This window comes from Phytopseudomonas seleniipraecipitans (genome assembly GCF_900102335.1).
Classification (GTDB): Bacteria; Pseudomonadota; Gammaproteobacteria; order Pseudomonadales; family Pseudomonadaceae; genus Aquipseudomonas; species Aquipseudomonas seleniipraecipitans.
Genome location: NZ_FNBM01000002.1, coordinates 504353 through 560397, shown reverse-complemented (window position 1 = coordinate 560397; position 56045 = coordinate 504353). Strand labels below are relative to the sequence as shown.

Sequence of the window (56045 nt, the reverse complement as noted above, 5' to 3'; positions counted from 1 at the left end):
GGCTCCAACAGTGTCGAGCTGGTGGCTGGCGAGGGGCAGTCGCTCAAACGCATTCAATTCTATGAAGCCAACAACCTGCGCACGCCAGCGCGCATGCGCATCGTGCTGGGCTGGGACGATCCCAAGGCCGAGCTCGACCTGCACGTGGTCACCCCGGATGGCCAGCACGCGTTCTGGAGCCATCCGGTACTCACCAATGGCGGCGGCCTGGATGTCGACAGCGTCGACGGCCCCGGCCCGGAAATGTTCACCATGACCGCGCCGCTGCAGGGCACCTACCTGATCTACGTGAATTACTGGGGCAACCTGGGCAGTGGTGGTTACAACTTCGAGGCTGGCAGTAACCAGAACGAGATCATTACCGCGCAGATCAACCTGATCTTCAACGAGAACACCGTCAACGAGAAGCGCGAGACCTTTCTGGTGCCACTGCGCGCCATCGGCGAGCTGCTGTTCGTCAAATCCTTCAATTATGCAGGCCGTTGAAAAACGTGAGCGAGGAAGTCAGCGCAAGGCAAAAACAGGCGAAAAAGCGGAGTGTACGAGTAGTACATGAGTATTTTGAGGCTGTTTTTAACGCCGCGATGGCAACGCAGATAGTTTTTCAACAGCCTGACATCGATATCCCGATGCTCGAATGAACTGGGGTTTTGTTATGAACCGGATGATTACCGCCCACCTGCCGCGCCTGTCCGTTCTGGCGCTGGCCGTGCTGCTCGCCGCCTGCGGCCAGGACTCGCGCGAGCTGGGGGAACGCAGCACCCTGGGCCTGGATCTGCAACGCCCCGATGCGCTGATCGAGAGCGCCTCGCTCAGCCGCCTGCCCAAGGATCTGCTGGCGGTGCCGCTGCTGCGCGATACGCTCACCGAAGACTTCGTCTTCTATTACGAGCACAACGCCGACCGCCTCGGGCTGGTTGGCAGCCTGCGGCGGATCGTCTACGAGCGCGACCTGAAGCTGCGTGACAACCTGCTCGACGAACTGCTCGACCAGCCCGCGGATGTCGCTCTGTGGAAGGGCGCCGATGGCAAGCTCAAGCATTTCCTGATGGTCATGCAACGTGGCGGTCTGGCCAAGGTGCTGGAGCCGCTGGCCCACATCGCCCTGGACGATAGCCAGTTGAAACAGGCGGGTGAGCTGCACGTCGATGGCAGCAGCGTGCCGCTGTATCGACTCAGCTACCTGGGTGACCGCGCATTGCTGCTCGCCAGCCATGGCGACAAGCTGCTGGTGCTGTCGTCGCCCGGCATGCTGTTCGGCGACGACGACAAGCTCGGCCGCGACGCGGTGGCGTCGGTGGAATCTCTGCTCGACGGCGATAGCCCGTTTGCCAAGCGCTTCGGCCTCAAGGCCCGCGAGCAGGAGCAGCAGCGTATTTCGCTTAGTGGCGAGTATGTGGCGCTTGGTTACCAGCGTTTCTTCCCGGCCTTCGCTGGGCTGCGCTTCGAGAAGGGCGAGGCCGGCTGGAGCAGCTTCCTGGCCCTGAACGAAGTCGATGACCAGCCGCGCCTGGATTTCACGCCGATCTGGAAAGCCATGCCGATGGGCGCCAGCGCCTGTGTAGCGGTTCCGGTGGCGCCGGGCAGTGCCGAAAAACTGTTGGCACGTGTCGGCGCTAGCAGGGCAGTCAGCAAGGATCTGGAAAAACGCCTGGGCAGCACCGCGGGCCTGTGCTGGTATGCCGATTCACGACTGCATTCGCCCTTGCTGGTGACCCACCTCGACGAAGCCGTCACGCCTGAGCTCGATCAGGCCATCGGCGGGTTGTTCGACGGCATGATCGGCGCGTTCGAGCCGAATGCCGAGAACGGCCGCTTCCCGGTGGAAAGCCAAAGCATCGCCGATGGTCATATCTGGCGCCGCCAGGTGGGCTCCAACTTCGGTCAGTACCCGGCCGAAGACAGCAATACTCCTGACGCCCTGGTCTCCCGCGGCTTCTTCAACGTGAGCCTTGCACGTCAGGGACAAGCATTGCTGTTCTCCCTGGATGACCGGTTGGTGGACAAGGCCCTCGATACCCTCGGCAAGCGCTTCCCGCCGCTTGCCGAAGTGCTCCCCTCCGCTGGCCTGGTGCCCGGCTACCTGGCTCCCGAAGGCCTGTCGCAGCTCCTCGAACAGGAAACTCTGGACAGCCTGCCGACCAACTACGAGCCGGTATTCCGCAACGCCGCCGATACCCACCTGCTGCCCAAGCTGCGTGCACTGGGCAACTACGGTCCGTTCGCGCTGACGTTGCCGGCAGACACCGAAGCGGATGACGACTGGAAGTGGGTTCCACTCGAATGGCGCTCCCTGTGAAAACCCACCCAGAGGCTGCTGCGCGTCGGCCCTGCTGCGTTAAAAACAGGCTCGGAATGCTCATTTACAAACTCGTAAACTCCGCTTCCTCGCCTGTTTTTGCCTTGCATGGCTCTAGCTCACGAGCCCCTGGGCGGGTTGCAACTATCGCACTGCTCGTCATGTTCATGGCGTTGAGCCTGGCCGCGCGCGCCGAGCAGGCGCCCGGCCTGAACCCCGAGCAGTCGCAGATCTTCCGTGCCTGGTTCGTGCGTATCGCCCAGGAGCAGCTGCGCCAGGGACCGAGCCCGCGTTGGCACCAGCAGGATTGTGTTGGCCTGGTGCGCTTCGCCGCCAACGAAGCGCTCAAGGTGCATGACGCCAAGTGGCTGCACGCCAATGGCCTGTCCAATCGCTACCTGCCGCCGGAGCTGGAACTGGACGACGCCCAGCGCCGTCTGGCGCAGAACTGGCAGCAGGGCGGTGGCCAGCAGGGCCCGTACGTCAACGCGATCAAGATGATCCAGTTCAACAGCCAGTTGGTCGGTCGCGATCTGAACCAGGCACGCCCCGGCGACCTGATGTTCTTCGACCAGGGCGATGACCAGCACCTGATGATCTGGATGGGCCGCGACATCGTTTACCACACCGGCACCACCACTCCCACGGATAACGGCATGCGTGCCGTCAGCCTGCAACAACTCATGACATGGAAGGACACCCGATGGATACCCGACGACGCCAACCCCAACTTTATCGGCATCTATCGACTGAATTTCCTCGCGCGATGAATCGCTTGCTGGCTGTCGCGCTGCTGGCCCTGTTGCCCCTGGCTGCCCAGGCCGAGGATGACGTGCCGGCGAGCGGCTACACGCCGCTGGCCGGCGAGTCGTTCTTCCTGCTTGCCGACTCGAGCTTCGCCGCTGATGAAGTGGCCACGGTGCGCCTCGAGGCGCCAGGCCGTGATTACCGCCGCTATCGCATGGAAGGCTACGGCGGCGTGGATATGCGCCTGTACCGCATCGAGCAGCCGCTGGAATTCCTCAAGCGCCAGAAGAACCTGCACCGCGTGGTCGCGGAGGGCCAGTTCAAGGGCGAGGGGTTGTCCAACACCCTGTCGTATCTGTGGGACAACTGGTACCGCAAATCCCGTCGGGTGATGCAGCGAGCGTTCTCCTACGAGTCGCGCAAGCAGGTCACCGAAGAGGCGCCGGAGCTGAAGATGGGCAGCGCCATCGCCGCGCCCACCGAATACACCCCGCAGGTGCAGTTTGCGCCGATGAAGGGCCTGCCGCTGGTGGCCGAGTTCCGTTACCCGCTGTGGGAAGCCAAGCCTATCGAGCCGCCTCAGGGCGTTGACCTGTCCGGCTCGTCGAGCAACTTCGTCAGCGTCGCCTCGGGCAACGTCTACGTGCCGCTGGGCAAACTGGAGCCCGGCCTGTACCTGGCCGAGGCGATCATCGGCAAGTACCGCGCCACCACCGTGGTGTTCGTCTCCAACACCGTGGCGGTGAGCAAGATCGCCGGTGGCGAACTCCTTGTGTGGACGGCCGACAAGCACCAGGGCACGCCGGTCGCTGGCGCGCAGTTGTTGTGGAGCGATGGTCTGGGCGTGATGACCAGCGGCAAGACCGACGCACAAGGCTTGCTGCGCCTCGGCCATGCCAGCCCGGAGCGCTCCTACGTGATCGGCGAGGACGCCCAGGGCGGCGTGTTCGTCTCCGAGAACTTCTATTACGACAGCGAAATTTACGACACCAAGCTGTACGCCTTCACCGACCGTCCGCTTTATCGCCCCGGCGATTGGGTCGAGGTAAAGATCGTCGGCCGTGAGTTCAAGAATGCCCGCGACTCGGTGGCCGCCGGCACTGCGCCGATCAGCCTCAGCGTGCTGGATGCCAACGGCACCGTATTGCAGACCCAGAAGCTCGACTTCGACAGCGCCCGTGGCGGCCAGGGCCGCTTCCAACTGCCGGACAACGCCGTGGCCGGCGGCTACGAGCTGCGTTTCGCCTACCGCGACCAGTTGTACAGCAGCGCCTTCCGCGTCGCCGAGTACATCAAACCGCACTTCGAGGTGTCGCTGGACCTGGATAAACCGGACTTCCGCACTGGCGAGCCGGTCAAGGGCGCTCTGGTGCTGCTCTACCCGGACGGCAAGCCGGTGGTCGATGCCAAGGTGCAACTGAGCCTGCGTGCCCAGCAACTGTCGATGGTCGACAACGAGCTGCAGTACCTCGGTCAGTTCCCGGTCGAGCTGGCCAGCAGCGAAGTCAGCACCGACAGCCAGGGCCGTGCGCTGGTCGACTTGCCGGCCGCCGACAAGCCGAGCCGTTACCTGCTCAGCGTGTTCGCCAGCGACGGCGCCGCCTACCGGGTCAAGACCAGCAAGGAAATCCTCATCGAACGCGGTGCTGCCCGCTACCGAGTGAGCGCGCCGCAGCGTTTCAGCTCGGCCGGTCAGGCGGTCAGCTTCTCGTATCAGAGCGAAGGCACCAGTGAACGTAAACCGGCTCGTTACGACTGGGTGCGCCTGGAAGACCAGAGCACCGGTAACGGCGAGTTGGCGGCGGATGCCAAGGGCTTCGCGCTGAACTTCGAGCGCCCCGGCACCTACAGCATCACGCTCAAGGACAGCAGCGGCCTGATTCTCGGCGCCACCGGCCATTCGGTCAGTGGCGAGGGTGTCAAATCCGTCGCCGGCACCATCGAGATCGTCCTCGATAAAGCCGAATACCAGGCCGGCGAAGAAGCCTTGGCGCTGATCACCTTCCCGGAGCCCGTCAGCGATGCGCTGCTGACCCTGGAGCGCGACAAGGTCGAGGCCACTGCGCTGCTCTCCAAGGGCGGCGACTGGCTCAAGCTCGAGCGCCTGTCCGATACCCAGTACCGCGCGCGGATTCCGGTCGGCAACGATTTCTCGCCGAACATCACCTTTTCGGCGCTGTACACTCGTGGCGGTGACTACAGCTTCCAGAACGCCGGCATCAAGGTCGCCACGCCGCAAATCGACATCGCCATCAAAGCCGACAAGGACGTTGTGCAGCCGGGTGAACTGGTCACCGTCGAGCTGAGCACCCTGTTCGAGGGCAAACCGGTGCCGACGCGCCTGACGGTCAGCGTGGTGGACGAAATGATCTACGCCCTGCAGCCGGAAATCGCCCCGGGCATCGACCAGTTCTTCTATCACCCGCGCCGCAACAACGTGCGCACCAGCGCCAGCCTGTCGTTCATCAGCTACGACCTCGCGCTGCCCGGCACGCCGAGTGCACCGGGCCGGGCCAACCGCAGCGAACGGGGCGTGAAGGTGCTGGAGCGGCCACGCCGCGAAGAGATCGACACCGCCGCCTGGCAGCCGGATCTGGTCACCGATGCCAATGGCAAGGCCAGCTTCAGCTTCCGCATGCCGGACTCGCTGACCCGCTGGCGCATCACTGCTCGTGCAGTGAGCGCCCAGGGCGAAGTGGGCCAGAAACGCCAGTTCGTGCGTTCGGAAAAGCCGCTGTACCTGAAATGGAGTGGCCCGAGCCGCTTCCGGGTCGGCGACAAGCCGGCGCTGGGCCTGTTCGCCTTCAACCAGGGCGAGGAGGGCGCCAAGGCCGAACTGCTGATCCGTCATGGCGAGCAGGAGCAACGCCGTGAAGTGACGCTGGCCAAGGGCATCAACTACCTGCCGGTCGAGGAGGCGGTGATCGCCGCCGGCGACTTCCGCGCCGAACTGCGTCAGGCCGACAAGGTGGCCGACGCGTTGGCCGTCAGGCTGAGCACGGTGGCAGCGGGCTGGCAGCAGGTGCACAGCACGCACGTCTCGGCATTCCCGGGCAGCACGCCGCTGCAATTGCCGGCCGATGCCAGTCAGGTGCAGCTGCACGTGGCCGACAGCGGCGCCGGTCTGTTCAACGCTGCGCTGGATGACCTGCTCGACTACCCCTATGGCGGTGTCGAGCAGACCGCCAGCCGGCTGCTGCCGCTGAGCCTGGCCTATCCGGCGCTGGCCGCTGGCGAGCCGCGCATCAAGGATCGCCTGCGTCTGATCATGCAGAACAGCCGTTTGCGCCTGGTACAGATGGCCGGGCCGGAGGCGACCTTTACCTGGTGGGGCGGTGATGCCGATGGCGACGCCTTCCTGACCACCTACGCCTATTTCGCCGACTGGCACGCCAGCCGCGCCCTGGCCATTCAGTTGCCGGCCGAGCACTGGCAGCGCGTGCTGGAGCTGTATGCCAAGCGCGCCCAGGACACGCCGCTGCTGCAGCGTGCGCTGATCATCGCGTTCGCTCGCGATATGGGCTTGCCGGTGAAAACCCTGATCGAAGGCCTGGTGTATGACCTGGCCGCGGCAGGCGAAGGTAATGAAGTGGTGCTTGGTGAGGGCGACAGCCTGGTGATGGCCGCGCCGGATTCAGCGCTGGGCCTGGCGATTGCCCGCGAGATGGGCGTGCGGCTGGCGCAGCAGAACAATGTGCCGGTGGCGGATGCGCTGCAGGGGCAACTCGACGCCGCGCGTCGCCGCCTGGCCGAGAGCCAGTCGCCGTTTGTGGCTGCCGTCGGCCTGTACCTCAACGGCCCGGATCGTCAGCGCGCGCAACGCCTGCTTGGCGAGCTGGCACCGGCTCAAGCGGGCCTGGAACGCGCCCTGGCGCTGACTTGGCTGCAGCCGTCGTTGGACCTGCGCAGCACGCAGCCGACGCTGGCGCTGGAAGGCGACTGGCAGGCGGTGGAAGGCACCAGCGGCGAGAACTATTGGCAATGGAACGGGGCGCAACCGCCCCAGGCACTGCTGGTGGCAGGCGATCTTGATCAGCCGAACGACGTGCGCCTGGATTACCGGAGCGCCCAGGCCGCACCGAGCACTGTGCCGGTTACCCTCAAGCGCCGCCTGTTGCGCCTGGTGCCAGGCGACAAGGCGTTCGAGTTCCGCGCCGAGGAAGTCGGCAAGGACGAGATCTCCAGTGCCGACCTGTACCTGGACGAAGTGACCCTGAGTAGTGAATCCGAGCAGACCCTGCGTTACGGCATGCTGGAAGTACCATTGCCACCGGGCGCCGATGTGGAACGTACCACCTGGGGCATCCAGGTCAGCGGCCTAGCCGGCGACGAAGCGTCTGCGCTGGAGAAGGCCCGCAACGAGCCAGGCGAGCTCAGCTACGCGGTGCCGGTGGACAGCCTGCAGGGCGAGCTGGTGCTGCGCCACCTGGTGCGCTTCTCGCAGAAGGGCGAATTCGTGCTGCCGCCAGCCCGCTACGTGCGCCTTTACGCACCGGGCCAGCAAGCACTGGAAGCCGAGCCGGCCCTGCAGAATGTCACCGTTGAGTAAGCACGACCTGCTCGCTTCGCTAGCCCTGCTGGCCGCCCTCGGCGGCTCGGCAATGGCAAGCGAGGCGCCGCTGTCCCTGGCTTGGCAAACGGCCGGCGGCAGCGAACTGCTGCGCATCGACGGGCAGCGACTGATCAGCCGCGAACCGCTGCCCGACACGCTTCAAGCGCCGTTGGGCAGCCTGTGGAAACTGTTCGTTTACGCCTATCTGGTCGACACCGGGCAGCCGGACAACGGCTATCAGTGCCGTGGCGGGAACAAGGAAGAGGTGTATTGCTGCAACCCAGGCGAACGCATTGATCGCGACCAGGCACTGGTGAAATCCTGCGGGTTGTACTTCGAGCAGGACAATCTGCAGCTGACCGAGAGCGACTGGTTGCGTTACTGGCAGGTACGCCAGGCGCCGGCGTGGATCGCCGAGCGCCAGCGACTGGCTCCCGAAACCCGTGTGCCAGTTCAGCAACTGCTCGCCCAGCTCGGGCAACTGCCAGCCCAGGCGGATGCGCGCAAGGTCTTGCTGGACGTGATCCTCAGCAGCGCTAATGGTGCTGCTGTCAGCGCCCTGGGTGGGCGCCTGCGGGTGAAAACCTGGAGCTGGCTGGCCGATGGCGATGCCCAGGCGCGCCAGGGTGGTTTTGCCGGCTGGCTGACCGATGGCACCCCGGTGTGGGCCGGTGGTTCGGGCACCAGCATGATGGTGCTCAAGCGCTACGCCGAGCCGCTCGGCCAGGTGCTGCCCACGCCCTGGCCGAGCGAAGCCGGCAGTTGTATCGAGGTGCGCCTGTTCGCCCGCTATCCGCTGCGCCAGCTCAGGCGCGAGGGCGGTGGCGCGGTGGTAGAGTCGGGGGCGCTTAATGGTCGCTACGAGGTGGAATTCGCCAATGGCAATCGCCTGCCCATCGAAAGCCATGGCGAGCTCTTTCTCGAACGCACGGGTGAGGGGCTTCAGCTGACCGCTCACCTCGATCGTGAGGACTACGTCGCCCGCGTGCTGGACCGCGAAGCCTCGGCGCAACCCGCCGAAGCCGCCAAGGCATTAGCCATCGCCGCCCGTACTTACCTGCTGCAGACCGCCGGCCGGCGCGGCGAATGCCTGACCATCGATGACAGCAGTGCCAGCCAGCGGGTCGCACCGCGCCCGGCCAGCCAGGGCGCCCGGTATATCGCCGCATGGACGGCCGATCTGGTGCTGGCCGGCACGCCGGTCACCTACCACAGCACGCAGCCGGGTACTGATCGCCTGGCCTGGTCCCAGGCGGTCGAACAGGCCGCCAGCGGCCTGCGTTACGACGCCATCCTGGCCCGCGCGTTCCCGCGCGCCACCTTGAGCCGCTGGGACAAACCGGTGGCGGCCTGCCAGCCCTTGCCCGCCGCCGAACAGTGGCTGCGCAAGCAGCGTCGCGATTGGCGCCAGCGCCTGGATGGTGAGCCCGGTTATGAGGAGATTCAGCAGTTCGCCGTGTGCCAGCTGGCGTCCGGTCGGCCTTCGGTGGATCGTGAGCGTCAGCGCATTTACGTGCGCGGCTTCTTTTCCCTGCAAGACCGTCTCGACCTGACTCACGAATACCTGCACCTGGCGTTTGCCGCCCACCCCAATGGACAGGACGAGGCTTATGTCGAAGGCCTCGCCCGCACCCTGTTACTGGAATGACACCATGGCCCCGATCAATCCCCGTTTCGCCCTTTGCCTGACTTTGCTACCGCTCTGCGCGCTGGCCGAGGTGCAGCTCGACACGCCACGCAGCGGCTGGCGCGTAGGAGGTGGCGATGGTGCGCAGTTCATGCAAGAGGTCAATTACCCTGCGTCGTCCGTCAACAGCGCCGCCAACCAGGCTGACACCGCGCGCATCAAGGGCGCGATCAGCGCGTTGGAAAAGGACGCCAAGGTGCCCGGCCGCCTGGTGGTCAATGGTGTCAGCATGCCGCTGAAGATCGCCGAAGACGGCAGCTTCGATCGGCCCTTCGTGTTCTCCGAGGGCAGCAACAACGTCGAGGTGCGCAGCCCGGATGGCGAGCAGCGCCGCCGCGTGCAGTTCTACAACCGGGGTAGCGGCGAAACCCCGGCGCGCCTGCGTGTGGTGTTGTCGTGGGACAGCGACAACACCGACCTCGACCTGCACCTGGTGACCCCCGATGGCGAGCATGTCTGGTACGGCAACCGCTCGCTGGCCAATGGTGCCGCTCTGGATGTCGACGTGACCACCGGCTACGGCCCGGAAATGATCGCCACGCCAACGCCGCTCAAGGGCCAGTACCTGGTCTACGTGAACTACTACGGCGGCGGTTACAGCTACGACGAGAACGGCGAGAGCAGCGCCCAGCAGATTCTCACCACCGGGCAAATCACCGTGATCAGCGAAGAGGGCACGGTCAACGAGAAGCAGCAGAGCTTCCTCGTGCCGATGCGCACCCCGGGCGAGCTGACGCTGGTGAAGAGTTTCAGTTATCCGTAAGCGGTACGCGTGATTCAGCTGGCGTGAGCAGGCTGTGCCGGTCTTCCCGGGTATCGCTTCGCTCGCTTGGTCAAAGACGCTAAGCATTCGAAGGTAGACTGTTCCGTGCTCAAATTTAATATCAATAAAATATTACTCATCCTTCATTATTATTCGTTGGATGAATCTCTCTGCGTTGGGCAGACTCCATCGCATTGTCTGAATCAGTTTCTCTGCTGAGGCGGACAAGGTTGCAAACAGACGATTACACCCATCCAGGGATGGATACTCCTGCCAGCCGCCAATGGCGGTACCCAGCGAGCCTTTCACGTGAGAGGCTCGAGTTTTTCTGACGATATCGATGAAATCCACCGCGCAATTTTCTTCCTGGCTGTCTGCCTTCCTGCCCGATTCCCTGCATACCCGCCCTCGCGAATGGAGCCGCGCCGCGCTCGGTGCGGCCATTGGCTTCCTGTTCAGCACCTGGGTGTGCAGCCAGTTGTTCGGCTTGCACATGGCCGTGCATTTTTCCGGCCCGCTGGCAGCTTCGGCGGTGCTGTTGTTCGCTGTCTCGTCCGGCGCGCTGGCGCAGCCCTGGGCGATCCTCGGCAGCTATCTGTGCGCGTGCGTGGTCGCGCTGACGATCACTCACTTCATCGACCACAGCCTGGTGGGCGCAGCCCTGGCGCTCGGCCTTAGCCTGTTAGTGATGTGCCCGCTGCGCTGCCTGCATCCACCGGCGGGTGCTATCGCCTTTTGTATGGTGTTCGCCACGCCGGCGCCCGGTGAACCGTTCTGGCAACCAGCCCTGGCGGTTATGACCGCCGGCGTTGGACTGCTGGCCTGCGCGCTGCTCTACAACAACCTGACGCGCGTGCCGTACCCGCGGCCGCACCCCGGAACCTCCACGGTGCATCGCACACGCGACCCGTTGCCCAGCGAGCGGGCCGGCATCAATGCCGACGATCTCGATCACGCTCTGGATGAGTTGGGCTCGTTCGTCGATGTAACCCGTGAAGACCTCGAATTGATCGTGCGCAGCACCGAGAAGCACGCGCTGCGCCGCAGCATGGGTGATATCCGCGCCGGGCAGATGATGTCCCGCGACCTGATCCACGCCACGCCGCATACCCGCGTCGCCGAGGGCCTGTATCTGCTGACCCATCACCAGCTCAAGGCGCTGCCGATTCTCGACGAGCACCGGCAACTGGTCGGCATCGTCAGCCTGGTGGATCTGGTCGGCGCGATACGTGCCAACAGCTTCAACCTGCGGGCGATACTCGGCCTGCAAAAACAGCAGGTGCTGGGCGAGCTGATGACCTCGCCGGTTCAGACGGTGGACGTCGATGCCCATGTGGTCGACCTGATCGCGCTGCTCTCGGACGACGGCCTGCATTGCCTGCCGGTATTGGACAGCGGTGCGCTGGTCGGGGTGATCACCCAGACCGATCTGGTCGCGGCGCTGCATCGCGACTTGCTCAGGCACCTCGATTGAGGCATCGAATCATCCGCCGCGCATCCGTACACTGTTCGCCGGATCAGGCTTGAGGAGTCGCCAGCGCCCTGCACGCTGGCTCAGCGAAGATGGATATCGACCTTACCCGCACCTTTCTGGAAATCGTCCGCAGCGGCAGTTTCATTGCCGCCGCCGAGCGCATGCATGTCACCCAGACGGCAATCACCGCGCGCATCCAGAAGCTCGAAAGCCACCTGGGCAGCACGCTGTTCGTGCGCAACCGTGCCGGCGCGCGGCTGACTGCAGATGGTGAGGCGTTCGTCACCTACGCCAACCAGATCCAGCAGACCTGGGAGGCGGCGCAGCGTGATCTGCCCTTGCCGGACGGTTACCACAATGTCATTCACATTGGCGGCGAGGTCAGCCTGTGCAACCCGTTGATGCTGCGTTGGGTCAGCGAGATTCGTGCGGCCATCGACGGTTATGCGGTGCGCGCGCAGATTGGCGACGGTGCGGGCTTGCTGCGCCAGCTTGAACTCGGCGTGCTGGATGCCGCACTGGTCTACCAGCCCACTTACTGGGCCGGCCTGCAGGTCGAGCAGATTCTGGAGGAAAAGCTGATTCTGGTGGAGGCGGCCAACCCCGAACCCTATGTATACATCGACTGGGGCGACAGCTTCCGCGCCCAGCACGACCGTGCGTTGCCGGACAAGGCTCGTGCGCCGGTGTCCTTCAACCTGGGGCCGCTGGCGCTGCAGTACATTCTGGAACACGGCGGCTCGGGCTATTTTCGCACCCGGGTGGTGCAAAGCTACCTGGATAAGCAGGTGCTCAAACGCGTGAGCAGGGCGCCGGAGTTCAGCTACCCGACCTACCTCGTCTATTCCCGCGAGCGAGATTCGGCGGCTCTGCAGCACAGCTTCACGCTGCTGCGCGAGATCGTTGCCCAGGGGCCTGATTGGTCGCAGCGCTGGGATCCGGCGGTCTGAGCGGCTATTCACGGTCTTTCGGCTCGAATTCAGCGCTTTGCCTGCAAAGTGGCGATAGCGGTCGTAGGGTGGACGACGCCTCACCTACGCGGCCCGACCCGTCCACCGCTCTGCGATTGCAATGGTGGATGAAAAGAGCGTCATCCACCCTACGGCCGTTATCGCCTTGTAGCAGCCTCTTTAATGTCGCCTAAAGGACCGCTCCGTGTTACTTCAGGCTTTCGACCCTCACCGGCACTACGCCGGAGCGAATCATGTCCAGGGATTCAGCCGCCTTGCGCGACACGTCGATGATTCGCCCGCGCGCGAAAGGCCCACGGTCGTTGATGCGCACCACCACGCTGCGGTCATTGTTCAGGTTGGTGACCTTGACCCTTGTGCCGAAGGGCAAGGTGCGGTGGGCGGCGGTCAGCGCGTTCTGGTCGAAGCGCTCGCCGCTGGCGGTCTTGTTACCGTGGTGCGCCTTGCCGTAGTAGGACGCTTTGCCCTCGGCCCGGTAATCGCCGGGTACGCCGCCACCAAAGGGCAGGCCGCTACAACCCGCGAGCAGCCCGGACAGCATCAGCAGAGCCGTTAATCGACGCATCACTTCTCTCCCATTCATGCGCTCGCGTCAGACACAAAAACGCCGGGAATTCCCGGCGTTTTCAAATCGCTCAGCCTTCGAGCTTTTTCTTCAGCAGTTCGTTCACTTGCCCCGGGTTGGCCTTGCCTTTGGAGGCTTTCATGGCCTGCCCGACAAAGAAACCGAACATCTTGCCACGCTTGGCTTCGTCGCTGGCGCGGTACTGTTCGACCTGCTCGGCGTTGGCGGCCAGCACGTCGTCGAGCATCTTTTCGATGGCGCCGGAGTCGGTGACCTGCTTGAGGCCCTTCCTCTCGATCACGTCGTCCGCCGTTGCGCCCTCACCAGCGGCCAGCGCTTCGAAGACCATCTTGGCGATCTTGCCGCTGATGGTGTTGTCCTTGATGCGCTGGATCATGCCGCCCAACTGCTCGGCGGAAACCGGCGACTGATCGATCTCCAGGTTGTCCTTGTTGAGCAGGCTGGACAGCTCGCCCATCACCCAGTTGGCCGCCAGCTTGGCGTCGCCACAGGTCTTCGCGACCACCTCGAAGTAGTCGGCCAGCTCACGGCTCGCGCTCAACACGCTGGCGTCGTAGGTGGAGAGTGCGTACTGGCTTTCGAAACGCTCGCGCTTCTGCGGCGGCAGCTCGGGCAGGTGGCTGCGCAGGTCATCGAGGAAGCTTTGCTCGATCACCACCGGCAACAGGTCCGGGCAGGGGAAGTAACGGTAGTCGTTGGCTTCTTCCTTGCTGCGCATGGAGCGCGTCTGGTCCTTGTTGGGGTCGTACAGGCGGGTTTCCTGCACCACCTTGCCGCCGTCCTCAATCAGTTCGATCTGGCGTTGCACTTCGTGGTTGATGGCTTTTTCGATGAAGCGGAACGAGTTGACGTTCTTGATCTCGGCGCGAGTACCGAACTCGACCTGGCCTTTCGGGCGCACCGACACGTTGCAGTCGCAGCGCAGCGAACCTTCGGCCATGTTGCCGTCGCAGATGCCGAGGTAGCGTACCAGGGCGTGGATCGCCTTGACGTAGGCCACCGCTTCCTTCGCGGAGCGGATGTCCGGCTCGGAGACGATTTCCAGCAGCGGCGTGCCAGCGCGGTTCAGGTCGATGCCGCTCATGCCCTGGAAGTCTTCGTGCAGGCTCTTGCCGGCGTCTTCTTCGAGGTGCGCACGAGTGATGCCGATACGCTTGACGGTGCCGTCTTCCAGGGTGATGTCGAGGAAGCCCTTGCCGACGATGGGATGATCCATCTGGCTGGTCTGGTAGCCCTTCGGCAGGTCCGGGTAGAAGTAGTTCTTGCGCGCGAAGACGTTGCGCTCGGCGATCTCGGCGTCGATTGCCAGGCCGAACTGGCAGGCCATGCGCACGGCTTGCTCATTGAGCACCGGCAAGGTGCCGGGCATGCCGAGATCGACCAGGCTGGCCTGAGTGTTGGGCTCGGCGCCGAAGGTGGTGGCGCTGGCCGAGAAAATCTTCGATTGCGTGCTGAGCTGAGCGTGAATCTCGAGCCCGATGACGGTTTCCCACTGCATGTCTTAATCCTTCCTCAGAAGCCGCTCGGTGCTTGTTTGTGCCAGTCGCTGACCTGTTGGTACTGGTGCGCGACATTGAGCAGACGACCTTCCTGGAAGTAGTTGCCAAGCAACTGCACGCCCACCGGCAAACCATCGACAAAGCCCGCAGGCATCGACAGGCCAGGAATACCGGCCAGGTTGGCGGTGATGGTGTAGATGTCTTCCAGGTAGGCGGACACCGGATCGGCGTTCTTCTCGCCGAGCTTCCAGGCCAGGTTCGGCGTAGTCGGGCCGAGGATCACGTCGACCTCTTTGAAGGCCGCAACGAAGTCGTTCTTGATCAGCCGGCGAATCTTCTGCGCCTTGAGGTAGTAGGCGTCGTAGTAGCCGGCGGACAGCGCGTAGGTGCCGACCATGATGCGGCGCTTCACTTCTGCGCCGAAGCCTTCTTCGCGCGAGCGCTTGTACAGGTCTTCGAGGTTGCTCGGGTTTTCGCAGCGATAGCCGAAGCGCACGCCATCGAAACGCGACAGGTTGGAGCTGGCCTCTGCCGGTGCGATCACGTAGTAGGCGGGAATCGCGTGCTGCATGTTCGGCAGGCTGATGTCCTTGACGCTGGCGCCGAGTTTTTTCAGCGCCTCGACCACGGCCAGGATCTTCTCGCCGATGCGCGCGTCGAGGCCGGCACCGAAGTATTCCTTCGGCAGGCCGATGCGAACGCCGCTCAGCGGCTGGCTCAGTGTGGACAGGTAATCGTCGACCGGCTGATCGACACTGGTGCTGTCTTTGGCATCAAAGCCGGCCATGGCTTGCAGCAGCAGCGCGCAGTCTTCGGCGGTGCGCGCCATAGGACCGCCCTGATCGAGGCTGGAAGCATAGGCAATCATGCCCCAGCGCGAGACACGGCCGTAGGTCGGCTTGATGCCGGTGAGGTTGGTCAGCGCCGCCGGCTGGCGGATCGAGCCGCCGGTGTCGGTGCCGGTGGCGGCCGGCAGCAGGCGCGCGGCAACTGCGGCAGCCGAGCCACCGGAGGAGCCGCCAGGCACGCGGGTCAGATCCCAGGGGTTCTTGACCGGGCCGTAGTGACTGGATTCGTTGGCTGAGCCCATGGCGAATTCGTCCATGTTCAGCTTGCCGAGGGTCACCGTGCCGGCGCTGGCCAGCTTCTCGACCACGGTGGCGTTGTAGGGTGCCTTGAAGCCGGTGAGGATCTTCGAGCCGCAGCTGGTCAGCACGCCTTGGGTGCAGAACAGATCCTTGTGGGCGATTGGCGCGCCGAGCAGCGGGCTGCTTTCGCCGGCAGCGCGACGGGTATCGGCGGCCTTGGCCTGCTCAAGGGCGAGGTCGGCGGTTACGGTGATAAAGCTGTTGAGCTGTGGATCGAGCTGCTCGATGCGCGTCAGCAGGTTCTGCGTCAGTTCAGCGGATGAGAATTGCTTGTCGGCGAGGGCGCGGGCGATCTCGGCCAGGGTCATGTGATGCATGGCGGGGCGCTTTCCTTACTCGATGACTTTGGGAACCAGGTACAGGCCGCTTTCCACGGCCGGGGCGATGGCCTGGTAGGCCTCGCGGTGGTTCGCTTCGGTAACCGCGTCGGCACGCAGGCGCTGGGTGGTTTCCAGCGGGTGCGCCAACGGCTCGATACCGTCGGTATTGACCGCCTGCATGCTGTCGATCAGGCCGAGGATGCTGTTCAAGGTTGCGGTGGTGTGGGGCAGTTCGCCTTCACTCAGGCCCAGTCGGGCCAGGTGTGCGATCTTTTCCACCTCGGAGCGTTCAAGCGCCATCGGGTTCTCCTGTAAAGGCGGCCGCTATGGGGCCGCCAGTGAAAATATGAGCAGGTACCGTGCACGGAGGGCAGGGAACGGATGCGTCTAGCCGGCGGTCAAAGGCGGCGATGTGTGGCTCGGGGCAGGTACCTGTGGCGCCTGGCAGAATTTGCCGCGGTCGCCGCCAATGTCGAAGATGCCTCAAAGCCGCGGAAAAACAGGCAATCTACCATATTGGTGCCTTGCTCAAAATCCCTGCCGTTGTTAGAGTTTGCCGCACTTTTTTACCTGCGTGTTTTCTTGCGCTGTATCTTTACCCACGCGTTGCCTAGGGTCCTTATCCCATGTTCAAAAAACTGCGTGGCATGTTTTCCAGCGATCTGTCGATTGACCTGGGCACTGCCAATACCCTTATTTATGTACGCGAGCGCGGCATCGTCCTGAACGAGCCGTCGGTCGTCGCCATCCGTACCCATGGCAATCAGAAAAGTGTTGTAGCCGTCGGCACCGACGCCAAGCGGATGCTCGGTCGTACGCCGGGCAATATCGCCGCCATCCGTCCGATGAAGGACGGCGTGATCGCCGACTTCAGCGTCTGCGAAAAGATGCTGCAGTACTTCATCAACAAGGTTCACGAAAACAGCTTCCTGCAGCCCTCGCCGCGCGTGCTGATCTGCGTGCCGTGCAAGTCGACCCAGGTCGAGCGCCGCGCCATCCGTGAATCCGCGCTGGGTGCTGGTGCCCGCGAAGTGTTCCTGATCGAAGAACCGATGGCTGCTGCCATCGGCGCCGGCCTGCCGGTCGAAGAAGCGCGCGGTTCGATGGTCGTCGATATCGGTGGTGGTACCACTGAAATCGCACTGATCTCGCTGAACGGCGTGGTTTACGCAGAATCCGTACGGGTTGGCGGCGACCGTTTCGACGAAGCCATCATCACTTACGTGCGCCGCAACTACGGCAGCCTCATCGGTGAATCCACCGCCGAGCGCATCAAGCAGGAAATCGGCACCGCCTACCCGGGCGGCGAGCTGCGTGAAGTTGACGTACGTGGCCGCAACCTGGCCGAAGGCGTACCGCGCAGCTTCACTCTCAACTCCAACGAAGTGCTCGAAGCGCTGCAGGAATCCCTGGCGACCATCGTCCAGGCGGTGAAAAGCGCCCTGGAGCAATCGCCGCCTGAGCTGGCATCGGACATCGCCGAGCGCGGCCTGGTGCTGACCGGTGGTGGCGCGCTGCTGCGTGACCTCGACAAGCTGCTGTCCCAGGAAACCGGTTTGCCGGTAATCGTCGCCGAAGACCCGCTGACCTGCGTGGCCCGTGGCGGCGGCAAGGCGCTGGAAATGATGGATCGCCACACCATGGATCTGTTGTCCACCGAATAAGCTGCACACCTTGCGCTGCAGCAGCCTGAAGCCGCATGCAGCTTTCAGGCTGGCAGTCGAGAGGTACTCACCATAAAGCCGCTATTCGCCAAAGGTCCTTCGCTCGGTGTACGCCTGCTGGTGTTCGCCGTGCTGTCGGCTGCGCTGATGGTCGTCGATGCGCGCCTGACCGTCCTGCAGTCGGTGCGCAGCCAGCTCGGCCTTATCGTCGAGCCGGTCTACTGGCTGGGTCGCTTCCCCGTTACATTATGGGAAGGCGCCACCCAGGAATTCAGCTCCCGCAATGAACTGGCAGCCGAGAACGAGAAGCTCAAGGCCGAGCAGTTGATGATGCAGCGTCGCTTGCAGAAGCTGGCGGCCTTGACCGAGCAGAACGTGCGCTTGCGCGAATTGCTCAACTCGTCGGCATTGGTCGACGACGAGGTGCTGGCCACCGAGTTGATCGGCATCGATCCCAACCCCTTCACGCACCGCATTCTCATCGACAAAGGCGAGAAAGACGGCGTCGTGCTCGGCCAGCCAGTGCTCGATGCCCGCGGCCTGATGGGCCAGGTTGTTGAGGTGATGCCGTACACCTCTCGCGTGCTGCTGCTCACCGATACCACCCACAGCATTCCGGTGCAGGTCAACCGCAATGGTCTGCGCGCCATCGCCACCGGCACCGGTAACCCGGAACGCCTGGAGCTGCGTCACGTGGCCGATACCGCAGACATCAAGGAAGGCGATCTGCTGGTCAGTTCCGGCCTTGGGCAGCGCTTCCCGGCGGGTTACCCGGTGGCCACGGTGACCGAGGTGGTGCATGACTCCGGTCAGCCGTTCGCCATCGTGCGCGCCATGCCGACCGCCAACCTCAACCGCACCCGCTACATGCTGCTAGTGTTCACCGACCCGCGCACGCCGGAACAGCGCGCCACCGAGTCGGCCGAGGCGCAGGAAGCGGTTGACCGTCAGGCGCTGCAAGAGCCTGGTGACGAAAGCCCTGACGACGCGACACCCGCTGCCGATGAGCCGACCACTGATAATCCGCCTGCGGCACCTGCTCGCGGCGAGGAGGCTGGCCAATGATCGCTGCCCGTTCCAATAACGTCTGGGTGATCTGGGTCACCATGGCGCTGGCGCTGCTGCTCAGCGTCTCCACCCTGCCGCGCTTCATGGAAATCGGCCGGCCGTTGTGGCTGGCGCTGTTCCTCACCTACTGGGTGCTGGCCGTGCCGCACCGCGTCGGCATGACCAGTGCCTGGTGCGTCGGCCTGCTGGCCGACGTGCTGAACGGCACCTTGCTCGGCCAGAATGCATTGATCCTCACGCTGATCACCTTTCTGGTGCTGAGCCTGCACCAGCGCCTGCGCATGTTTCCCATGTGGCAGCAGAGCATGGTGCTGCTGGTGGTGTTCGGTATTGCGCAACTGGTACAGCTGTGGCTCAACGCACTGACTGGCAGCCGCCCACCGACTCTGGCATTCGTGCTGCCGGCGCTGGTCAGCGCCTTGCTCTGGCCATGGGTCTGTACGCTGCTGCGTGCTCTACACCGGCGTCTGGGTGTCAACTGAAACGCGCTGCGGCGCCTGATTGCGAGACGTCTGCATGGCAATGCTCTACCTGGCCTCCGCTTCGCCGCGGCGCCGTGAACTGCTGACCCAGATCGGCGTGCCGTTTCTCACTCAGGTCGTACCCATCGACGAAACGCCGCAGGCTGGCGAGTCCCCGGCCACCTATGTCGAGCGCCTGGCACGGGCCAAGGCCGCGGCTGTGCTGAGTATCCTCCCCGAGCGTGACGGTGCGGTGGTGCTCGGCTCCGATACCGCGGTGGTGCTCGACGGGCGCATCCTCGGCAAGCCGGTAGATCGTGCCGACGCGCTGGCCACCCTTGCCGCGCTGTCCGCGCGCGAGCATCAGGTGCTGACCGCCGTCGCGCTGATCAGTAAAACGCGCGCTGCCGCTCGCGTGGTGACCAGCACGGTACGTTTCAAGCCGCTGAGCCAGACACAGATTGAAGCGTATTGGGCGACCGGCGAGCCGCGCGACAAGGCCGGAAGTTATGGTATTCAGGGTTTGGCGGCGGTTTTCGTCAGTCAGATGCAGGGCAGTTATTCAGCGGTGGTCGGGCTGCCGTTGTGCGAGACTGCCGAGCTGCTCGCGGAATTCGCGATTCCGTGCTGGCAATGACTGCCAGCGCATAACCCAGAGGTTGCTGGCCGCGATGTGCCGGGCTCGCTCGAGCCTGCCGCTGCTTTCAGCTTCATCTCAGACAGAGATGGGCGCATGAGTGAAGAAATTCTGATCAACATCACGCCGATGGAATCGCGCGTGGCGGTGGTGGAAAACGGTGTCCTGCAAGAAGTGCACGTCGAGCGCACCCAGCGCCGCGGCATCGTCGGCAACATCTACAAAGGCAAGGTGGTGCGCGTCCTGCCGGGTATGCAGGCGGCGTTCGTCGATATCGGCCTGGAGCGCGCAGCGTTCATTCATGCCTCGGAAATCTCCAGCCGTGAAGGCAGTGCCGTGGAGACCATCAGTGCGCTGGTTCACGAAGGCCAGAGCCTCACCGTGCAGGTCACCAAGGACCCGATCGGCAGCAAGGGCGCGCGGCTGACCACCCAACTGTCGATCCCGTCGCGCTATCTGGTGTATATGCCGCGCACCAGTCATGTCGGCATTTCCCTGAAAATCGAAGACGAAGCCGAGCGTGAGCGCCTCAAACAGGTCGTCACCGACTGTGTGGCGGCCGAAGGCATCGAGGAGGCTGGCGGCTTCATCCTGCGCACCGCCGCCGACGGCGCGCGTGCCGAAGAAATCCTCGTCGACATCCGCTACCTGCGTCGTCTGTGGACGCAGATCGCCGAGCAGATGAAGAGCGCGCCAACGCCATCGGTGATCTACGAAGATCTCAGCCTGGCGCTGCGTACGCTGCGTGATCTGGTCAGCGCCCGTTCCGAGAAGATTCGTGTCGACTCGCGGGAAACCTTCCAGAAGATCACCCAGTTCGTCGCCGAACTGATGCCGGAGATATCCGACCGCCTGGAGCATTACCCGGGGGAGCGGCCGATTTTCGACCTGCACGGCATCGAGGACGAGATCCAGAAGGCCCTGGAGCGCAAGGTGCCGCTCAAGTCCGGGGGCTACCTGGTCATCGATCCGGCCGAGGCGATGAGTACCATCGACGTCAACACCGGCGCTTTCGTCGGTCATCGCACGCTCGAAGAAACCATCTTCAAGACCAACCTCGAAGCGGCCACCGCGATCGCCCGGCAACTGCGCCTGCGCAACCTCGGTGGGATCATCATCATTGACTTCATCGACATGGAAGACGAAGAGCACCAGCGCCAGGTGTTGCGCACCCTGGAAAAACAGCTGGAGCGCGATCACGCCAAGACCAACATCATCGGTATCACCGAACTCGGCCTGGTGCAGATGACCCGCAAGCGTACCCGCGAAAGCCTCGAGCAGGTGCTCTGCGAGCCCTGCAGTCACTGCCAGGGCCGCGGCAAGCTGAAGACTGCAGAAACCACCTGCTACGAGATTTTCCGCGAGATTCTCCGCGAAGCCCGCGCCTATCAAGCCGAAGGCTACCGCGTGCTGGCCAACCAGAAGGTGGTCGACCGCCTGCTCGATGAAGAATCGGGCAATGTCGCCGACCTCGAAGCATTCATTGGACGAACCATCAAGTTCCAGGTCGAAACCATGTACTCCCAGGAACAATACGATGTGGTGCTGCTGTGATAATCCCCGGTCAGACCGGGGCGTGACCTGAATGGAACGGTTGGGGCAGGCGTTCGCCACGCTGCTGCGCTGGGGCCTGGGCCTGTGTGCGCTGGGTTTGGTGCTGGCGGCTTTTTACGTGAGCCTCGGTCGGCAGTTGGTGCCGTTGGTGGCCGAGTATCGTGAAGAAGCGCAAGCGCGTGCCACCGAAGCGCTTGGTATGCCGGTCAGCATCGGCGCGCTGGAAGGGCAGTGGAGTGGGTTTTCGCCGCTGTTGCTGGTGCGCGACCTGCGTCTGGGTGACGGTGAGCAACACCTGACCCTCAAGCAGGTGCGCGTGGTGCCTGACCTGCTGGGCAGCCTGCTCGCCTGGCAACCGCGAATCGCCGAGTTGCAGCTCGACGGTGTGAGCCTGACGTTGCGTCAGGACGAAGACGGCGCCTGGCAGGTGGAAGGCATTCCACAGCGGCAGAATCAGCCGCCGCTGGATGTGCCCAAGGTGCTGCGCCAGTCGCAGATGATCAGCCGGCTTTCCCTGTTCGACAGCCAGGTTAGCGTTCAGGCCCAGGGTCTGAAACCCTTCACGCTCAGCGCCATCAATCTCAGCATTCGCAATGGCAGCACTCGACAGCGGGTGGACGCCCGCGTGCAGCTGCCGGACGGCCAACCGTTGGCGCTGCAGGTGCGCACCCGCATGCAACCTGAGACTTGGCAGCATGCCCGTGCCGAGGTCTATCTCAGCGCGCCGCAGAGCGATTGGGCGAGCTGGGTGCCGCCGGCCCTGACCCGCGATTGGCACCTCGACCATCTGCAACTGGGTGGCGAGGCCTGGGTGCTCTGGGACAAGCGCAACCTGCAACGCGCCGCCACTCGCCTGCATGCCCCGCACCTGGCGGGGCGTTACGCCAAGCGCGAGGCTGTAGCGCTCAAGGATCTGGCGCTGAACGCCTATTTCGAGCGTAAAGATGATGATTTCGACCTGCTCCTCGACGATCTCGCCTTCAGCCAGGGCGACAACCGCTGGGGCGAAGCGCGTATCTCTCTCGGTCATCAGGCGGCCAAGGGTGATGCCTCCCAGCGCTGGAGCCTTAGCGCCGATCGCCTCGACGTTGGCCCGCTGGTGCCGTTGGTGGAAGGCCTTGCGCCAATGCCGGAAAACACCCTGGACCTGCTGCAGACGCTCAAGCCCCACGGCGCCTTGCGCAACCTCACCGCCAGCTTTCGCCCCGAGATCGAAGGGCCGGAGCGGCTGCAGTTCTCAGCCAACCTGGAACGCGTGGGCTTTTCCGCCTGGCATGCCTCGCCGGCTGTGGAAAACGGCAGCGGTAGTATCACTGGGGACCTCGGTCAGGGCGAGTTGAAGGTCGACAGCGAAGATTTCTCCTTGCACCTGACCACGCTGTTTCCCAAGGCCTGGAATTATCAGCAAGCCAAGGGCCGGCTGACCTGGACGCTCGATGACGAAGGCTTCACCCTGCGCGCGCCTTACCTGCAGGTGGTGGGCGAGGAGGGCAAGGTGGCTGGCGACTTCCTGATCCGCATGCTCAAGGACCCGGAGCGTGAGGACTACATGGACCTGCGCGTCGGCATGCGTGACGGCGACGCGCGGTTTACCGAGAAGTACCTGCCGACGCCGGCGCTAAGCCCCGCGCTCGATAAATGGCTGAAAACGGCGATCCGCGGCGGTAAGGTCAAGGAAGGCTATTTCCAGTATCAGGGTTCGATCAACCGCAACCCCGACCCTGCTGTGCGCAGCATCAGCCTGTTCTTCGATGTGGAAGATGCCGAGCTGGCGTTCCAGCCAGGCTGGCCGGCACTGCACGATGCCCGCGGGCAGGTGTTGATCGAGGACAGCGGCGTGCGGGTACGCGTCTCGCAAGGGCGTATTCTCGACAGCCAGGTGCGCGAGGCCTACGCCGATATCGCTCACGTCGATCCGGGTGAAACGCCGCGCCTCAAGCTCAAGGGCACATTACAGAGCAGCGTCGGCGATGGCTTGAAGATCCTGCAGGATACGCCGCTGGGTGTCGCCGACACGTTCGCTGGCTGGAAGGGCGCTGGCGCACTCAGCGGTGCTCTGGACCTGGACATCCCCCTGCAAAAGGGTGAGCAGGCCAACGTGATCGTCGACTTCAAAGCTGACAAAGCCTCACTGGCTATCAGCAAGCCCGCGCTGGAGCTCAGCGATGTGAGCGGTGACTTCCGCTACGACACCAACAAGGGTCTTAGCGCGCCGTCGATCACTGCGCGTGCGCTGGGCCATGCCGTGCGCGGCAAGGCGGTTGCCGATGGCAGCCCCGGCCAGGCGCGCAGCCATATCGAAGCCAATGGGATCATCCCGCTGGCCAACCTCACTGGCTGGCTGGGCGTGAAGCAGCAGTTGCCCGCCCAGGGCAGTCTGCCTTATCGCCTTCGTCTGAGCCTTGAAGGCGCGCAGAGCCAGCTGCGCATCGACTCCAACCTCAAGGGGCTAAGCATCGGCTTGCCGGCACCCTTCGGTAAAGCAGCGAGTGAAGAGCGCTACGCCGATTGGCGGATGAACTTCGGTGCTAGCGAACAGCGCTATTGGCTGGATTATGCCGATGTAGCCAGCTTCACCCTCGCAGCGCCACCGGGGCAGTTCGAGCAGAGTCGCGGTGAGCTGCGCCTGGGCGACGGCCCGGCGATACTGCCTACTACGCGCGGTGTGCGGGTGCGTGGTCGGGTTGCAGAAGTCAATCTGGCGGCCTGGCAGGACGTCATCAAGCCTTATGAGCAAAGCCCTCGCGAAGATGCCCAGCAGCTGTTCAGCGATGCCCAACTGCGCATTGGCCGTTTCGAAGGATTGGGGCAGACACTCGACGATCTCGACGTGGGCTTGCGTCCCATCGACGGCGGCTGGTCATTGAGTGTCGACAGCAGTCTGGCAAAGGGGCGTGTTGATTTGTTTGACGCAGACGGCCGGCCAATCATCGCCGACCTCGAGTATGTGCGCCTGCCGGCTGCCAAGCCGAGTACCGATGACGCGCCTGAGCCCGAGGGGCCGGATCCGCTGGCCGATTTCGACCCCAGTAAGATTCCAGCGCTGGATGTGCGGGTGGCTCACGTATTCCAGGGCGATTACGACATGGGCGCTTGGTCGCTCAAGGCCCGGCCAGATACGCAGGGCGTGCAGTTCAGCGACCTAGACATCAACCTCAAGGGCCTGCACCTTGGCGGTGCCATCGGCTGGCAAGGCGCACCGGGGCAAACCCGCAGCTGGTACAAGGGGCGCATGCAGGGCGAAAAGCTTTCCGAGGTCCTCAAGGCCTGGGGCTACGCGCCATCGGCGACCAGCGAAAGCTTCCGCCTGGATGCCGATGGTAACTGGCCTGGCTCGCCGGCCTTCTTCAATCTCAAGCGCTATTCGGGCAGCCTCGACGCAGCATTGCGCAAGGGCCAGTTCGTCGACGTACAGGGCTCGGCATCGGCACTGCGGGTGTTCGGTCTGCTCAACTTCAACTCCATTGGCCGGCGTCTGCGCCTGGACTTTTCTGACCTGCTCGGCAAGGGCCTGAGCTATGACCGGGTCAAGGGCAACCTGAAGGCCACCGATGGCGTGTTCGTCACCCAGGAGCCCATCACCATGACCGGCCCGTCGAGCAACCTGGAACTGGACGGCACCCTGAACATGATCAACCAGGGCATCGACGCCAAGCTGTTGGTGACGTTGCCGGTGACCAACAACCTGCCGCTCGCCGCATTGATCGTCGGTGCGCCCGCCATCGGCGGGGCGCTGTTCATTGCCGACAAGTTGTTGGGCGATCGTGTGGCGCGTTTCGCCAGCGTGCAATACGACGTGAAAGGCACCCTGCATGACCCGCAGCTGACCTTCGACAAGCCATTCGAGAAGCCCAACTGACGTGCCTTCCTACCTGACCGAGGAGCCATAATGTCCATTGCCGTGATCCAGATGGTCAGTCAGGACGATATTGCGGCCAACCTCCGGCAGGCTCGCCACCTGCTGGAGCAGGCCGCGGCAAACGGCGCCAGGCTGGCGGTGCTACCGGAAAATTTCTCTGCCCTCGGCCGGCGTGACGCCGCCGAACTCGGGCGCCTGGAGGCTCGTGGTGAGGGACCGGTGTTGCCCTGGTTGAAAGGCACCGCCCGCGACCTCACGTTATGGATAGTGGCCGGTACCTTGCCGCTGCCTGCGGATGATCAGCCTGACGGCAAACCGAGGGCCTGCTCGCTGCTGATCGACGAGCATGGCGAGCGCGTTGCCCGTTACGACAAACTGCACCTGTTCGATGTGGACGTTAGCGATAGCCGCGGCCGCTATCGCGAGTCGGACGACTACGGTCAGGGCGAGCAGGTGGTGGTCGCCGATACGCCCGTTGGCCGGCTGGGTTTGACCGTATGCTACGACCTGCGCTTTCCTGAACTCTATGGGGCGCTGCGCGAGGCGGGTGCCGAGCTGATCAGTGCACCCTCGGCTTTTACCCGGGTCACTGGTGCCGCGCACTGGGATGTACTGATCCGCGCCCGCGCCATCGAAACCCAGTGTTACCTGCTGGCCGCCGCACAGGGCGGTATTCACCCCGGCGGCCGTGAAACCTACGGCCATTCCAGCATTATCGACCCCTGGGGGCGTAAGCTGGCGGAACAGGCGGATGGCGAGGCGGCTCTGCTGGCCGTACGCGATACCGCCGAGCAGACCGCGATCCGTGAACGCATGCCGGTGCTGCGACACAAACGATTTTTCGCTGCGGCGCAGCCGCGGCAGCCTGATGTGGAGACGTTATGAGCGACATGTTGTTGACCGTCAGCGAGCAGATGCTCAGCCCAGGCGGTCTCACCCTGAATCATCTGCCTGGCGTGCTCGGTGAGCTGGCCGGGCCGGGTATCGATGCGGCTGACCTGTATTTCCAGACTCAGGTTTCCGAGACCTGGGTGCTGGAAGACGGAATCGTCAAAGAAGGCAGCTTCAACCTCGATCAAGGTGTGGGCGTACGCGCTCAATCCGGGGAAAAGACCGGTTTCGCCTACAGCAACGCCATTACGCCCGAGGCGCTGAGCCAGGCAGCCCGTGCCGCACGCTCCATTGCTCGCGCCGGGCAGCAGGGCCAGGTGCAGGCGTTCGCGGCAACCCAGGTGACGCCGCTGTATGCACCGGAAAATCCGCTGGATGTCATCGACCGCGCGCAGAAGGTCGAGTTGCTCAAGCGTATCGACCAGGCAACCCGTGCTCTGGACCCGCGCATCAAGCAGGTGACGGTGAGCCTCGCCGGCGTCTGGGATCGCATCCTGGTTGCCGCCACCGATGGCAGCCTCGGCGCCGATATTCGTCCGCTGGTGCGTTTCAATGTCAGCGTGATCGTCGAGCAGAACGGTCGTCGCGAACGTGGCGGCCATGGTGGCGGTGGGCGTACCGACTACAGCTATTTCCTCAGCGAGGATCGCGCCATGGGTTATGCCCGTGAAGCGCTGCGTCAGGCGCTGGTCAACCTCGAAGCGGTAGCCGCGCCCGCCGGCAGTATGCCGGTGGTGATGGGCGCCGGTTGGTCTGGCGTACTGCTGCACGAAGCCGTCGGGCATGGCCTGGAGGGCGATTTCAACCGCAAGGGCAGCTCCAACTACAGCGGCAAGATCGGCCAGCAAGTGGCGTCCAAACTGTGCACCATCGTCGATGACGGCACCCTGGCGGAGCGCCGCGGCTCGCTGAGCATGGACGATGAGGGCACGCCGACGCAGTGCACCACGCTGATCGAGAACGGCGTGCTCAAGGGCTATATGCAGGACAAACTCAACGCGCGCCTGATGGGCGTGGCACGTACCGGCAACGGTCGGCGCGAATCTTATGCGCACCTGCCGATGCCGCGTATGACCAACACCTACATGCTGGCAGGCGAGAGCGATCCCGAGGAAATCATCCGTTCGGTGAAGAAGGGTATCTACTGCGCCAACCTCGGCGGGGGTCAGGTCGACATCACCAGCGGCAAGTTCGTGTTCTCCACCAGCGAGGCCTACCTGATCGAGGACGGCAAGATCACCGCACCGGTCAAGGGTGCGACGCTGATCGGCAATGGCCCGGAGGCAATGAGCAAGGTGTCGATGGTCGGTAACGACCTGGCGCTGGACAGCGGCGTCGGCACCTGCGGCAAGGATGGCCAGTCGGTACCGGTCGGCGTTGGCCAGCCGACGCTGAAGATCGATGCGATCACGGTCGGTGGCACTGGCGCGTGACGATTCGGCCGGGGTTCGCCCCGGCCGTGCGACGAGCGAAACCTAGCGCAGGCCGCGCTGGGATTCGTCGAGTTCGCGGATGTACTTGAAGATTTTGCGTGACGAGGCCGGGGCTTTTTCCTGCGCTGCTTCATGCTGGGCATGGCGAATCAGGGCGCGCAGGTGCTGACGGTCGGCGTCGGGGTATTCGGCAACGAATTTCTCCAGCACCTCGTCATTACCGGTGATCAAACGGTCACGCCAGCGCTCGAGATTGTGGAAGCGTTCGTTGTACTGGCGCGTGGAAGCGTCGAGCTGATCGAGTAGCGTCAGGATTGCTTCAATGTCCTGGTCGCGCATCAGCTTGCCGATGAACTGCATATGGCGCTTCTTCGCGGCATTGGCGGTGTGCTTGGGAGATTCTTCCAGCGCACGACGCAGGCCGTCGGTCAGCGGCAGCTTGTTCTGCAGATCGGGCTTGAGGGCGGCGAGGCGTTGGCCAAGGTCCTGCAGGGCGTGGAATTCACGCTTGATCTGGGTTTTGCTCTTCTCGCCGGAGAAGTCGTCGAGGTAATCAGACATTTTGCGGTGATCCAATGGGAAACGCCGCCATGATAGCAGCAAGTTTCTTGCCGCATGCGCGACCCGAGTCGTTGCCGCTGCGGCTAATGTTCAGGAGTCGTTATGAGTGAAGTGGAAGTAGTCGGACCAGGCGCGTTAGCGGGCCTGCAGGCACAGGTCGAACAGATTCTCGCCGAGGCCAAGAAGCAGGGCGCCAGTGCCTGTGAAGTCGCGGTGTCGGTAGAGCAGGGGCTGTCCACCACGGTGCGCCAGCGTGAGGTGGAGACGGTCGAGTTCAACCGCGATCAGGGGTTCGGCATTACCCTGTACGTCGGCCAGCGCAAGGGCTCGGCCAGCACATCGGCCACCGGCGATGCGGCGATCCGCGAGACCGTTGCGGCCGCCCTGGCCATCGCCAAGCATGCCTCCGAAGACGAAAGCGCCGGCCTCGCCGACGCGGCCCTGATGGCCCGCGATCTGCCTGAGCTGGACCTGTATCACGCCTGGGACATCACCCCGGAGCAAGCCATCGAGCGTGCGCTGGTGTGCGAGGCTGCGGCGTTCGAGGCCGATTCGCGCATCCGCAATGCCGACGGCACCAGCTTGGGCACCCATCAGGGCTGCCGCATATACGGCAACAGCCACGGCTTCATTGGTGGTTACGCCAGCACCCGGCACAGCCTCAGCTGCGTGATGATTGCCGAAAGCGATGGGCAGATGCAGCGCGACTATTGGTATGACGTGAACCGCCAAGGCGAGCTGCTGGCTGATGCTGCGAGCATCGGTCGCCGCGCGGCGCAACGTGCGGTCAGCCGCCTTGGCGCCCGTCCGGTGCCGACCTGCGAAGTGCCGGTGCTGTTCTCTGCAGAACTGGCGACCGGGTTGTTCGGCAGCTTCCTTGGCGCCATCTCCGGTGGTGCGCTATACCGCAAGTCGTCGTTCCTTGAAGGCTCCCTGGGCGAGCAGCTGTTTCCGTCCTGGCTCAACCTCGACGAACGTCCGCACATTCCTCGTGCCATGGGCAGCGCCGCGTTCGATGGCGATGGTCTGGCCACCTACGCGAAGCCCTTCGTCGAGGGCGGCCGGCTGGTTTCCTACATCCTCGGCACCTACGCCGGGCGTAAGCTGGGCATGCCCAGCACGGCCAATGCCGGCGGCGTGCACAACCTGTTCGTCAGCCATGGTGATGAAGATCAGCAGGCGCTGATCAAGCGCATGGGCCGCGGTCTGCTGGTCACCGAGCTGATGGGCCACGGGCTGAACATGGTCACCGGCGATTACTCCCGTGGTGCGGGCGGCTATTGGGTGGAAAATGGCGAGATCCAGTTCGCCGTGCAGGAAGTCACCATCGCCGGCAACCTGCGCGACATGCTCAAGCAGATCGTAGCGGTGGGCAGCGACCTGGAGCTGCGCAGCAATATCCGCACGGGCTCAGTGCTGATTGAGAAGATGACGGTCGCCGGCAGTTGATTCATTCGGGCGCCCTTCGGCGCCCGCTTCTTTCAGGCCAGCCACGCAACGTGGCGATCATGTGCCTACCTCTTCCCTGCAAATTGCTGTCTGCAGATCGTTGCCTGCTGGCGGATTTCAGCGAGGTTTGCCCAATTTGCTGGGCGCTCAGTTGGCATCGCAAGCGAGCACAGCTTGATCAACGGTGCTTCCATTCAAATCGGTATTGATTATTCTTTCTATATAGGAATTAATATTATTATCTTTTGAAAGGTGCGCCATGAGATTTCGCTCAAGCAATACGCCCTGTCTGGATTGTTGGTATTGGCTGGGTTTCCGGATTCGCTGCGGCCTGCTTCCTGATGAACCGCGGCTGCTGGAATTGCATTGGGCGCAGGGGCGGCAACTGGTCGAACACGGCCGCCTGTGCCCCTGGAAGATGTCGCTGACTACCCTGACCCTGCTCCTGGACACCGCCTGCGATACGGCGCTGCCCTGGCACTGGCGCAGCGTCTGCCTGGATCACGCCTATCGCTCCCTCTACGCGCTGCAGCATCTGGCGGTCGACCGCGATCAGCAACAGAGCCTGAATCGCGCTCGCAATCGTCTGGCCACCCTGCGCATGCAGCCATCTCTTTCTATCTCCGAATTGGCAGAAGGAAATCCCTATGAGTAATACCCGAATCGAACGCGACAGCATGGGCGAGTTGGCCGTACCGGCCGACGCCCTGTATGGCGCTCAGACCCAGCGCGCGGTCAACAACTTCCCGGTCTCGGGCTGGGCCATGCCAAACGCCTTCATTCGCGCGCTGGTGTTGGCCAAGGCTGCCGCCGCCCGTGCCAACGTCGACTTGGAGCAGATCCTTCCCGCGCAGGGCGATGCCATCGTCTCCGCGTGCCAGCAGCTGCTGGCCGAAGATTTCATGCAGCATTTCCCGGTGGATGTGTTCCAGACCGGCTCAGGCACCAGTTCGAACATGAATGCCAACGAGGTGATCGCCACCCTGGCCACGCGCATCCTTGGCGAGCCGATCAACCCCAACGACCACGTCAACTGCGGGCAGAGCAGCAATGACATCATTCCCACCACCATCCACGTCAGCGCGGCGATCGAGGTAAGCGATAGGTTGTTGCCCGCACTCGGTCACCTGCTCAAGGTGCTGTGCGAAAAGTCGCTGGAGGTGCAGCCCTATGTGAAGACCGGGCGCACCCACCTGATGGACGCCATGCCCGTGCGCATGAGCCAGGTACTCGACGGTTGGGCGCAGCAGATTCAGGGCAACATCCAGCTGCTCACCAGCCTGTTGCCGGCGCTCCAGGCCTTGGCACAAGGCGGCACCGCGGTTGGCACGGGCATCAATGCGCATCCGCGGTTTTCCGAACTATTCTGTCGGGAGCTCAATGCGCTGACCGGGCGGCAATTCACGCCGGGGTCCAACTTCTTCGCGCTCATCGGCTCGCAAGACACCGCCGTAGCACTTTCGGGGCAGCTGAAGACCACAGCGGTGTCACTGATGAAAATCGCCAACGACCTGCGCTGGATGAACTCCGGACCACTGGCCGGCCTTGGCGAGATCGAGCTCGAAGCATTGCAGCCTGGCTCCTCGATCATGCCGGGCAAGGTCAATCCGGTGATCCCGGAGGCAACGGCGATGGTCGCTGCGCAGGTGATCGGCAATGATGCGACCATCGCAGTGGCGGGGCAGTCCGGCAATTTCGAGCTGAACGTGATGCTGCCGGTGATTGCCCACAACCTGCTCGGCAGTATCGAGTTGCTTACCAACGTCAGCCATCTGCTGGCGGATCGCGCCATCGCCAGCTTCAAGGTCAACGAGCCTAAGCTCAAGGAAGCGCTGGGGCGCAATCCGATTCTGGTGACGGCGCTGAACCCGCTGATCGGCTATCAGAAGGCTGCCGAGATCGCCAAGAAGGCATACCGGGACGGCCGGCCGATCATCGACGTCGCTGAGGAGATGACCGACCTGGGGCGCGCTGAACTGGAACAACTGCTCAACCCGGAGCGCCTTACCGAAGGCGGTCTATAACAGCGGAAATTGCAATATTCGCCAAGAGGCGGGGGGCCGGTTCATGGAGCAGTGGAAACGACTCATCGAGGCCGGTAACCGCTACTTCGCCGAAGGATCCTGGGTCGAGGCGCGCGAACAGTACCTGCAGGCGTTGGCCTTGGCACAGGTGCTGTTCGAGCGCTGGCGTGACACCGATGCCGCGGTGGCGGCGTTCGTGGTGTCTCAGCACAACCTGGCCGATCTGCAGCTGATGATCGGCCATCCGGAAGAGTCTGCCGAGCACCTCTGCGCCTGCCACGAATACCTGTTGCGCTGCATGAACAGTGAACACCTGGCGCCAGCTCTACGCCAGGCGGCGCTGAATCACAGCAACCGCACCTACATCAGTCTGTTGAACTTTGTGGCCGAGCACGGGGCCTACCCCCGTACAGATCGATTGCTGGGCGCCCATGCGCCTGGTGATGCATCACCGGCAGAACGCTTAGCGTCTGTCATTCGTCAGTACCATTAGAAGGAGTGAAACCATGCCGTATAGCCTGCCTGCTCTGCCTTACGCTTACGATGCCCTGGAGCCGCACATCGATGCGCAAACCATGGAGATCCACCACAGCAAGCACCACCAGACTTACGTGAACAACCTCAATGCTGCGCTGGAAGGTAATCCGCTGGGCGAACTGCCGGTAGAAGAGCTGCTGACCCGCCTCAAGGAAGTGCCTGAGGACAAGCGTGGCGCGGTAATCAACAACGGTGGCGGGCACGCCAACCACTCGCTGTTCTGGACCGTGATGAGTACCAGCGGCGGTGGCGAACCCCAAGGCGACCTGAAAACCGCCATTGATAGCCAGCTGGGTGGCCTGGAAGCCTTCAAGGAAGCCTTCACCAAAGCCGCACTGACCCGTTTCGGCAGCGGCTGGGCCTGGCTCAGCGTGACGCCGGAGAAGAAGCTGGTGGTCGAGAGCACCGGCAACCAGGACAGCCCGCTGATGATCGGCAATACACCGATCCTTGGTCTGGACGTCTGGGAGCACGCGTACTACCTGCGTTACCAGAACCGTCGCCCGGAATACATCGGCGCGTTCTACAACGTCGTCGATTGGGCAGAGGTGGCTCGTCGCTACCAGGCTGCGATGGCCTGAAACATGCCGCGTAACCGACTTAGAGTGCGCATGCTCCCTTTCCATGGGTTCATCGTCAGCAATCGACGTTGGCTTATCTACGCGCTGGTTCTGATGCTGCTCTTCGTGGGCATCGTCATTCTCATCGCGCAGGCCTAATAATAAGAGAGCCGGCTTTTGCCGGCTCTCTTATACAGGCTGGATCATTGCCTGGCTTCCTGAAGCCGACGCCACTAGCGCATCGCCACTGACGGTGGGGTGATCACTCGCCTTCTTCGAAGTAATCGTTGATCAGGTCAGTCAGCGCCTGCAGGGCCTCTTCATCGCCTTCACCTTCGGTCAGCACGTGCACCACGGTGCCTTTGCCTGCTGCGAGCATCATTACCGCCATGATGCTCTTGCCATCGACCAGGCTCTCCACGCTACGCCCGATCTTCACCTGACAAGGATAGCGCCCGGCTACCCCGACAAACTTGGCTGCCGCGCGCGCGTGCAGACCGAGCTTGTTGATGATGGTGATTTCGCAGGCGGGCATCGCGGCAATTCCTTAACTGAGGTCGCGGTGGCGAATCTGGATGTTCCTGAGCAGCGGCTTGAGAGCCTGGCCAAGGCGGTTGGCGAGGTACACCGAGCGGTGATGGCCGCCCGTACAGCCGATCGCCACCGTGACGTAGGAGCGGTTGCTGGCAGCGAAACGTGGCAGCCATTTATGCAGGTAGGCAAAGATATCCTGGTACATGTCTTCGACGTCGGCCTGGGCTGCCAAGTACTCCTCCACAGGCTGTTCGAGGCCAGTGAAGTCGCGCAGGTCGGGCTTCCAGTAGGGGTTGGGCAGGCAGCGCACATCGAATACCACATCGGCGTCCACCGGCATGCCACGCTTGAACCCGAACGACTCGATCAGGTAAGCCGTGCCTGGTTCAGGCTGATTGAGGAGGCGCAACTTGAGGGTATCGCGCAACTGATAGAGATTGAGGTGCGTGGTGTCGATCTTCAGGTCGGCACGGTCAATGATCGGGCTCAGCAACTTGGTCTCGTCGACCATGGCTTCGGCCAGCGAGCGCTGATCATTGGTCAATGGATGACGACGACGGGTTTCCGAAAAACGTTTGAGCAGCGTTTCTTCGCTGGCGTCGAGATACAGCACATCGCAGCGGATGTTGCGTCCGCGCACCTCGTCGAGCAACTCGGAGAAACGCTTGAGCTGACTGGGGAGGTTGCGTGCATCGATCGAGACCGCCACCTGCGGCTGCAACAGTTCGGTCTCCAGCAACGCACGTTCTGCCAACTCGGGAAGCAGGCCGGCGGGCAGGTTGTCTATGCAATAGAAACCGTTGTCCTCGAGTACGTCGAGCGCGGTGCTCTTGCCCGAGCCGGAACGACCGCTGACGATGATCAGGCGCATAGACTCATCCTGTAAGGCTATTGGCCGCTCTGCACGTTCACAACGGTCTGATACAGGGATTCGCTGTCGCGAGCCTGACGAAGCCGATCGCGGACTTCCTCACGGTCGAACATGCTGGCGATCTGGCGCAGCAGTTCAAGGTGCTCATCCGTGGCCGCCTCTGGCACCAGCAGGACGAACAACAAATCAACCGGCGCGCCATCGATCGCATCGAAGTCGACCGGCGTGCTCAGTTTGAGCAGTGCGCTGATTGGCGAACTGCAGCCGGGCAGCCGGCAGTGGGGGATGGCGATGCCGTTACCGAAACCGGTAGAGCCGAGTTTCTCTCGGGCGATAAGGCTTTCGTAAATGATCTGGTCATCGAGATCAGGCAGGTCACGCGCGATCACGCTGGCGATCTGTTCGAGTACACGCTTCTTGCTGCCGCCCGGCACGTTCACGAGGGAACGGCCGGGGGTCAGGATGGTTTCAAGTCGGATCATAGGAGGAGAACGAGGTCAGCGGGCCATTGCGCCCTGCTGGCGATCGAGCTGTTTTTCCTTGTGCTTGATGAGTTGGCGGTCAAGTTTGTCGGTCAGTAGATCGATTGCAGCGTACATGTCGTCATGCTCGGCATTGGCTACCACCTCGCCTCCGGAGATATGCAAGGTGGCTTCGACTTTCTGCTTGAGCTTCTCGACCTCCATGATGACTTGCACGTTGGTGATCTTGTCGAAGTGTCGCTCAAGACGCTGGAGCTTCTCTTCGATGTAGCTGCGTAGTGCGTCTGTCACATCCAGCTGGTGTCCACTGATGTTGACTTGCATACCGCTTCTCCTTGTTGCCGTGTGTGAGTGGTAGGTCTGCAACCTGCCACAGGAACACTGGGGCTCTACTACAAGGGCACCTTACATCAGTCGCTTGCGCTCGCTCGAAGGTGCTATACCGAGCGATTCACGGTACTTGGCGACTGTGCGACGCGCCACTTGAATGCCCTGTGCTTCCAGTAAACCAGCGATCTTGCTGTCGCTCAATGGCTTTTTCGCATTTTCCGCAGCGACCAGTTTTTTGATGATCGCGCGGATCGCGGTGGACGAACATTCGCCGCCTTCGGAGGTGCTGACATGGCTGGAGAAGAAGTATTTCAGCTCGTAAATACCGCGCGGGGTATGCATGTATTTCTGTGTGGTCACGCGCGAAATGGTCGACTCGTGCATGCCGACCGCCTCGGCGATGTCATGCAGCACCAGCGGCTTCATGGCTTCGTCGCCGTAGTCGAGGAAACCGCGCTGGTGTTCGACGATCTGCGTTGCCACCTTCATCAGGGTTTCGTTGCGGCTCTGCAGGCTCTTGATAAACCAGCGTGCTTCCTGCAACTGGTTGCGCATGAAGGTATTGTCGGCACTGGAGTCGGCGCGTTTGACGAAGCCGGCGTACTGGGCGTTGACGCGCAGGCGCGGCATGGCTTCCTGGTTGAGCTCCACCAGCCAGCGGTCGTTGTGCTTGCGCACGATCACATCAGGCACCACGTATTCGGGCTCGCTGGATTCGATCTGCGAGCCGGGTCGCGGATTGAGGCTTTGGATCAATTCGATAACCGGACGCAGCTCATCTTCCTTGAGCTTCATGCGGCGCATCAACTGGCTGTAATCGCGACTGCCAAGCAGGTCGAGGTAGTCGCCCGTCAGGCGTAGCGCTTCGCTCAGACATGGGGTCTTGGCCGGTAACTGGCGCAGCTGCAGGAGCAGGCACTCGCGCAGATCACGGGCGGCGATACCGGACGGCTCGAACTGCTGAATGCGGTGCAGGACGGCCTCGACTTCATCGAGTTCGACATCCAGCTCCGGGTCGAAGGCCTCGGTGATTTCTTCGAGGGTTTCTTCCAGGTAGCCCTGAGCGTTGATGCAGTCGATCAGCGTGACGGCAATCAGCCGATCCTTGTCGGACATCGGCGCCAGGTTCAGCTGCCAGAGCATGTGGCTCTGCAGGCTTTCGCCGGTCGAAGTGCGGGTGGTGAAATCCCACTCGTCATCGTCGTTGCTGGGCAGGCTGCTGGCGCTGGTCTGGTAAACGTCTTCCCAGGCGGTATCGACGGGCAACTCGCTGGGAATGCGCTCGCCCCATTCGCCTTCTTCCAGGTTGTCGACGGTCTGGGTGTTTTCCTGGAAGGTCGGCTCCTGAAACTTTTCTTCCTGGGCGGCCGCGGTGGTGGCGCTTTCAGCGCCGTCGGCCATGGGATCCGAGTTGTCGAAGTCGTCGCCTTCTTCCTGACGCTCGAGCATCGGATTGGACTCCAGTGCCTCCTGGATTTCCTGTTGAAGGTCCAGTGTCGACAATTGGAGCAGGCGTATGGCTTGTTGCAGCTGCGGTGTCATCGTCAGCTGCTGGCCCATTTTCAGGACGAGCGATGGTTTCATTGCAGACCTTATCCGGCGTCTGTGTGCAATCCACTACCGGGCACCGAAGCGCCACGAGGAAGCAAATTATATGCCTGATTCAAAGCGCTTTGCCTAGGGCCTGTCAGCATTTCATTTTGCTCATGCAAACTGCTGGCAGGCACCGGAACACTCATCGCAGCGAATCCCTTACAAGCGGAATTCGTGGCCCAGATAGACTTCCTTGACCAACTGGTTGGTCAGGATGGCTGCGGAGTCGCCTTCGGCGATCAACTGGCCGTCGCTGACGATGTAGGCGGTTTCGCAAATATCCAGGGTTTCACGCACGTTGTGGTCGGTAATCAGCACGCCAATGCCTTTGGCTTTGAGGTGGTGAATGATTTGCTTGATATCGCCTACCGAAATCGGGTCGACACCGGCGAAGGGCTCGTCGAGCAGGATAAATTTCGGCGACGTTGCGAGGGCGCGGGCAATTTCCACGCGGCGGCGTTCACCACCGGACAGGCTCATGCCCAGGTTGTCGCGGATGTGGGTGATATGAAACTCCTGAAGCAAGCTGTCGAGCTCCTGCAGGCGTTGCGCACGGTTGAGGTCCTTGCGCGTTTCCAGGATCGCCATGATGTTGTCGGACACACTGAGCTTGCGGAAGATCGAGGCTTCCTGCGGCAGGTAGCCGATACCGGCGCGCGCGCGGCCGTGCATGGGCTGGTGGCTGACGTCGAGGTCGTCGATCAGCACGCGACCCTGGTCGGCCTGCACGAGGCCGACGATCATGTAGAAACAGGTGGTCTTGCCAGCGCCGTTGGGGCCGAGCAGGCCGACGATTTGTCCGCTGTCGATGCTCAGGCTGACGTCGCGCACGACCTGGCGGCCCTTGTAGCTCTTGGCCAGGTGCTGGGCTTTCAAAGTGGCCATGATTATTGGCCCTGTTCGGCAGCGGGTTTTTTCTGCGGCTGAATCACCATGTCGATACGCGGGCGCGGGCTCGACACGTTGGTGCCTGTCGCCCGGCCTGCATTGACGATCTGGCGCTGGGTGTCATAGACGATCTTTTCGCCTTCGAAGGTGTTGCCTTCCTGAACCACCTTGGCCTGGTCGATCAATACAATGCGCTCATTGGCCGCAAAGTACTGGATGGTCAGGCCGTAGGCCTTGACGATCTGCTTGTCGGGCGACGGCTTCTGCTCGTAGTAGGCGGGTTTGCCGACCGACGTGAAGACGTCGATATCACCCTGTGCGGTCTGGGTGATGGTGACAGTGTCGCCAGTGATTTTCAGGGTGCCCTGAGTGATCACCACGTCGCCGCGGTAGACCGCTACGCCTTGCTTGTCATCCAGCTCAGCACTGTCGGCCTGCACGCGGATCGGCTGATCGCGGTCGCTCGGCAAAGCCCAGGCGCTTGCGCTTCCTAGCGTCGCGCCGAGGCTGAGAAGTAGGGGGAGGGTTTTAACGAACCTCATGCTGGCCTCTTACGTTGGACTGCAGGAGCATCCTGCCGTCATTCAAGTACGCTTTCATTCCTTGTGCCGTGGTCACCCCGTTGGCCGCGTCGATTCTAACGGCTTGCTGGGTCTGCGCATATTCCTTCTGCGGGAATACGGTCAGGCGGCTGGTAGTCAGTATAGTGGCGCGGCCTTTGTCGTCGGTGCGCTCTACGCGCACTTGGTCGATCAGTTCCACTTCATCGCCATCGGGGCCGACTTCACCTCGCGCGCTGCGCACTTTCCAGGGGTAGGCGGTGCCGCGATAGAGATTCATGCGCGGTTCGGTCAGCAGGGTCACGTCCGTACTCTGCACATGCTCCAGCTTTTCGCTGGTCATGTCGCTCTGCACGCCGCCGTCAGCCAGGTACTGCACGCTGTGGGCGTTGATGGCGTAGAAGTCGATGGGATTGTCCGGGCCGCTCTGAGTCGGTGTGCTAGAAAAACTATCCGGGTTGATGTTCCAGTACCCAGCAGCGACCAGCAGCAGTGCGCCGAAGGTCAGCAGGACAGGGGTGATGAATTTGCGCAGCATCGGCAGGCCCTAGAGGTAAGCGGATTGGGCGGCTTCAAGCGTACCCTGGCCGCGCATGATCAGTTCGCAGAATTCACGCGCCGCACCTTCGCCGCCGCGCGCCTGGGTGACGCCGTGGGCGTGCTCTCGCACGAAACTGGCGGCGCTGGCCACGGCCATGCCCAGGCCAACTCGGCGGATTACCGGCAGGTCTGGCAGGTCGTCGCCCAGGTACGCCACTTGTTCATAGCTCAAGCCCAGCTCGCCGAGCAATTCGTCGAGCACATCGAGTTTGTCTTCACGACCTTGGTACAGATGCTGAATACCCAGGTTCTGTGCGCGGCGCTCGACGACTGGCGTCTTGCGGCCGCTGATGATCGCGGTGCGCACACCGGAGTTGATCAGCATCTTGATGCCCTGACCATCCAGTGTGTTGAACGTTTTGAACTCGCTCCCATCGACAAGAAAGTAAAGCTTGCCGTCGGTGAGCACGCCATCGACATCGAAGATGGCCAGTTTGATGGCGCGAGTGCGCTGCAGTAGGTCGTTCATCACATTACCCCCGCGCGCAGCAGGTCGCCGAGGTTGAAGGCGCCCACCGGGTAGTCGTTGCCGTCCACCACGACCAGCGCGCTGATCTTGTTGTCTTCCATGATTTTCAGTGCCTCGGCGGCAAGCATGTCGGCACGGGCCGTCTTGCCATGCGGAGTCATCACGTCGTCGATGCGTGCTTCACGCACATCTACACCTTTATCCAGCGCGCGGCGCAGATCGCCGTCTGTAAATATTCCGGCGAGGCGGCCATCGTCTTCCAGTACGGCGGTCATGCCCAGGCCCTTCTGGGTCATCTCCAGCAGGGCGTCGCGCAGGCTGGTGCCGCGCTTGACCTGCGGAAGGCTGTCGCCGGCATGCATGACGTTCTCGACCTTGAGCAGCAGGCGACGGCCCAGGGCGCCACCCGGGTGGGAGAAGGCGAAATCTTCGGCGGTGAAACCGCGAGCCTCGAGCAGCGCAATGGCCAGGGCATCTCCGAGCACCAGCGAAGCCGTGGTCGAGGACGTTGGTGCCAGGTTGAGCGGGCAGGCTTCCTTGGCGACACGGGTGTCGAGGTTCACTTCGGCCGCTTTCGACAGCGCTGAGTCAGGATTGCCGGTCATGCTGATCAGGGTGATGCCGAGGCGCTTGATCAGCGGCAACAGCGTCACGATCTCGGCCGTGGAGCCGGAATTGGACAGGGCAAGCACCACGTCATCGCGGGTGATCATGCCCATGTCGCCGTGGCTGGCTTCAGCCGGATGCACGAAAAACGCGGTTGTGCCGGTGCTGGCCAGGGTGGCCGCGATCTTGTTGCCGATATGTCCGGATTTGCCCATGCCGACCACCACCACGCGGCCTTTGCTGGCCAGGATCAGCTCGCAGGCCTTGACGAAATTGGCGTCGATGCGAGGCAACAGCTCTTGTACCGCCTCGATTTCAAGGCGGATGGTGCGCTGTGCGGAGTCAATCAGGTCGCGGGTCTGGTTCATGCTCGGCTGGGGCTGCTCGGCGAAAAAGAGGGGGATTATAGCGGTAAAGGCTGTCGGACTCATCATCCATGGCGCGACTGCGAAATGCCGAAGCTGTCACAAGCCTGAACGCCATGGTTGACCCGCTTTGGTGGGCAATTGGGCAGATGCTATAGTCCGCAGCCATTTTTTGGCCTGCGTGGGTGGTCTTAGTGCCCTTATCGCGATGCTGGGCGTCTGATCAGGAATGCAGTGCGCAATGGAGTTCCGATGAACGCCGAAAATCAGTATGCAGTCGAGCTGAAGAACGTCAGTTTTCAGCGTGGCGCGCGTGACATCTTCAAGAACGTCGATATTTGCATCCCGCGGGGCAAGGTCACCGGGATCATGGGCCCCTCTGGCTGTGGCAAAACCACGCTGTTGCGGCTGATCGCGGCCGAGCTGCGGCCCAGCGCGGGACAGATCCACGTCAATGGGCTGAACCTGCCGGACCTGTCGCGCAGCGAGCTGTTCGACATGCGCAAGCAGATGGGCGTGCTGTTTCAAAGCGGCGCGCTGTTTACCGATCTCGATGTGTTCGAGAACGTGGCCTTTCCGTTGCGCGTGCACACCCAGCTGCCCGAAGAAATGATTCGTGACATTGTTTTGATGAAGTTGCAGGCAGTGGGTTTGCGCGGCGCTATCGATTTGATGCCAGATGAGCTCTCCGGTGGGATGAAGCGCCGCGTCGCGCTAGCACGGGCGATCGCTCTCGATCCGCAGATCCTTATGTACGATGAGCCATTTGTCGGCCAGGACCCGATTGCCATGGGCGTTCTGGTGCGCTTGATTCGACTGCTCAACGATGCACTGGGTATCACCAGTATTGTGGTTTCTCACGACCTAGCCGAGACGGCGAGCATTGCCGACTACATCTATGTGGTCGGTGACAGCCAGGTGCTCGGGCAGGGCACGCCTGCCGAGTTGCGTGACTCCGATAACCCACGGGTGCGTCAGTTCATGCAGGGCACGCCGGATGGCCCCGTGCCGTTCCACTTTCAAGCGCCGAACTACCGCGACGACCTATTAGGGGGGCGCTGATGCGCAGAACATCTTCACTCGAGCGGGTTCGCCTGTTCGGGCGTGCGGGTATCGACGTGGTTGCCTCGCTGGGGCGTTCAACGGTCTTTCTGCTGCGCGCACTATTCGGGCGCGGTACCTCTGGCAGCTCGCTGCAGCTGCTGATCAAGCAGTTGTACTCTGTCGGTGTGATGTCGCTGGCGATCATCATCGTCTCCGGCGTTTTCATCGGCATGGTGCTTTCCCTGCAGGGCTACAGCATCCTGGCCAAATACGGTTCCGAGCAGGCGGTTGGGCAAATGGTCGCCCTGACGCTGCTGCGTGAGCTGGGGCCCGTGGTCACCGCGTTGTTGTTTGCCGGGCGTGCCGGTTCGGCACTGACCGCGGAAATCGGCAATATGAAGTCCACCGAGCAGCTGTCGAGCCTGGCAATGATCGGGGTCGACCCGCTCAAGCACATCGTGGCCCCGCGCCTATGGGCGGGCTTCATTTCCATGCCGTTGCTGGCAATCATCTTCAGCGTCGTTGGAATCTGGGGCGGGGCGATGGTCGCCGTCGACTGGTTGGGTGTTTATGAAGGCTCGTTCTGGGCCACGATGCAAAACAGTGTTTCGTTCCGCGAAGACGTCCTCAACGGGATAATCAAAAGCCTGGTCTTCGCCTTCGTCGTCACCTGGATCGCCGTATTCCAGGGCTACGACTGCGAGCCAACCTCGGAAGGCATCAGCCGCGCGACGACCCGAACGGTCGTTTATGCCTCGCTGGCCGTGTTGGGGCTGGATTTCATTCTGACCGCTTTGATGTTTGGAGACTTCTGATGCAAAACCGCACGATGGAAATCGGTGTCGGCCTGTTTCTCCTGGCCGGGATCCTGGCCCTGCTGCTGCTGGCTCTGCGAGTCAGTGGGCTGGCGCCCGGCAACACCGTAGACAGCTACAAGGTCTATGCCTACTTCGACAACATTGCCGGCCTCACCGTGCGTGCCAAGGTCACCATGGCCGGGGTGAATATCGGCCGCGTCACGGCGATCGACCTGGATCGTGACAGCTATACCGGGCGCGTGACGATGGAGCTCGACGACAACGTCAATAACCTCCCAATGGATTCCACTGCCTCGATTCTGACCGCTGGTCTGCTCGGCGAAAAATACGTGGGCATCAGCGTGGGTGGCGACGAAGAGCTGCTGACTGATGGGGGAACCATCCATGACACCCAGTCCTCTCTTGTACTCGAGGATCTGATTGGCAAATTCCTGCTCAATTCGGTCAACAGAGATCAAGAAAGCCAATGAGGTACCCGATGATGATCAATGCCGTGCGCAACAGCCTTGTCGCTCTGCTGGCCACGCTACCGCTGCTGGCCATCGCTGCGCCTGCTGCCCATGAGGTCGTGCAGGAAACCACCGAGACCCTGCTGGCCGACCTCAAAGCCAACAAGGATGAGTACCGCAGCAACCCTGACGCGTTCTACAACTCGCTCAATGAAATTCTTGGCCCGGTCGTCGACGTCGAGGGTATTTCCCGTGGCGTGATGACGGTGCGTTATTCGCGCCAGGCGACGCCCGAGCAGATGACTCGCTTTCAGGAGAACTTCAAGCGCAGCCTGATGCAGTTCTATGGCAACGCCCTGCTCGAATACAACAACCAGGACATCCGGGTGATTCCCGCTTCAGGCAAGCAGGACCCACAGCGCACTTCGGTGAACATGGAAATCCGTGATGGCAAAGGCACGGTGTATCCGCTGTCCTACACCATGGTTGCTGAAGGTGATACCTGGAAGCTGCGTAACGTGGTGATCAATGGCATCAACGTCGGCAAGTTGTTCCGTGATCAGTTCGCCCAGTCGATGCAGAACAACCGCAACGACCTGGACAAGGTAATCGATACCTGGGCCGATACCGTGGCCAAGGCCCGTCAGGCTCGGGGTACATCGTGAGTTCAGCGGCCATCGTCGAGCAGGCGCCTGGCGTGCTTGCGCTCTCCGGGGTGCTCGACTATCAGAACGGACCGACACTGCGTGAGCAGGGCGGCCGGCTGATTCGCTCTATGCAAGCGCAGGCGTGCGTGATCGATTGCGCGGCGGTAGAAAAGTCCAGCAGTGTCGGCTTGTCGCTGTTGCTGTCTTACCTTCGTGATGCTCAGGCTGTGGGCAAGACGGTGAGCATTCGCGGTTTGCCTGAGGACATGGCAGGGATCGCCAAGGTGTGCGAACTGGAGCATGTTTTGCCGCTGGAGGCCTGAACAGGTCTCCAGGCGCAACACCGACGCGCTGCTCACTGGAAGTGAGAAACATCGGCCGCCGGGCCGCGCGAGCGATGTCAGAAATTGCTGCGGGTAATTTTTTGATATGATGCCCGCCCCATGTATACCGGGCCTGGGCCATCCAGCCGACGTCTTGGTTGCCGTGCATCGCACCAGGCATTGGCCCTACGCCGTATACAAGCGCCGCCCCGCGGTGTTCACGCTTATTGAATACGTTGATCGAGGTTGAGCATGCAGGCCCTTGAGGTAAAAAGTTTCTTGGAGACCAAGCTGCCGGATGTCCAGGTAGAGGTCGACGGTGAAGGCTGCAATTTCCAGCTTAATCTGATCAGCGACGAGCTGGCCGGCCTCAGCCCGGTCAAGCGTCAGCAACAAATCTACGCTCACCTGAATCCCTGGATTGCCGATGGCAGTATCCACGCCGTGAGCATGAAATTCTTCAGCCGTGCCGATTGGGCCGCGCGTTCCTGAGACGACGAATTAGCTATGGATAAATTAAGCATTACTGGCGGCGTGCGTCTCGACGGCGAGATCCGCATTTCCGGTGCGAAGAACTCTGCGCTGCCGATTCTGGCCGCTACCTTGCTCGGCGATGCGCCGGTGACCATCTGCAACCTGCCGCATCTGCACGACATCACCACGATGATCGAGCTGTTCGGTCGTATGGGCATCGAGCCGATCATCGACGAGAAGCTCAGCGTCGAAGTCGACGCGCGCACCATGAAGACACTGGTCGCGCCGTACGAGCTGGTGAAGACCATGCGCGCCTCGATCCTGGTGCTCGGCCCAATGGTCGCGCGCTTCGGTGAAGCCGAAGTGGCGCTGCCCGGCGGCTGCGCCATCGGCTCGCGTCCGGTCGACCTGCATATCCGTGGCCTCGAAGCCATGGGCGCGATCATTGATGTTGAAGGCGGCTATATCAAAGCCAAGGCGCCCGAAGGCGGCCTGCGCGGTGCGCACTTCTTCTTCGACATGGTCAGCGTAACCGGCACCGAAAACATCCTCATGGCCGCGACCCTGGCCAAGGGGCGCACCGTTCTGGAAAACGCGGCCCGTGAGCCCGAAGTGGTCGATCTGGCCAACTGCCTGATCGCCATGGGCGCGAAGATTCAAGGCGCCGGTACCGACACTATCACCATCGATGGCGTTGAGCGCCTACACGGCGCGCGCTTCAGTGTCATGCCCGATCGCATCGAGACTGGCACCTACCTGGTTGCCGCTGCCGCAACCGGCGGTCGCGTCAAGGTCAAGGATGCCGACCCGAGCACGCTGGAAGCCGTTCTGGCCAAGCTGCAGGAAGCCGGCGCGCACATCACCACCGGCCCGGACTGGATCGAGCTGGACATGCAGGGCAAGCGTCCGAAGGCCGTGAGCCTGCGTACCGCGCCATACCCGGCATTCCCCACTGACATGCAGGCACAGTTCATCGCCCTCAATGCCATTGCCGAAGGCACAGGCACGGTGATCGAGACGATCTTCGAAAACCGATTCATGCACGTTTATGAGATGAGCCGCATGGGCGCGCAGATCCAAGTTGAAGGCAATACCGCCATCGTCACTGGCGTGGCGCAGCTCAAGGGCGCACCGGTGATGGCTACCGACCTGCGCGCTTCGGCGAGCCTGGTCATCGCCGCACTGGTTGCCGAGGGCGACACGGTGATCGATCGCATCTACCACATCGACCGTGGTTACGAGTGCATCGAAGAAAAACTGCAATTGCTGGGGGCGAAGATTCGCCGCGTGCCGGGTTGATCTGATGCTGACCATTGCCCTGTCGAAAGGCCGCATTCTCGATGACACCCTGCCGCTGCTCGCCGCGGCAGGCATCGTGCCGACCGAGAATCCGGACAAGAGCCGCAAGCTGATCATCCCGACCACCCAGGACGATGTGCGTTTGTTGATTGTCCGCGCGACTGACGTACCAACGTATGTCGAGCACGGTGCTGCTGATCTTGGTGTTGCCGGCAAGGACGTACTGCTCGAATACGGTGGTCAGGGGCTCTACGAGCCGCTGGACCTGCGCATCGCGCGCTGCAAACTGATGACCGCTGGTGCGATTGGCGCTCCTGAGCCGAAAGGCCGGCTGCGCGTGGCCACCAAGTTCGTCAATGTCGCCAAGCGCTACTACGCCGAGCAAGGCCGCCAGGTCGACATCATTAAGCTGTACGGCTCGATGGAGCTTGCTCCGCTGGTTGGGCTGGCCGACAAGATCATCGACGTCGTCGACACCGGTAACACCCTCAAGGCCAATGGCCTGGAAGCACAGGAACTGATCGCTCACATCAGCTCGCGTCTGGTCGTCAACAAGGCGTCCATGAAGATGCAGCATGGCCGCATTCAGGCCCTCATCGATACGCTGCGTGAAGCGGTCGAGACGCACCACCCGCATTGATCCTCCCTCGCGCGGTCCGCTCTGGGCCGCGCAACGCCTATCCGTGCCATAGCCAATTTTTCAGGTGCCCACACGGAGAGGCCTGTTAATGTGGCGCCTGAAAAAATCCAGATGAGGCTTCAGCTATGACCGCTCCCGTTGCCATCCGCCGACTCAACGCTGCCGACGCGGATTTCGCCCATCATCTGGATCATCTGCTGAGCTGGGAAAGCGTCTCGGACGACGGTGTGAATCAGCGCGTGCTGGACATCATCAAGACCGTGCGTGAGCGCGGCGATGCCGCCGTAGTCGAGTTCACTCAGCGTTTCGATGCGCTGGAAGTCGCCTCGATGGCTGACCTGATCTTGCCGCGCGAGCGCCTGGAATTGGCGCTGACGCGCATCACCGTCGAGCAGCGCCAGGCGCTTGAAGTCGCTGCCGAGCGCGTACGCAGTTACCACGAAAAGCAGAAACAGGATTCCTGGAGCTACACCGAGGCCGACGGCACGGTACTGGGCCAGAAGGTCACCCCGCTGGATCGAGCCGGCCTGTACGTGCCGGGTGGCAAAGCGTCCTACCCGTCTTCGGTATTGATGAACGCCATTCCCGCCAAGGTCGCCGGCGTGCCAGAGGTGGTCATGGTAGTGCCCACCCCACGGGGTGAAATCAACGAGATCGTCCTGGCCGCGGCGGCGATTGCCGGTGTCGACCGGGTGTTCACCATTGGTGGCGCGCAGGCCGTCGCGGCGCTGGCCTATGGCACCGAAAGCGTGCCGCCGGTGGACAAGATCGTCGGCCCGGGCAACATCTATGTAGCGACTGCCAAGCGCCATGTGTTCGGCAAGGTCGGCATCGACATGATCGCCGGGCCATCGGAAATCCTCGTCGTCTGCGATGGCCAGACCGATCCGGACTGGATTGCCATGGACCTGTTCTCCCAGGCCGAACACGACGAAGATGCGCAGTCGATTCTGGTCAGCCCTGATGCGGCGTTCCTCGACAAGGTTGCCGAGAGCATCGCGCGGCTGTTGCCGAGCCTGGAGCGCGAGACGATTGCCCGCACTTCGCTCGAAGGCCGCGGCGCGCTGATCCAGGTCGCCGATATGGCTCAGGCCATCGAAGTGGCCAACCGTATCGCCCCCGAACACCTGGAGCTGTCGGTGGAAAACCCCGAGCAGTACTTGCCAGCGATCCGCCACGCGGGGGCCATCTTCATGGGCCGTTACACCGCCGAGGCATTGGGCGATTACTGCGCCGGGCCGAACCACGTATTGCCGACGTCAGGCACTGCACGGTTCTCGTCGCCGCTCGGGGTTTATGACTTCCAGAAGCGTTCGTCGATCATCCACTGTTCCGCCGAGGGTGCTTCCGAGCTTGGCAAAGTGGCTTCGATTCTGGCACGCGGCGAGTCGCTGACCGCCCACGCCCGTAGCGCCGAATACCGCATTAAGAACTGATCAACGGCAAGGTGGGCTCCGCTCGTGATCCGACCCACCCAATGACCCAACCGAATTCGAGGAGAGAAGGGAAGATGAGCAAATTCTGGAGCCCCTTCGTCAAGGACCTGGTGCCTTACGTGCCGGGCGAGCAGCCCAAGCTGAGCAAGCTGGTCAAGCTCAATACCAACGAAAACCCTTACGGCCCGTCGCCCAAGGCGATTGCCGCCATGCGCGAAGAGCTGAACGACGACCTGCGCCTGTATCCCGATCCCAATGGTGATCGCCTGAAGCAGGCGGTTGCCGACTTCTACGGGGTGAAGACCGCTCAGGTATTCGTCGGCAACGGTTCGGACGAAGTGTTGGCCCATGCGTTTCACGGCCTGTTCCAGCACGGCAAACCGCTGCTATTTCCGGACATCAGCTATAGCTTCTACCCGGTCTATTGCGGTCTGTATGGCATCCAGGCGGAGCCGTTGGCGCTGGACGAGCAGTTCCAGATTCGCGTCGATGATTATGCGCGGCCCAATGGCGGCATTATTTTCCCCAACCCCAACGCGCCGACTGGCTGCCTGCTGGCTCTCGAAGCCATCGAGCACCTGCTGCAGGCCAACCCGGATACCGTGGTGCTGGTCGACGAAGCGTATATCGATTTCGGCGGCGTATCGGCGATCGGCCTGGTCGACAAGTACCCGAACCTGCTGGTGACCCAGACGCTTTCCAAATCCCGTTCCCTGGCAGGATTGCGGGTGGGTTTGGCGGTCGGGCATGTGGATCTGATCGAGGCGCTGGAGCGCATCAAGAACAGCTTCAACTCCTACCCGCTGGACCGCATCGCCATCGCTGGCGCAGCGGCGGCGTTCGAGGACCGTGCCTACTTCGAGCAGTCTTGCGCTGCGGTAATCGACAGTCGCGAGCAGGTCACGGCCGGGTTGCAGGCGCTGGGCTTCGAGGTGCTGCCATCGGCGGCCAACTTCATCTTCGCCCGTCACCCGCAGCACGATGCGGCCGGTATCGCGGCGGCACTGCGTGAGCAGGGCGTGATCGTGCGCCACTTCAAGCAGGCGCGCATCGCCCAGTTCCTGCGCATCAGCATTGGCTCCCCGGAGCAGAACCAGGCGCTGCTCGACGCGCTCGCTGCTCGCTGAGTGTCGATGCGGCTGTGGCAAGGTCATCGCCCGGGTTGAGCGCAGCGATACCCGGGTTATACCGCGGCGAGACAGCCGCTGGGTGATCAGTTGCTGGTGGCGACCGGGGGACGCACGCCGATCTCGGCGCTAAGCTCCATCATCTTGCCGTTGCGCATGACCTCGATACGAATCGTCTCGCCGGGTTTGGCCCGTGCGACCTGGTTCATCGAGCGGCGGGCATCGCCAGCGGGTTCGCCATCGATCTTGAGGATCAGGTCGTTGGGTTGCAAGCCTGCCTTCTGCGCCGGGCCGTTGCGGTAGATGCCGGCCACGATGATCCCCTGGCGTCCTTCAAGGCCAAAGGATTCGGCCAGCTCAGGCGTCAGCGGTTGCACTTCCAGGCCCAGCCAGCCGCGAATCACCTGGCCATGTTCGATGATCGCCTGCATCACTTCGGTTGCCAGCTTCACCGGAATGGCGAAGCCGATACCCTGAGAGCCGCCTGATTTGGAAAAGATCGCCGTGTTGATGCCGACCAGGTTGCCGTAGGCATCCACCAGCGCGCCGCCGGAATTGCCCGGGTTGATGGCCGCGTCGGTCTGAATGAAATCTTCGTAGGTATTGAGGCCCAGCTGGTTACGCCCGGTGGCGCTGATGATGCCCATGGTCACCGTCTGGCCGACGCCGAACGGGTTGCCGATGGCCAGGGTCACGTCGCCGATCTTGATATTGTCGGAGCGCCCTAGGGTCATTGCCGGCAGATCCTTGAGGTCGATCTTCAGAACCGCCAGGTCGGTTTCCGGGTCGCTGCCAATCACCCGGGCGAGGGTCTCGCGACCATCCTTGAGCGCCACCACGATCTGATCGGCGTTGGCGGTCACATGGTTGTTGGTCAGCAGGTAGCCTTCGCGGCTCATGATCACCGCCGAGCCGAGGCTGGACTCCATGCGGCGCTGCCCCGGCAGGTTGTCGCCGTAGAACTTGCGAAACTGCGGGTCGTCGAGCAACGGGTGGTTCGGCTTGCTCACGTATTTGGTGGTGTACAGGTTGGCGACTGCCGGCGAGGCGGTGCTTACCGCCGTGGCATAGGAGGCCGGCCCTTCCTGCGCGCCGGCGTACGCGGGCGCCTGGCGCAGCTGAACGTCGTGCATCGGCAGGCCCACCAGTTGCGGGTATTGCTGCATGATCAGCAGCGATACCAGAATGCCGACCAGTAATGGCCAACCAAAGAAACGCAGGGCCTTGAGCATCGATCCAATCCTGAGGGTTGCGAGGCCCTGGTGGGGCCCTTAAGGTGCGCCATTATAGGAACCGCCGACCAATAAAGCATCGGTTCGCAACAGCTCGTGAGGAAACAATATGGCCATCGCTTTGACGACCCTGGTAGCGGAAGCCGAACGCTATCTGGATGCTTCGCGCATCAGTGATTATTGCCCCAACGGGCTGCAAGTCGAGGGCAGGCCGCAGGTACAGCGCGTGGTCAGCGGCGTGACAGCCAGCCTGGCCCTCGTCGAAGCCGCCGTCGAGGCGCGTGCGGATGTGCTGTTGGTGCACCACGGCTATTTCTGGAAGGGCGAAAACGCCTGCATCACCGGTATGAAGCAGCGGCGGCTGAAAACCCTGCTGGCCAACGATATCAGCCTGCTGGCCTACCATCTGCCACTGGATGTGCATCCCGAGGTGGGCAACAACGTACAGCTGGCCCGGCGGTTGGAGATCACGGTCGAAGGGCCTCTGGAGCCGGGCAATCCTCGCGCCGTCGGCCTGGTCGGCTCGCTCGCGCAGCCTGTGAGCTCACGAGATTTTGCTCGCCGTGTTCACGAGGTGCTGGGGCGTGAGCCGTTGCTGATAGACAGCGACAGGATGGTCAGCCGCATCGGCTGGTGCACGGGCGGCGGGCAGGGCTATATCGATCAGGCCATCGCCGCGGGGGTCGATCTGTATCTGACCGGCGAAGCCTCCGAGCAGACCTACCACAGCGCGCGGGAAAACGATGTCAGTTTCATCGCTGCCGGGCACCATGCCACCGAGCGTTATGGCGTTCAGGCGTTAGGCGATTACCTGAGTCGGCGCTTCGCTATCGAGCATCTGTTCATCGATTGTCCGAACCCGATCTGATTTCGCATCGCTTGTATAAGCCAAGCCAGTGCGGCACTCCAGCACGCGCGCAAGGCCGGGGCGAGGCTAAATCGGCGGCTATAAAGTTAGATGTTTTCGATCTAAAGGGCTGCCCAAATAGAAGATATCGCTGTGCTAGAGTGCGGGCTCGTCGAAGGCCCGTAGGCCTCAATACATACTGTTATCCCGTGAGTAGCCATGCTCGACAAACTGACGCACTTGAAACAGCTCGAGGCGGAAAGCATCCACATCATTCGTGAAGTGGCCGCCGAATTCGACAACCCGGTGATGCTCTATTCCATCGGCAAGGATTCCGCGGTGATGCTGCATCTCGCGCGCAAGGCCTTCTTCCCCGGGAAGCTGCCTTTTCCGGTGATGCACGTGGATACGCGCTGGAAATTCCAGGAGATGTACAGCTTCCGCGAGAAGATGGTCGGCGAGTACGGCCTGGATTTGATTACCCACACCAATCCCGACGGCGTGGCGCAGGACATGAACCCGTTCACCTACGGCAGTGCCAAGCACACCGACGTGATGAAGACCGAAGGCCTCAAGCAGGCGTTGGACCAATATGGTTTCGACGCCGCCTTCGGTGGCGCGCGCCGCGATGAAGAGAAGTCGCGGGCCAAAGAGCGCGTGTACTCGTTCCGTGACAGCAAGCACCGCTGGGACCCGAAGAACCAGCGCCCTGAGCTGTGGAACGTGTACAACGGCAACGTCAAAAAAGGCGAGTCGATCCGTGTATTCCCGCTCTCCAACTGGACCGAGCTGGATATCTGGCAGTACATCTATCTGGAAAGCATCCCGATCGTGCCGCTGTATTTCGCCGAAGAGCGCGAAGTGATCGAGATGAACGGCGCGCTGATCATGATCGACGACGAGCGCATCCTCGAACATCTCACCCCTGAGCAGAAAGCCAGCATCCATAAAAAGATGGTGCGCTTTCGCACGCTGGGCTGCTACCCGCTGACGGGCGCGGTGGAGTCCACTGCCAGCACCTTGCCGGAAATCATTCAGGAGATGCTGCTGGCCAAGACCTCTGAGCGCCAGGGCCGAGTCATCGACCATGACTCATCCGGCTCGATGGAAGAGAAGAAACGTCAGGGGTACTTTTAATATGTCGCACCAATCCGAATTGATCAGCGAGGACATCCTCGCCTATCTGGCCCAGCACGAACGTAAGGAGCTGCTGCGCTTTCTTACCTGCGGCAATGTCGATGACGGCAAAAGCACCCTGATCGGCCGCCTGCTGCATGATTCCAAGATGATCTATGAAGACCATCTGGATGCCATCACCAAAGACTCGAAGAAATCCGGCACCACTGGCGAAGAGGTTGACCTGGCGCTGCTGGTCGACGGCCTGCAAGCCGAGCGCGAGCAGGGCATCACCATCGATGTCGCCTACCGCTATTTCAGCACCACCAAGCGCAAGTTCATCATCGCCGACACCCCCGGCCATGAGCAGTACACACGCAATATGGCGACGGGCGCATCGAACTGCGACCTGGCGATTATTCTGATCGACGCCCGTTACGGCGTGCAGACGCAGACCAAGCGCCACAGTTTCATCGCTTCGCTGCTGGGCATCAAACACATCGTCGTCGCCATCAACAAGATGGACCTTAAAGACTTCGATGAAGGCGTGTTCGAGCAGATCAAAGCCGATTACCTGTCGTTCGCCGACAAGATCAATCTGAAGCCCACCTCGCTGTTCTTCGTGCCGATGTCGGCGCTGAAGGGCGACAACGTGGTCAACAGATCCGAGCGCTCGCCGTGGTACAGCGGCCAGTCGCTGATGGAAATTCTCGAGACCGTGGAAGTGGCGGGCGACCGCAACTTCGACGATCTGCGTTTTCCGGTGCAGTACGTCAATCGGCCGAACCTGAACTTCCGCGGCTTCGCCGGCACCCTGGCCAGCGGTATCGTGCGCAAAGGCGACGAAGTGATTGCGCTGCCATCGGGCAAAGGCAGCAGGGTTAAGTCCATCGTTACCTTTGAAGGTGAGCTGGAGCAGGCCGGCCCCGGCCAGGCGATTACCCTGACCCTGGAAGACGAAATCGACGTGTCGCGCGGCGACATGCTGGTGCACGCCGATAACCGTCCGCAGGTGGTCGACAGCTTTGACGCCATGCTGGTGTGGATGGGTGAAGAACCGATGCTGCCCGGCAAGAAATACGACATCAAACGTGCCACCAGCTATGTGCCGGGCTCCATCGCCAGTATCGCCCACCGGGTCGACGTCAATACGCTGGAAGAAGGCGCCGCAAGCAGCCTGCAGCTCAATGAAATCGGCAAGGTGAAGATTGCACTCGATGCGTCGATTGCCCTGGACGGCTACGAGCACAATCGCACCACGGGCGCGTTCATCATCATCGACCGCCTGACCAATGGCACGGTCGGCGCCGGCATGATCATCGCCGATGCGCGCGTGTCCGGTTCTGGGCATCACAGCGAGTCTGGCCACGTGTCCACCGAAGAGCGTGCTTCGCGCTTCGGCCAGCAGCCGGCCACCGTGCTGTTCAGTGGCCTGTCTGGCGCCGGCAAGAGCACCCTCGCTTATGCCGTGGAGCGCAAGCTGTTCGACATGGGCCGCGCGGTTTACGTGCTTGATGGCCAGAATCTGCGCCATGACCTCAACAAGGGCCTGCCGCAGGATCGCGCCGGGCGTACCGAGAATTGGCGCCGGGCCGCCCATGTGGCGCGTCAGTTCAACGAAGCCGGTCTGCTCACGCTGGCGGCCTTCGTAGCACCGGATGCCGAAGGGCGCGAACAGGCCAAAGCCTTGATCGGTACCGAACGCTTGATCACTGTCTATGTGCAGGCATCGCCGCAGGTGTGTGCAGAGCGCGATCCGCAAGGGCTGTATGCCGCTGCGGGCGATAACATCCCCGGTGAGTCCTTCCCGTACGATGTGCCGCTCAATGCCGACCTGGTGCTGGATACCCAGAGCCTGTCGGTAGAGGACGGCGTCAAGCAGGTGCTGGCGCTGCTGCGCAGCCGCGGAGCGATTTAACGCCTAGCGTGCCGGGCTGACGGTTTCCAGCGGTCAGCCCGGGCGCCATAAAAAATGCCCGCTCTCTCAGGAAGCGGGCATTTTTTATGGCGTAGCGGCTGAATCAGATGCCGTGACCACGGGCGCGTTCGCGCTCGTTGATTTCCATCTGTTCACAGCTCATGAAGCCTTTGCTATCAACGCGGTCGGCAGAGTTGAACGCCACGTAGTAAGGCTGTTCTTTGCCGTCACGGTTGAGCACGTAGTTGTTGCAGCTGCCCGGATGAACGGTGCGAGCCATTTCCGAGGAGGGTGGGCCGCCGAGCTCGAGAACGGTCGACTTGCTCATGTCCTTCTCGACCTGCTTGACCAGCGGCTCGTTACGGTAGGTGATGTGATCAACCGGGTTCTCAGGCGTGCCTGCACAACCGGTAAGGACGGCCAGAACGGCTGCGGCGCCGAGAGTTTGCTTGAACATGGTTTATTTCCCTTGTGATGAACCAGACCATTTTTTCGAGCGCAGCGGGCGAGGATAAGTTCGTCCTAAATCACTGCGTGGTTCGGTCTGGCGTTGCCCGCGCGCGCTGTCCTTCACAGGTGCAGGCGCTCATCCCGCGGTTACTGGCTGCGGTAGGGCTGTTGCTGCTGGCTGCTGTCGACCAGTTCACCCAGAATGGGCGCCGGGCCGCGACTGGGCAATGCCAGCGCATTGGCGCTTAGCAGGCTCAGGGTCAGGGCGATGGTCAGGACTTTCATGGTTGCACCTCGTTGTTTCGGCATTCGTGTTTCACGGAACCATGCTAGGCGCGAGGCAGTCAGGGTTGAAGTCGACTGGCTTGATAGTGGCCATCGACAATCATGATGTGCTTTCCCTTACGCTCGCTTGTTGCCGGCTTTGGCCAGGTGGCGTCCCGCCATGGAGACTGAAATGGGTCATCGTGCAGTTCCCAAGTATCCAGTGGTGCTGGTTCCTGGATTTTTGGGCTTCGTCAGTTTGCTGGGTTTCGATTACTGGTATGGCATCGTCACGGCCCTGCGCAATCAGGGCGTGGATGTCTACCCGGCGCGCTTGTCGCCGGTTCACGCCACCGAGTTTCGCGGTGATCAGCTCTTGTCACAGATCGCCGAGGCGCGTCGGCGCAGTGGCGCTGACAAAGTGCACCTGTTCGGCCACAGCCAGGGTGCTTTGGTGTGCCGTTATGCGGCGGCGAAGCGGCCGGAGTGGGTCGCTTCGGTGACGTCGCTTGCCGGGCCGCATCAAGGCTCCGAGCTTGCTGATCACATCGAGCGCAAATTCGCTCACGGCAGCCTGCGCGGCAAGTTGCTGCAGGCGGGCGTGCATGTGCTGGGGTGCGTGGTGAGGCTGCTGGACAGCGGCGGTCGCAGTGCGCGCATGCCGATCAATGCCAGCGCGGCGCATCGCTCGCTGACCACCGAAGGCGTTGGCATCTTCAATCACCAATACCCGCAGGGCTTGCCGACCGTCTGGGGCGAGGGTGGCCCGGAAGAAGTCAATGGCGTGCGTTACTACTCCTGGTCCGGCACGTTGCAGCCGGGAATTACTGACCAGGGCGGCAACCGCCGCGATCCGTCGAACTGGTTCTGCCGCCGCTTCGCCCGCACCTTCGTACGCGAAGCCGGGCAGTGCGACGGCATGGTGGGCCGGGTCAGCTCCCACCTCGGCAAGGTGATCCGCGATGACTACCCGCTGGATCACCTGGACATCGTCAACCAGCACTTCGGCCGCACCGGCGAGGGCGTCAATCCGGTCAGCCTGTACATCGAACACCTGCGCCGGTTGCACGACGCCGGGCTGTAATTCTCGCGGCCCATGACGATGGGCGCGTAGCCTGGGTTGAGCGAAGCGATACCCAGGGATTCTCTGGGCCGTGATGCAAAAACCTAGGGGGCCAGACTCACTGCTCGGCCTGCGCCGCCTTCAGCATCTGGTAGGCCGGTGCGGCGTAGATACCGACTTCCACAGCAAGCTCCAGCACTCGTGGCAGGTCGCTGGTGTACACCAGTACTGCCTGCAGTTCGTCATCCAGCGGTTCGCTGAAGTCCACCAGCACATAGCCCTGGGTTTCCTTGGACAGGCTGCTCAGTTGCACTTGGATGCGGTTCAGGGCCTTCAGCGGTTCGACCTTCTGTAGCTGTTTGGCAGTGAGTACGAAGCTCACTTCGGCGCCGAACGACTCGGTGATCTGGCGGAACAGCTCGTCGTAGCTGTCGGCTTGGAACAGCACCGTCTCTGGCAGGTTGCCGACTACCATCCACTCACCCAGCGGGATGGGGAAGCTGTCGTCGTAGTTGATGTCCGGGTTGGCAGCCAGAAACGCCACCGGGTCCGCGTAGGCCTGGGCCGCCTCGGTGGCGATGCGGGTGATTTCATCCTGCGGCAGGCAGCCCGAGCTGATTTTGCCGATGAGTTCTTCGAGCTGGGCGTGCATGGCGAATTCCTGAGCATGAGTACGGGGGCGCAAGGCTGCCCGTTACTGACGATCAGCGCAACTGGCTTTCCGCCAGGCTGCGGGAGCGGGGGATGCGAGTGGCGTCCCAGTGGCGGGCGCTCCACTGCAGCAGTTCTTCGGCGCTGGCATCGGCGAGCTCATCCGGCACCGCCTGGCCGAGCGCGCGCAGGGCGCGAAGCAGCA

55 protein-coding genes (2 of these 55 running past the window's edge) are annotated in these 56045 nt (G+C 62.4%); 35 read left to right on the top strand and 20 right to left on the bottom strand.

The window, feature by feature from the left end; genetic code table 11:
* From BLS60_RS07435 to BLS60_RS07400, 8 genes are all read left to right on the top strand, one after another.
* Positions 1 to 486: the 3' portion of a YfaP family protein gene (locus BLS60_RS07435; protein WP_244153382.1), read on the top strand. 294 nt of this gene lie to the left of the window's left edge; the window shows 486 of its 780 coding nt (coding positions 295-780); its start codon lies off the left edge, out of view; the stop codon is at positions 484 to 486.
* Between the two features lie 169 nt (positions 487 to 655).
* Positions 656 to 2299, top strand: a complete 1644-nt coding sequence (locus tag BLS60_RS07430) for a DUF2138 domain-containing protein (RefSeq protein ID WP_092366401.1) — start codon at positions 656 to 658, stop codon at positions 2297 to 2299.
* A gap of 161 nt (positions 2300 to 2460) precedes the next feature.
* Positions 2461 to 3069 carry a DUF1175 domain-containing protein gene (locus BLS60_RS07425; RefSeq protein ID WP_092366399.1) on the top strand — a complete coding sequence of 203 codons (609 nt, stop codon included), beginning with the start codon at positions 2461 to 2463 and terminating at the stop codon, positions 3067 to 3069.
* Positions 3066 to 7595 (top strand): alpha-2-macroglobulin family protein, encoded by a 4530-nt coding sequence (locus BLS60_RS07420; protein WP_092366396.1) that lies wholly within the window; start codon positions 3066 to 3068, stop codon positions 7593 to 7595. The genes BLS60_RS07425 and BLS60_RS07420 overlap by 4 nt, the downstream gene beginning before the upstream one ends.
* Positions 7596 to 7647: 52 nt before the next feature.
* Complete coding sequence (locus tag BLS60_RS07415) at positions 7648 to 9246, top strand: DUF2300 domain-containing protein (RefSeq protein ID WP_244153381.1); 1599 nt, start codon at positions 7648 to 7650, stop codon at positions 9244 to 9246.
* 4 nt (positions 9247 to 9250) lie between these two features.
* The gene (locus BLS60_RS07410; RefSeq protein ID WP_092366390.1) at positions 9251 to 10048 is read left to right on the top strand and encodes a YfaP family protein; all 798 of its coding nucleotides are present in this window, start codon (positions 9251 to 9253) and stop codon (positions 10046 to 10048) included.
* A gap of 340 nt (positions 10049 to 10388) precedes the next feature.
* A complete protein-coding gene (locus tag BLS60_RS07405) occupies positions 10389 to 11522 on the top strand; it encodes an HPP family protein (protein WP_092366387.1) in 1134 nt (377 codons plus the stop codon).
* A gap of 89 nt (positions 11523 to 11611) precedes the next feature.
* Entirely contained in the window at positions 11612 to 12472 is an 861-nt protein-coding gene (locus tag BLS60_RS07400) for a LysR family transcriptional regulator (RefSeq protein ID WP_092366383.1), read from the top strand.
* A 208-nt stretch (positions 12473 to 12680) separates the two neighbouring features.
* Here BLS60_RS07400 and BLS60_RS07395 read toward each other — a convergent pair whose 3' ends face one another.
* The 4 genes from BLS60_RS07395 to gatC form a co-directional block, all read right to left on the bottom strand.
* Positions 12681 to 13058, bottom strand: coding sequence for a septal ring lytic transglycosylase RlpA family protein (locus BLS60_RS07395; RefSeq protein WP_092366380.1), 378 nt, complete (start codon positions 13056 to 13058; stop codon positions 12681 to 12683).
* 70 nt (positions 13059 to 13128) lie between these two features.
* Positions 13129 to 14577, bottom strand: coding sequence for an Asp-tRNA(Asn)/Glu-tRNA(Gln) amidotransferase subunit GatB (gatB, locus tag BLS60_RS07390; RefSeq protein ID WP_092366377.1), 1449 nt, complete (start codon positions 14575 to 14577; stop codon positions 13129 to 13131).
* A gap of 14 nt (positions 14578 to 14591) precedes the next feature.
* Entirely contained in the window at positions 14592 to 16043 is a 1452-nt protein-coding gene (gene gatA, locus BLS60_RS07385; protein ID WP_092366374.1) for an Asp-tRNA(Asn)/Glu-tRNA(Gln) amidotransferase subunit GatA, read from the bottom strand.
* Between the two features lie 15 nt (positions 16044 to 16058).
* Positions 16059 to 16346, bottom strand: coding sequence for an Asp-tRNA(Asn)/Glu-tRNA(Gln) amidotransferase subunit GatC (gene gatC, locus BLS60_RS07380; protein WP_070880697.1), 288 nt, complete (start codon positions 16344 to 16346; stop codon positions 16059 to 16061).
* 326 nt (positions 16347 to 16672) lie between these two features.
* Here gatC and mreB point away from each other — a divergent pair, with 326 nt between their 5' ends.
* The 8 genes from mreB to tldD all read left to right on the top strand — a co-directional run bounded on the left by mreB (position 16673) and on the right by tldD (position 27613).
* Positions 16673 to 17710: a rod shape-determining protein MreB gene (gene mreB, locus BLS60_RS07375; RefSeq protein ID WP_042554791.1), complete on the top strand. Its 1038-nt coding sequence runs from the start codon at positions 16673 to 16675 to the stop codon at positions 17708 to 17710.
* 120 nt (positions 17711 to 17830) lie between these two features.
* A complete protein-coding gene (mreC, locus tag BLS60_RS07370; RefSeq protein WP_244153373.1) occupies positions 17831 to 18775 on the top strand; it encodes a rod shape-determining protein MreC in 945 nt (314 codons plus the stop codon).
* Positions 18772 to 19260, top strand: a complete 489-nt coding sequence (gene mreD, locus BLS60_RS07365; RefSeq protein WP_092366369.1) for a rod shape-determining protein MreD — start codon at positions 18772 to 18774, stop codon at positions 19258 to 19260. Before mreC ends, mreD begins: the two co-directional genes overlap by 4 nt.
* Positions 19261 to 19294: 34 nt before the next feature.
* Positions 19295 to 19876 carry a Maf family protein gene (locus BLS60_RS07360; protein ID WP_092366366.1) on the top strand — a complete coding sequence of 194 codons (582 nt, stop codon included), beginning with the start codon at positions 19295 to 19297 and terminating at the stop codon, positions 19874 to 19876.
* Positions 19877 to 19972: 96 nt separating this feature from the next.
* Complete coding sequence (rng, locus tag BLS60_RS07355; protein ID WP_070880700.1) at positions 19973 to 21430, top strand: ribonuclease G; 1458 nt, start codon at positions 19973 to 19975, stop codon at positions 21428 to 21430.
* A 31-nt stretch (positions 21431 to 21461) separates the two neighbouring features.
* Complete coding sequence (locus BLS60_RS07350; protein ID WP_092366363.1) at positions 21462 to 25289, top strand: YhdP family protein; 3828 nt, start codon at positions 21462 to 21464, stop codon at positions 25287 to 25289.
* Between the two features lie 30 nt (positions 25290 to 25319).
* A complete protein-coding gene (locus tag BLS60_RS07345; protein WP_092366360.1) occupies positions 25320 to 26174 on the top strand; it encodes a carbon-nitrogen hydrolase family protein in 855 nt (284 codons plus the stop codon).
* The gene (tldD, locus tag BLS60_RS07340; protein WP_070880703.1) at positions 26171 to 27613 is read left to right on the top strand and encodes a metalloprotease TldD; all 1443 of its coding nucleotides are present in this window, start codon (positions 26171 to 26173) and stop codon (positions 27611 to 27613) included. Before BLS60_RS07345 ends, tldD begins: the two co-directional genes overlap by 4 nt.
* Positions 27614 to 27655: 42 nt before the next feature.
* Here the strand turns inward: tldD and yjgA are convergent, their stop codons facing one another.
* Complete coding sequence (yjgA, locus tag BLS60_RS07335) at positions 27656 to 28174, bottom strand: ribosome biogenesis factor YjgA (RefSeq protein WP_070880704.1); 519 nt, start codon at positions 28172 to 28174, stop codon at positions 27656 to 27658.
* A gap of 102 nt (positions 28175 to 28276) precedes the next feature.
* Here yjgA and pmbA point away from each other — a divergent pair, with 102 nt between their 5' ends.
* From pmbA to BLS60_RS07310, 5 genes are all read left to right on the top strand, one after another.
* A complete protein-coding gene (pmbA, locus tag BLS60_RS07330) occupies positions 28277 to 29623 on the top strand; it encodes a metalloprotease PmbA (RefSeq protein WP_092366357.1) in 1347 nt (448 codons plus the stop codon).
* A 259-nt stretch (positions 29624 to 29882) separates the two neighbouring features.
* On the top strand, positions 29883 to 30278 hold the full coding sequence (locus BLS60_RS21530) for a FagA protein (RefSeq protein WP_208597284.1): 396 nt from the start codon (positions 29883 to 29885) through the stop codon (positions 30276 to 30278).
* Positions 30271 to 31647, top strand: coding sequence for a class II fumarate hydratase (locus tag BLS60_RS07320; protein WP_092366354.1), 1377 nt, complete (start codon positions 30271 to 30273; stop codon positions 31645 to 31647). The genes BLS60_RS21530 and BLS60_RS07320 overlap by 8 nt, the downstream gene beginning before the upstream one ends.
* A 43-nt stretch (positions 31648 to 31690) precedes the next feature.
* Positions 31691 to 32140, top strand: coding sequence for a hypothetical protein (locus tag BLS60_RS07315; RefSeq protein WP_092366351.1), 450 nt, complete (start codon positions 31691 to 31693; stop codon positions 32138 to 32140).
* A 13-nt stretch (positions 32141 to 32153) separates the two neighbouring features.
* Positions 32154 to 32765, top strand: a complete 612-nt coding sequence (locus BLS60_RS07310; RefSeq protein ID WP_070880709.1) for a superoxide dismutase — start codon at positions 32154 to 32156, stop codon at positions 32763 to 32765.
* A 241-nt stretch (positions 32766 to 33006) separates the two neighbouring features.
* Here the strand turns inward: BLS60_RS07310 and BLS60_RS07305 are convergent, their stop codons facing one another.
* From BLS60_RS07305 to BLS60_RS07260, 10 genes are all read right to left on the bottom strand, one after another.
* Positions 33007 to 33279 carry an HPr family phosphocarrier protein gene (locus BLS60_RS07305; protein WP_070880710.1) on the bottom strand — a complete coding sequence of 91 codons (273 nt, stop codon included), beginning with the start codon at positions 33277 to 33279 and terminating at the stop codon, positions 33007 to 33009.
* A 12-nt stretch (positions 33280 to 33291) separates the two neighbouring features.
* The gene (gene rapZ, locus BLS60_RS07300; protein WP_092366348.1) at positions 33292 to 34149 is read right to left on the bottom strand and encodes an RNase adapter RapZ; all 858 of its coding nucleotides are present in this window, start codon (positions 34147 to 34149) and stop codon (positions 33292 to 33294) included.
* Positions 34150 to 34166: 17 nt separating this feature from the next.
* The gene (gene ptsN, locus BLS60_RS07295; RefSeq protein ID WP_070880712.1) at positions 34167 to 34631 is read right to left on the bottom strand and encodes a PTS IIA-like nitrogen regulatory protein PtsN; all 465 of its coding nucleotides are present in this window, start codon (positions 34629 to 34631) and stop codon (positions 34167 to 34169) included.
* Positions 34632 to 34646: 15 nt separating this feature from the next.
* A complete protein-coding gene (hpf, locus tag BLS60_RS07290; RefSeq protein WP_070880713.1) occupies positions 34647 to 34955 on the bottom strand; it encodes a ribosome hibernation-promoting factor, HPF/YfiA family in 309 nt (102 codons plus the stop codon).
* 81 nt (positions 34956 to 35036) lie between these two features.
* The gene (locus tag BLS60_RS07285; protein WP_092366345.1) at positions 35037 to 36545 is read right to left on the bottom strand and encodes an RNA polymerase factor sigma-54; all 1509 of its coding nucleotides are present in this window, start codon (positions 36543 to 36545) and stop codon (positions 35037 to 35039) included.
* A 168-nt stretch (positions 36546 to 36713) separates the two neighbouring features.
* Positions 36714 to 37439, bottom strand: a complete 726-nt coding sequence (lptB, locus tag BLS60_RS07280; RefSeq protein WP_070880715.1) for an LPS export ABC transporter ATP-binding protein — start codon at positions 37437 to 37439, stop codon at positions 36714 to 36716.
* 2 nt (positions 37440 to 37441) lie between these two features.
* Positions 37442 to 37984, bottom strand: a complete 543-nt coding sequence (lptA, locus tag BLS60_RS07275) for a lipopolysaccharide transport periplasmic protein LptA (RefSeq protein WP_070880716.1) — start codon at positions 37982 to 37984, stop codon at positions 37442 to 37444.
* Positions 37971 to 38540, bottom strand: a complete 570-nt coding sequence (gene lptC, locus BLS60_RS07270) for an LPS export ABC transporter periplasmic protein LptC (protein ID WP_092366342.1) — start codon at positions 38538 to 38540, stop codon at positions 37971 to 37973. Before lptC ends, lptA begins: the two co-directional genes overlap by 14 nt.
* A gap of 9 nt (positions 38541 to 38549) precedes the next feature.
* Positions 38550 to 39071, bottom strand: a complete 522-nt coding sequence (locus BLS60_RS07265) for a KdsC family phosphatase (protein WP_070880718.1) — start codon at positions 39069 to 39071, stop codon at positions 38550 to 38552.
* Positions 39071 to 40045 carry a KpsF/GutQ family sugar-phosphate isomerase gene (locus BLS60_RS07260; RefSeq protein WP_070880719.1) on the bottom strand — a complete coding sequence of 325 codons (975 nt, stop codon included), beginning with the start codon at positions 40043 to 40045 and terminating at the stop codon, positions 39071 to 39073. Before BLS60_RS07260 ends, BLS60_RS07265 begins: the two co-directional genes overlap by 1 nt.
* Before the next feature lie 249 nt (positions 40046 to 40294).
* Between BLS60_RS07260 and BLS60_RS07255 the strand changes: the two genes are divergently transcribed.
* The 10 genes from BLS60_RS07255 to hisC all read left to right on the top strand — a co-directional run bounded on the left by BLS60_RS07255 (position 40295) and on the right by hisC (position 48299).
* Entirely contained in the window at positions 40295 to 41104 is an 810-nt protein-coding gene (locus tag BLS60_RS07255) for an ATP-binding cassette domain-containing protein (protein ID WP_070880720.1), read from the top strand.
* Positions 41104 to 41901, top strand: a complete 798-nt coding sequence (gene mlaE, locus BLS60_RS07250; RefSeq protein ID WP_070880721.1) for a lipid asymmetry maintenance ABC transporter permease subunit MlaE — start codon at positions 41104 to 41106, stop codon at positions 41899 to 41901. The genes BLS60_RS07255 and mlaE overlap by 1 nt, the downstream gene beginning before the upstream one ends.
* On the top strand, positions 41901 to 42374 hold the full coding sequence (gene mlaD, locus BLS60_RS07245) for an outer membrane lipid asymmetry maintenance protein MlaD (RefSeq protein ID WP_070880722.1): 474 nt from the start codon (positions 41901 to 41903) through the stop codon (positions 42372 to 42374). The genes mlaE and mlaD overlap by 1 nt, the downstream gene beginning before the upstream one ends.
* An 11-nt stretch (positions 42375 to 42385) precedes the next feature.
* Entirely contained in the window at positions 42386 to 43018 is a 633-nt protein-coding gene (locus BLS60_RS07240) for an MlaC/ttg2D family ABC transporter substrate-binding protein (protein WP_092366566.1), read from the top strand.
* The gene (locus BLS60_RS07235) at positions 43015 to 43323 is read left to right on the top strand and encodes an STAS domain-containing protein (RefSeq protein ID WP_092366339.1); all 309 of its coding nucleotides are present in this window, start codon (positions 43015 to 43017) and stop codon (positions 43321 to 43323) included. The genes BLS60_RS07240 and BLS60_RS07235 overlap by 4 nt, the downstream gene beginning before the upstream one ends.
* A gap of 252 nt (positions 43324 to 43575) precedes the next feature.
* Positions 43576 to 43815, top strand: a complete 240-nt coding sequence (locus BLS60_RS07230) for a BolA family protein (protein ID WP_027909990.1) — start codon at positions 43576 to 43578, stop codon at positions 43813 to 43815.
* 15 nt (positions 43816 to 43830) lie between these two features.
* Entirely contained in the window at positions 43831 to 45096 is a 1266-nt protein-coding gene (gene murA, locus BLS60_RS07225; RefSeq protein WP_070880724.1) for a UDP-N-acetylglucosamine 1-carboxyvinyltransferase, read from the top strand.
* A 4-nt stretch (positions 45097 to 45100) separates the two neighbouring features.
* Entirely contained in the window at positions 45101 to 45736 is a 636-nt protein-coding gene (gene hisG, locus BLS60_RS07220; RefSeq protein WP_092366336.1) for an ATP phosphoribosyltransferase, read from the top strand.
* A gap of 125 nt (positions 45737 to 45861) precedes the next feature.
* The gene (gene hisD / locus BLS60_RS07215; RefSeq protein WP_092366332.1) at positions 45862 to 47172 is read left to right on the top strand and encodes a histidinol dehydrogenase; all 1311 of its coding nucleotides are present in this window, start codon (positions 45862 to 45864) and stop codon (positions 47170 to 47172) included.
* Between the two features lie 74 nt (positions 47173 to 47246).
* Entirely contained in the window at positions 47247 to 48299 is a 1053-nt protein-coding gene (gene hisC, locus BLS60_RS07210; protein ID WP_092366329.1) for a histidinol-phosphate transaminase, read from the top strand.
* 86 nt (positions 48300 to 48385) lie between these two features.
* On the opposite strand, the gene algW is transcribed toward hisC, so the two are convergent.
* Positions 48386 to 49531, bottom strand: a complete 1146-nt coding sequence (gene algW, locus BLS60_RS07205) for a Do family serine endopeptidase AlgW (protein ID WP_070880728.1) — start codon at positions 49529 to 49531, stop codon at positions 48386 to 48388.
* Positions 49532 to 49640: 109 nt separating this feature from the next.
* Here algW and BLS60_RS07200 point away from each other — a divergent pair, with 109 nt between their 5' ends.
* The 3 genes from BLS60_RS07200 to cysN all read left to right on the top strand — a co-directional run bounded on the left by BLS60_RS07200 (position 49641) and on the right by cysN (position 53412).
* Entirely contained in the window at positions 49641 to 50399 is a 759-nt protein-coding gene (locus tag BLS60_RS07200; protein WP_092366326.1) for a Nif3-like dinuclear metal center hexameric protein, read from the top strand.
* 198 nt (positions 50400 to 50597) lie between these two features.
* A complete protein-coding gene (gene cysD / locus BLS60_RS07195) occupies positions 50598 to 51515 on the top strand; it encodes a sulfate adenylyltransferase subunit CysD (RefSeq protein ID WP_092366323.1) in 918 nt (305 codons plus the stop codon).
* A gap of 1 nt (position 51516) precedes the next feature.
* Positions 51517 to 53412 carry a sulfate adenylyltransferase subunit CysN gene (cysN, locus tag BLS60_RS07190; protein ID WP_092366320.1) on the top strand — a complete coding sequence of 632 codons (1896 nt, stop codon included), beginning with the start codon at positions 51517 to 51519 and terminating at the stop codon, positions 53410 to 53412.
* Between the two features lie 103 nt (positions 53413 to 53515).
* On the opposite strand, the gene osmE is transcribed toward cysN, so the two are convergent.
* Both osmE and BLS60_RS21455 read right to left on the bottom strand, forming a co-directional pair.
* Complete coding sequence (gene osmE, locus BLS60_RS07185) at positions 53516 to 53869, bottom strand: osmotically-inducible lipoprotein OsmE (RefSeq protein WP_070880732.1); 354 nt, start codon at positions 53867 to 53869, stop codon at positions 53516 to 53518.
* A gap of 140 nt (positions 53870 to 54009) precedes the next feature.
* Positions 54010 to 54147, bottom strand: coding sequence for a hypothetical protein (locus tag BLS60_RS21455; protein WP_167357652.1), 138 nt, complete (start codon positions 54145 to 54147; stop codon positions 54010 to 54012).
* A 172-nt stretch (positions 54148 to 54319) separates the two neighbouring features.
* Between BLS60_RS21455 and BLS60_RS07180 the strand changes: the two genes are divergently transcribed.
* Positions 54320 to 55210, top strand: a complete 891-nt coding sequence (locus tag BLS60_RS07180; protein ID WP_244153372.1) for an esterase/lipase family protein — start codon at positions 54320 to 54322, stop codon at positions 55208 to 55210.
* Between the two features lie 97 nt (positions 55211 to 55307).
* Here the strand turns inward: BLS60_RS07180 and BLS60_RS07175 are convergent, their stop codons facing one another.
* A complete protein-coding gene (locus tag BLS60_RS07175; protein ID WP_092366314.1) occupies positions 55308 to 55841 on the bottom strand; it encodes a hypothetical protein in 534 nt (177 codons plus the stop codon).
* Positions 55842 to 55893: 52 nt separating this feature from the next.
* Positions 55894 to 56045 carry the end of a tRNA glutamyl-Q(34) synthetase GluQRS gene (gluQRS, locus tag BLS60_RS07170; protein WP_092366311.1) on the bottom strand. Its footprint extends 736 nt past the window's final position, so the window shows 152 of its 888 coding nt (coding positions 737-888); the start codon falls outside the window, past its right edge — the gene reads right to left on this strand; it ends in the stop codon at positions 55894 to 55896.

Excerpts from the sequence above, each read along its gene's own strand:
- BLS60_RS07430 (WP_092366401.1), top strand. The coding sequence starts at position 656 with ATGAACCGGATGATTACCGCCCACCTGCCGCGCCTGTCCGTTCTGGCG.
- BLS60_RS07425 (WP_092366399.1), top strand. The coding sequence starts at position 2,461 with ATGTTCATGGCGTTGAGCCTGGCCGCGCGCGCCGAGCAGGCGCCCGGC.
- BLS60_RS07420 (WP_092366396.1), top strand. The coding sequence starts at position 3,066 with ATGAATCGCTTGCTGGCTGTCGCGCTGCTGGCCCTGTTGCCCCTGGCT.
- BLS60_RS07415 (WP_244153381.1), top strand. The coding sequence starts at position 7,648 with ATGGCAAGCGAGGCGCCGCTGTCCCTGGCTTGGCAAACGGCCGGCGGC.
- BLS60_RS07410 (WP_092366390.1), top strand. The coding sequence starts at position 9,251 with ATGGCCCCGATCAATCCCCGTTTCGCCCTTTGCCTGACTTTGCTACCG.
- BLS60_RS07405 (WP_092366387.1), top strand. The coding sequence starts at position 10,389 with ATGAAATCCACCGCGCAATTTTCTTCCTGGCTGTCTGCCTTCCTGCCC.
- BLS60_RS07400 (WP_092366383.1), top strand. The coding sequence starts at position 11,612 with ATGGATATCGACCTTACCCGCACCTTTCTGGAAATCGTCCGCAGCGGC.
- BLS60_RS07395 (WP_092366380.1), bottom strand. The coding sequence starts at position 13,058 with ATGCGTCGATTAACGGCTCTGCTGATGCTGTCCGGGCTGCTCGCGGGT.
- gatB (WP_092366377.1), bottom strand. The coding sequence starts at position 14,577 with ATGCAGTGGGAAACCGTCATCGGGCTCGAGATTCACGCTCAGCTCAGC.
- gatA (WP_092366374.1), bottom strand. The coding sequence starts at position 16,043 with ATGCATCACATGACCCTGGCCGAGATCGCCCGCGCCCTCGCCGACAAG.
- gatC (WP_070880697.1), bottom strand. The coding sequence starts at position 16,346 with ATGGCGCTTGAACGCTCCGAGGTGGAAAAGATCGCACACCTGGCCCGA.
- mreB (WP_042554791.1), top strand. The coding sequence starts at position 16,673 with ATGTTCAAAAAACTGCGTGGCATGTTTTCCAGCGATCTGTCGATTGAC.
- mreD (WP_092366369.1), top strand. The coding sequence starts at position 18,772 with ATGATCGCTGCCCGTTCCAATAACGTCTGGGTGATCTGGGTCACCATG.
- BLS60_RS07360 (WP_092366366.1), top strand. The coding sequence starts at position 19,295 with ATGGCAATGCTCTACCTGGCCTCCGCTTCGCCGCGGCGCCGTGAACTG.
- rng (WP_070880700.1), top strand. The coding sequence starts at position 19,973 with ATGAGTGAAGAAATTCTGATCAACATCACGCCGATGGAATCGCGCGTG.
- BLS60_RS07350 (WP_092366363.1), top strand. The coding sequence starts at position 21,462 with ATGGAACGGTTGGGGCAGGCGTTCGCCACGCTGCTGCGCTGGGGCCTG.
- BLS60_RS07345 (WP_092366360.1), top strand. The coding sequence starts at position 25,320 with ATGTCCATTGCCGTGATCCAGATGGTCAGTCAGGACGATATTGCGGCC.
- tldD (WP_070880703.1), top strand. The coding sequence starts at position 26,171 with ATGAGCGACATGTTGTTGACCGTCAGCGAGCAGATGCTCAGCCCAGGC.
- yjgA (WP_070880704.1), bottom strand. The coding sequence starts at position 28,174 with ATGTCTGATTACCTCGACGACTTCTCCGGCGAGAAGAGCAAAACCCAG.
- pmbA (WP_092366357.1), top strand. The coding sequence starts at position 28,277 with ATGAGTGAAGTGGAAGTAGTCGGACCAGGCGCGTTAGCGGGCCTGCAG.
- BLS60_RS21530 (WP_208597284.1), top strand. The coding sequence starts at position 29,883 with ATGAGATTTCGCTCAAGCAATACGCCCTGTCTGGATTGTTGGTATTGG.
- BLS60_RS07320 (WP_092366354.1), top strand. The coding sequence starts at position 30,271 with ATGAGTAATACCCGAATCGAACGCGACAGCATGGGCGAGTTGGCCGTA.
- BLS60_RS07315 (WP_092366351.1), top strand. The coding sequence starts at position 31,691 with ATGGAGCAGTGGAAACGACTCATCGAGGCCGGTAACCGCTACTTCGCC.
- BLS60_RS07310 (WP_070880709.1), top strand. The coding sequence starts at position 32,154 with ATGCCGTATAGCCTGCCTGCTCTGCCTTACGCTTACGATGCCCTGGAG.
- BLS60_RS07305 (WP_070880710.1), bottom strand. The coding sequence starts at position 33,279 with ATGCCCGCCTGCGAAATCACCATCATCAACAAGCTCGGTCTGCACGCG.
- rapZ (WP_092366348.1), bottom strand. The coding sequence starts at position 34,149 with ATGCGCCTGATCATCGTCAGCGGTCGTTCCGGCTCGGGCAAGAGCACC.
- ptsN (WP_070880712.1), bottom strand. The coding sequence starts at position 34,631 with ATGATCCGACTTGAAACCATCCTGACCCCCGGCCGTTCCCTCGTGAAC.
- hpf (WP_070880713.1), bottom strand. The coding sequence starts at position 34,955 with ATGCAAGTCAACATCAGTGGACACCAGCTGGATGTGACAGACGCACTA.
- BLS60_RS07285 (WP_092366345.1), bottom strand. The coding sequence starts at position 36,545 with ATGAAACCATCGCTCGTCCTGAAAATGGGCCAGCAGCTGACGATGACA.
- lptB (WP_070880715.1), bottom strand. The coding sequence starts at position 37,439 with ATGGCCACTTTGAAAGCCCAGCACCTGGCCAAGAGCTACAAGGGCCGC.
- lptA (WP_070880716.1), bottom strand. The coding sequence starts at position 37,984 with ATGAGGTTCGTTAAAACCCTCCCCCTACTTCTCAGCCTCGGCGCGACG.
- lptC (WP_092366342.1), bottom strand. The coding sequence starts at position 38,540 with ATGCTGCGCAAATTCATCACCCCTGTCCTGCTGACCTTCGGCGCACTG.
- BLS60_RS07265 (WP_070880718.1), bottom strand. The coding sequence starts at position 39,071 with ATGAACGACCTACTGCAGCGCACTCGCGCCATCAAACTGGCCATCTTC.
- BLS60_RS07260 (WP_070880719.1), bottom strand. The coding sequence starts at position 40,045 with ATGAACCAGACCCGCGACCTGATTGACTCCGCACAGCGCACCATCCGC.
- BLS60_RS07255 (WP_070880720.1), top strand. The coding sequence starts at position 40,295 with ATGAACGCCGAAAATCAGTATGCAGTCGAGCTGAAGAACGTCAGTTTT.
- mlaE (WP_070880721.1), top strand. The coding sequence starts at position 41,104 with ATGCGCAGAACATCTTCACTCGAGCGGGTTCGCCTGTTCGGGCGTGCG.
- mlaD (WP_070880722.1), top strand. The coding sequence starts at position 41,901 with ATGCAAAACCGCACGATGGAAATCGGTGTCGGCCTGTTTCTCCTGGCC.
- BLS60_RS07240 (WP_092366566.1), top strand. The coding sequence starts at position 42,386 with ATGATCAATGCCGTGCGCAACAGCCTTGTCGCTCTGCTGGCCACGCTA.
- BLS60_RS07230 (WP_027909990.1), top strand. The coding sequence starts at position 43,576 with ATGCAGGCCCTTGAGGTAAAAAGTTTCTTGGAGACCAAGCTGCCGGAT.
- murA (WP_070880724.1), top strand. The coding sequence starts at position 43,831 with ATGGATAAATTAAGCATTACTGGCGGCGTGCGTCTCGACGGCGAGATC.
- hisG (WP_092366336.1), top strand. The coding sequence starts at position 45,101 with ATGCTGACCATTGCCCTGTCGAAAGGCCGCATTCTCGATGACACCCTG.
- hisD (WP_092366332.1), top strand. The coding sequence starts at position 45,862 with ATGACCGCTCCCGTTGCCATCCGCCGACTCAACGCTGCCGACGCGGAT.
- hisC (WP_092366329.1), top strand. The coding sequence starts at position 47,247 with ATGAGCAAATTCTGGAGCCCCTTCGTCAAGGACCTGGTGCCTTACGTG.
- algW (WP_070880728.1), bottom strand. The coding sequence starts at position 49,531 with ATGCTCAAGGCCCTGCGTTTCTTTGGTTGGCCATTACTGGTCGGCATT.
- BLS60_RS07200 (WP_092366326.1), top strand. The coding sequence starts at position 49,641 with ATGGCCATCGCTTTGACGACCCTGGTAGCGGAAGCCGAACGCTATCTG.
- cysD (WP_092366323.1), top strand. The coding sequence starts at position 50,598 with ATGCTCGACAAACTGACGCACTTGAAACAGCTCGAGGCGGAAAGCATC.
- cysN (WP_092366320.1), top strand. The coding sequence starts at position 51,517 with ATGTCGCACCAATCCGAATTGATCAGCGAGGACATCCTCGCCTATCTG.
- osmE (WP_070880732.1), bottom strand. The coding sequence starts at position 53,869 with ATGTTCAAGCAAACTCTCGGCGCCGCAGCCGTTCTGGCCGTCCTTACC.
- BLS60_RS21455 (WP_167357652.1), bottom strand. The coding sequence starts at position 54,147 with ATGAAAGTCCTGACCATCGCCCTGACCCTGAGCCTGCTAAGCGCCAAT.
- BLS60_RS07180 (WP_244153372.1), top strand. The coding sequence starts at position 54,320 with ATGGGTCATCGTGCAGTTCCCAAGTATCCAGTGGTGCTGGTTCCTGGA.
- BLS60_RS07175 (WP_092366314.1), bottom strand. The coding sequence starts at position 55,841 with ATGCACGCCCAGCTCGAAGAACTCATCGGCAAAATCAGCTCGGGCTGC.